Source organism: Kutzneria sp. NPDC051319, from assembly GCF_040682195.1.
GTDB lineage: Bacteria > Actinomycetota > Actinomycetes > Mycobacteriales > Pseudonocardiaceae > Kutzneria.
In genome coordinates, this window is record NZ_JBFBAM010000038.1 from 1 (window position 1) to 57,671 (window position 57,671).

At 71.2% G+C, this 57,671-nt stretch carries 46 protein-coding genes (1 of these 46 running past the window's edge); 26 read left to right on the forward strand and 20 right to left on the reverse strand.

Translation table 11 applies throughout. The annotated features are described in order from the left end of the window. Nucleotides 1-63: 63 nt before the first annotated feature. Nucleotides 64-1,104, reverse strand: a complete 1,041-nt coding sequence (locus tag AB0M73_RS30395) for an arabinofuranosidase catalytic domain-containing protein (RefSeq protein ID WP_363897556.1) — start codon at nt 1,102-1,104, stop codon at nt 64-66. A gap of 461 nt (nt 1,105-1,565) precedes the next feature. Here AB0M73_RS30395 and AB0M73_RS30400 point away from each other — a divergent pair, with 461 nt between their 5' ends. Beyond that, nucleotides 1,566-2,573: a LacI family DNA-binding transcriptional regulator gene (locus AB0M73_RS30400; RefSeq protein WP_363897559.1), complete on the forward strand. Its 1,008-nt coding sequence runs from the start codon at nt 1,566-1,568 to the stop codon at nt 2,571-2,573. A 124-nt stretch (nt 2,574-2,697) separates the two neighbouring features. Here the strand turns inward: AB0M73_RS30400 and AB0M73_RS30405 are convergent, their stop codons facing one another. After that, entirely contained in the window at nt 2,698-3,021 is a 324-nt protein-coding gene (locus AB0M73_RS30405) for an L-rhamnose mutarotase (RefSeq protein ID WP_363897562.1), read from the reverse strand. Between the two features lie 17 nt (nt 3,022-3,038). Next, a complete protein-coding gene (locus AB0M73_RS30410; RefSeq protein ID WP_363897565.1) occupies nt 3,039-5,666 on the reverse strand; it encodes a discoidin domain-containing protein in 2,628 nt (875 codons plus the stop codon). Between the two features lie 269 nt (nt 5,667-5,935). Between AB0M73_RS30410 and AB0M73_RS30415 the strand changes: the two genes are divergently transcribed. The 3 genes from AB0M73_RS30415 to AB0M73_RS30425 all read left to right on the forward strand — a co-directional run bounded on the left by AB0M73_RS30415 (nt 5,936) and on the right by AB0M73_RS30425 (nt 10,055). Further along, the gene (locus AB0M73_RS30415; protein WP_363897568.1) at nt 5,936-7,942 is read left to right on the forward strand and encodes an ATP-binding protein; all 2,007 of its coding nucleotides are present in this window, start codon (nt 5,936-5,938) and stop codon (nt 7,940-7,942) included. A 70-nt stretch (nt 7,943-8,012) separates the two neighbouring features. After that, nucleotides 8,013-8,786: an SDR family oxidoreductase gene (locus AB0M73_RS30420; RefSeq protein WP_363897571.1), complete on the forward strand. Its 774-nt coding sequence runs from the start codon at nt 8,013-8,015 to the stop codon at nt 8,784-8,786. Between the two features lie 93 nt (nt 8,787-8,879). After that, nucleotides 8,880-10,055: a glycosyltransferase gene (locus AB0M73_RS30425; protein ID WP_363897573.1), complete on the forward strand. Its 1,176-nt coding sequence runs from the start codon at nt 8,880-8,882 to the stop codon at nt 10,053-10,055. Nucleotides 10,056-10,200: 145 nt separating this feature from the next. Here AB0M73_RS30425 and AB0M73_RS30430 read toward each other — a convergent pair whose 3' ends face one another. The 4 genes from AB0M73_RS30430 to AB0M73_RS30445 all read right to left on the reverse strand — a co-directional run bounded on the left by AB0M73_RS30430 (nt 10,201) and on the right by AB0M73_RS30445 (nt 14,657). Then, nucleotides 10,201-11,226: an MBL fold metallo-hydrolase gene (locus AB0M73_RS30430; RefSeq protein ID WP_363897576.1), complete on the reverse strand. Its 1,026-nt coding sequence runs from the start codon at nt 11,224-11,226 to the stop codon at nt 10,201-10,203. Nucleotides 11,227-11,424: 198 nt separating this feature from the next. Continuing rightward, nucleotides 11,425-12,951 (reverse strand): AMP-binding protein, encoded by a 1,527-nt coding sequence (locus AB0M73_RS30435; protein WP_363897579.1) that lies wholly within the window; start codon nt 12,949-12,951, stop codon nt 11,425-11,427. Between the two features lie 4 nt (nt 12,952-12,955). Next, nucleotides 12,956-13,921 carry a phosphotriesterase-related protein gene (locus AB0M73_RS30440; protein WP_363897582.1) on the reverse strand — a complete coding sequence of 322 codons (966 nt, stop codon included), beginning with the start codon at nt 13,919-13,921 and terminating at the stop codon, nt 12,956-12,958. A gap of 100 nt (nt 13,922-14,021) precedes the next feature. Further along, on the reverse strand, nt 14,022-14,657 hold the full coding sequence (locus tag AB0M73_RS30445) for a metalloregulator ArsR/SmtB family transcription factor (protein ID WP_363897584.1): 636 nt from the start codon (nt 14,655-14,657) through the stop codon (nt 14,022-14,024). 47 nt (nt 14,658-14,704) lie between these two features. On the opposite strand from AB0M73_RS30445, the gene AB0M73_RS30450 reads away from it, so the two are divergent. Beyond that, nucleotides 14,705-15,922 (forward strand): MFS transporter, encoded by a 1,218-nt coding sequence (locus AB0M73_RS30450; protein ID WP_363897718.1) that lies wholly within the window; start codon nt 14,705-14,707, stop codon nt 15,920-15,922. Nucleotides 15,923-16,102: 180 nt separating this feature from the next. Next, nucleotides 16,103-16,909: an alpha/beta hydrolase gene (locus tag AB0M73_RS30455; RefSeq protein WP_363897587.1), complete on the forward strand. Its 807-nt coding sequence runs from the start codon at nt 16,103-16,105 to the stop codon at nt 16,907-16,909. Here AB0M73_RS30455 and AB0M73_RS30460 read toward each other — a convergent pair. The 3 genes from AB0M73_RS30460 to AB0M73_RS30470 all read right to left on the reverse strand — a co-directional run bounded on the left by AB0M73_RS30460 (nt 16,903) and on the right by AB0M73_RS30470 (nt 20,556). Continuing rightward, entirely contained in the window at nt 16,903-19,530 is a 2,628-nt protein-coding gene (locus AB0M73_RS30460) for an AAA family ATPase (RefSeq protein WP_363897590.1), read from the reverse strand. The genes AB0M73_RS30455 and AB0M73_RS30460 overlap by 7 nt on opposite strands. Nucleotides 19,531-19,614: 84 nt before the next feature. Beyond that, a complete protein-coding gene (locus tag AB0M73_RS30465) occupies nt 19,615-19,770 on the reverse strand; it encodes a DUF6131 family protein (RefSeq protein WP_198046989.1) in 156 nt (51 codons plus the stop codon). Between the two features lie 132 nt (nt 19,771-19,902). Continuing rightward, nucleotides 19,903-20,556, reverse strand: a complete 654-nt coding sequence (locus tag AB0M73_RS30470) for a DUF1345 domain-containing protein (protein ID WP_363897593.1) — start codon at nt 20,554-20,556, stop codon at nt 19,903-19,905. Between the two features lie 259 nt (nt 20,557-20,815). Here AB0M73_RS30470 and AB0M73_RS30475 point away from each other — a divergent pair, with 259 nt between their 5' ends. After that, complete coding sequence (locus AB0M73_RS30475; protein ID WP_363897596.1) at nt 20,816-23,290, forward strand: hypothetical protein; 2,475 nt, start codon at nt 20,816-20,818, stop codon at nt 23,288-23,290. Between the two features lie 25 nt (nt 23,291-23,315). Here the strand turns inward: AB0M73_RS30475 and AB0M73_RS30480 are convergent, their stop codons facing one another. Further along, on the reverse strand, nt 23,316-24,503 hold the full coding sequence (locus AB0M73_RS30480) for a serine/threonine-protein kinase (protein WP_363897599.1): 1,188 nt from the start codon (nt 24,501-24,503) through the stop codon (nt 23,316-23,318). A gap of 275 nt (nt 24,504-24,778) precedes the next feature. Then, complete coding sequence (locus AB0M73_RS30485; RefSeq protein WP_363897602.1) at nt 24,779-25,945, reverse strand: alpha/beta hydrolase fold domain-containing protein; 1,167 nt, start codon at nt 25,943-25,945, stop codon at nt 24,779-24,781. A 158-nt stretch (nt 25,946-26,103) separates the two neighbouring features. Here AB0M73_RS30485 and AB0M73_RS30490 point away from each other — a divergent pair, with 158 nt between their 5' ends. The 12 genes from AB0M73_RS30490 (at nt 26,104) to AB0M73_RS30545 (ending at nt 40,680) form a co-directional block, all read left to right on the forward strand. Next, nucleotides 26,104-26,982 carry a dihydrofolate reductase family protein gene (locus AB0M73_RS30490; protein WP_363897604.1) on the forward strand — a complete coding sequence of 293 codons (879 nt, stop codon included), beginning with the start codon at nt 26,104-26,106 and terminating at the stop codon, nt 26,980-26,982. A gap of 154 nt (nt 26,983-27,136) precedes the next feature. Next, the gene (locus tag AB0M73_RS30495) at nt 27,137-28,063 is read left to right on the forward strand and encodes an ABC transporter ATP-binding protein (protein WP_363897607.1); all 927 of its coding nucleotides are present in this window, start codon (nt 27,137-27,139) and stop codon (nt 28,061-28,063) included. Further along, the gene (locus AB0M73_RS30500; protein WP_363897610.1) at nt 28,060-29,418 is read left to right on the forward strand and encodes an ABC transporter permease; all 1,359 of its coding nucleotides are present in this window, start codon (nt 28,060-28,062) and stop codon (nt 29,416-29,418) included. Before AB0M73_RS30495 ends, AB0M73_RS30500 begins: the two co-directional genes overlap by 4 nt. Nucleotides 29,419-29,423: 5 nt before the next feature. Further along, nucleotides 29,424-32,156: a bifunctional YncE family protein/alkaline phosphatase family protein gene (locus AB0M73_RS30505; RefSeq protein ID WP_363897613.1), complete on the forward strand. Its 2,733-nt coding sequence runs from the start codon at nt 29,424-29,426 to the stop codon at nt 32,154-32,156. Nucleotides 32,157-32,342: 186 nt separating this feature from the next. After that, on the forward strand, nt 32,343-34,553 hold the full coding sequence (locus AB0M73_RS30510; RefSeq protein WP_363897616.1) for a hypothetical protein: 2,211 nt from the start codon (nt 32,343-32,345) through the stop codon (nt 34,551-34,553). 2 nt (nt 34,554-34,555) lie between these two features. Next, complete coding sequence (locus tag AB0M73_RS30515; RefSeq protein WP_363897619.1) at nt 34,556-35,173, forward strand: YcnI family protein; 618 nt, start codon at nt 34,556-34,558, stop codon at nt 35,171-35,173. Further along, a complete protein-coding gene (locus tag AB0M73_RS30520; protein ID WP_363897622.1) occupies nt 35,170-36,711 on the forward strand; it encodes a copper resistance protein CopC in 1,542 nt (513 codons plus the stop codon). Before AB0M73_RS30515 ends, AB0M73_RS30520 begins: the two co-directional genes overlap by 4 nt. Before the next feature lie 121 nt (nt 36,712-36,832). After that, on the forward strand, nt 36,833-37,573 hold the full coding sequence (locus AB0M73_RS30525; RefSeq protein WP_363897625.1) for a GNAT family N-acyltransferase: 741 nt from the start codon (nt 36,833-36,835) through the stop codon (nt 37,571-37,573). Then, nucleotides 37,564-38,379 carry a lysophospholipid acyltransferase family protein gene (locus AB0M73_RS30530; RefSeq protein ID WP_363897628.1) on the forward strand — a complete coding sequence of 272 codons (816 nt, stop codon included), beginning with the start codon at nt 37,564-37,566 and terminating at the stop codon, nt 38,377-38,379. The genes AB0M73_RS30525 and AB0M73_RS30530 overlap by 10 nt, the downstream gene beginning before the upstream one ends. Further along, entirely contained in the window at nt 38,376-39,425 is a 1,050-nt protein-coding gene (locus tag AB0M73_RS30535) for a beta-ketoacyl-ACP synthase III (protein WP_363897631.1), read from the forward strand. Before AB0M73_RS30530 ends, AB0M73_RS30535 begins: the two co-directional genes overlap by 4 nt. Then, nucleotides 39,422-39,664 carry an acyl carrier protein gene (locus tag AB0M73_RS30540; protein ID WP_363897633.1) on the forward strand — a complete coding sequence of 81 codons (243 nt, stop codon included), beginning with the start codon at nt 39,422-39,424 and terminating at the stop codon, nt 39,662-39,664. Before AB0M73_RS30535 ends, AB0M73_RS30540 begins: the two co-directional genes overlap by 4 nt. 5 nt (nt 39,665-39,669) lie before the next feature. Further along, a complete protein-coding gene (locus tag AB0M73_RS30545; protein ID WP_363897635.1) occupies nt 39,670-40,680 on the forward strand; it encodes an LLM class flavin-dependent oxidoreductase in 1,011 nt (336 codons plus the stop codon). Nucleotides 40,681-40,762: 82 nt separating this feature from the next. On the opposite strand, the gene AB0M73_RS30550 is transcribed toward AB0M73_RS30545, so the two are convergent. Next, nucleotides 40,763-42,355, reverse strand: a complete 1,593-nt coding sequence (locus AB0M73_RS30550) for an NAD(P)/FAD-dependent oxidoreductase (protein ID WP_363897637.1) — start codon at nt 42,353-42,355, stop codon at nt 40,763-40,765. Between the two features lie 122 nt (nt 42,356-42,477). Here AB0M73_RS30550 and AB0M73_RS30555 point away from each other — a divergent pair, with 122 nt between their 5' ends. Both AB0M73_RS30555 and katG read left to right on the forward strand, forming a co-directional pair. Then, nucleotides 42,478-42,930 (forward strand): Fur family transcriptional regulator, encoded by a 453-nt coding sequence (locus tag AB0M73_RS30555; RefSeq protein WP_363897640.1) that lies wholly within the window; start codon nt 42,478-42,480, stop codon nt 42,928-42,930. After that, a complete protein-coding gene (gene katG / locus AB0M73_RS30560; RefSeq protein WP_363897643.1) occupies nt 42,927-45,200 on the forward strand; it encodes a catalase/peroxidase HPI in 2,274 nt (757 codons plus the stop codon). The genes AB0M73_RS30555 and katG overlap by 4 nt, the downstream gene beginning before the upstream one ends. Nucleotides 45,201-45,310: 110 nt before the next feature. On the opposite strand, the gene AB0M73_RS30565 is transcribed toward katG, so the two are convergent. Both AB0M73_RS30565 and AB0M73_RS30570 read right to left on the reverse strand, forming a co-directional pair. Further along, nucleotides 45,311-45,760: an SRPBCC family protein gene (locus AB0M73_RS30565; RefSeq protein ID WP_363897646.1), complete on the reverse strand. Its 450-nt coding sequence runs from the start codon at nt 45,758-45,760 to the stop codon at nt 45,311-45,313. Nucleotides 45,761-45,801: 41 nt separating this feature from the next. Next, entirely contained in the window at nt 45,802-47,886 is a 2,085-nt protein-coding gene (locus AB0M73_RS30570; protein WP_363897649.1) for a catalase, read from the reverse strand. A gap of 212 nt (nt 47,887-48,098) precedes the next feature. Between AB0M73_RS30570 and AB0M73_RS30575 the strand changes: the two genes are divergently transcribed. After that, nucleotides 48,099-49,010 (forward strand): DUF1731 domain-containing protein, encoded by a 912-nt coding sequence (locus AB0M73_RS30575; protein WP_363897652.1) that lies wholly within the window; start codon nt 48,099-48,101, stop codon nt 49,008-49,010. Nucleotides 49,011-49,012: 2 nt separating this feature from the next. Here the strand turns inward: AB0M73_RS30575 and AB0M73_RS30580 are convergent, their stop codons facing one another. Beyond that, nucleotides 49,013-49,489, reverse strand: a complete 477-nt coding sequence (locus tag AB0M73_RS30580; RefSeq protein WP_363897655.1) for a MarR family winged helix-turn-helix transcriptional regulator — start codon at nt 49,487-49,489, stop codon at nt 49,013-49,015. A gap of 46 nt (nt 49,490-49,535) precedes the next feature. On the opposite strand from AB0M73_RS30580, the gene AB0M73_RS30585 reads away from it, so the two are divergent. From AB0M73_RS30585 to AB0M73_RS30600, 4 genes are all read left to right on the forward strand, one after another. Next, a complete protein-coding gene (locus tag AB0M73_RS30585) occupies nt 49,536-50,804 on the forward strand; it encodes an FAD-dependent oxidoreductase (protein ID WP_363897658.1) in 1,269 nt (422 codons plus the stop codon). Nucleotides 50,805-50,946: 142 nt separating this feature from the next. Further along, nucleotides 50,947-51,387, forward strand: coding sequence for an Hsp20/alpha crystallin family protein (locus tag AB0M73_RS30590; RefSeq protein ID WP_363897661.1), 441 nt, complete (start codon nt 50,947-50,949; stop codon nt 51,385-51,387). Between the two features lie 159 nt (nt 51,388-51,546). Then, on the forward strand, nt 51,547-53,010 hold the full coding sequence (locus tag AB0M73_RS30595) for an ornithine decarboxylase (RefSeq protein WP_363897664.1): 1,464 nt from the start codon (nt 51,547-51,549) through the stop codon (nt 53,008-53,010). Continuing rightward, the gene (locus AB0M73_RS30600) at nt 53,007-54,167 is read left to right on the forward strand and encodes an amidohydrolase (RefSeq protein WP_363897667.1); all 1,161 of its coding nucleotides are present in this window, start codon (nt 53,007-53,009) and stop codon (nt 54,165-54,167) included. Before AB0M73_RS30595 ends, AB0M73_RS30600 begins: the two co-directional genes overlap by 4 nt. A gap of 76 nt (nt 54,168-54,243) precedes the next feature. Here the strand turns inward: AB0M73_RS30600 and AB0M73_RS30605 are convergent, their stop codons facing one another. The 4 genes in view from AB0M73_RS30605 to AB0M73_RS30620 are tightly spaced (at most 13 nt apart) and all read right to left on the reverse strand, a layout consistent with a single transcriptional unit that may run on beyond the window. Further along, nucleotides 54,244-55,398 carry an enolase C-terminal domain-like protein gene (locus AB0M73_RS30605; protein ID WP_363897670.1) on the reverse strand — a complete coding sequence of 385 codons (1,155 nt, stop codon included), beginning with the start codon at nt 55,396-55,398 and terminating at the stop codon, nt 54,244-54,246. A 13-nt stretch (nt 55,399-55,411) separates the two neighbouring features. Next, nucleotides 55,412-56,704 (reverse strand): sugar ABC transporter substrate-binding protein, encoded by a 1,293-nt coding sequence (locus AB0M73_RS30610; protein ID WP_363897673.1) that lies wholly within the window; start codon nt 56,702-56,704, stop codon nt 55,412-55,414. Further along, nucleotides 56,701-57,513, reverse strand: a complete 813-nt coding sequence (locus AB0M73_RS30615; protein ID WP_043728105.1) for a carbohydrate ABC transporter permease — start codon at nt 57,511-57,513, stop codon at nt 56,701-56,703. The genes AB0M73_RS30610 and AB0M73_RS30615 overlap by 4 nt, the downstream gene beginning before the upstream one ends. A 2-nt stretch (nt 57,514-57,515) precedes the next feature. Next, a protein-coding gene (locus AB0M73_RS30620) for a sugar ABC transporter permease (protein WP_232240625.1) crosses the window boundary here: on the reverse strand, nt 57,516-57,671 show its 3' end. The gene runs 717 nt beyond the window's last position; only the last 156 of its 873 coding nucleotides appear in the window; its start codon lies beyond the right edge, outside the window; its stop codon occupies nt 57,516-57,518.

The window sequence follows — 57,671 nt, forward strand, 5'->3', positions numbered from 1 at the left end:
GCCGCGGGAGACCCCGCGGCGGCCGGCCGATCCTGTTCTGTTGTCGGAGATCCGCGCGTTCGGTCAGTGGTACGCGGCGGCGACGATGTTGGCCTGCACCGAGTTCTCGGTGCTGTCGGACGGATATCCGGCGGTCATGACGCCTTCGTAGAAGGTGCCGGCGGAAGCCTTGCTGTTGTCGCCGCCGATGCCGAGGATGATCGCGCCCTCCTTGTGCATCGGGTTGTAGCCCGAGACGTTCGGCCGCTTTCCGCTGTAGAACGTCGACACGCCGCCGGACTGGGCGTTGCCGCCGCGGATGGCCCACTTGTTCGGGCCGCCCTTGACCACGGCGGTCAGGTAGCGGTGGCTCACGCTCGGGTCGTTGGTGTTGACGTGCTGGTTCACGCCGGAGAACAGGCCGTTCTCCAGGTCGGCCATGATCCAGGGGCCGTTGCCGCTGCCGGAGCCCCAGATCTTGTTGTTGCCGAAGTAGATGGCCTCCATGTGGCCGTTGCCGGTGTCGTTGTTGCTCGTCTCGGCGTTGCCGTAGTCGAAGCAGCACCCGCTGTTGAAGTGCGTGCCGTCGAAGATGGCGTACTCGCCCTCGGCCCCGTCGCCGGTGGCGATGCCCGAGGTGTGGTCGTTGCGGTAGCCGGTGCCCGGCGCCACGAACACGCCGTAGGCCTTGTGGCCCTGCACCGTGGTCGGCGCCGCGGTCGCGTTGGCCAGGTTGTCCGGGCCGCCGGCCGCGCCGCCGCCGGGCGCCTGGGTGAGGTTGTTGCCGCGGCCGGACTGGTCGTAGATCACGGTGATGACGCAGCTCGTGTTGGCGCAGAAGGAATCCTGCGCCGCGGCATTGGCCGGGCCGCCGGTCGACAGCACGCCGATGTTCGCCGTGTGGCCGTCGGAACCGCGTCGTACCTGGTAGAGCGATCCGTGGTACGCCGAGTAGAGCGCCCGGGTGGTGCTGTGCGCGGCCACGCACGGCGTGCCGCCGGCCGCGTAGATGTCGCACGGGCCGCTGCCGGCCGCCGCTGCCTCCTGCGCGCCGACCACGCCGACGCCGGCGAGGGCGAGGCAGGTGGCGGCGGTGGCGGCCACCAACCTTTCCGACTTGCGCACGAATGTGCTCCTTCACGGTCGGACGAATGTGAATATGAGCCACGGAAATGGGAAGCCGTCGGAAAGCGGGAAGCGAGATCGAGGCCCTGTCCCTTGTCGACGTAGACTGTTGTTAGCGCTAACACTTGATGTCGGCGGATCCGCGATCGACGACCTCCGGCGAAGGGGGATCGGTGTCCTGTGGCTTGAATCACTATCGACCTTCGGTGGAGTTACGTCAAGGTTTCGGGCTCGCCGGTCTCGTCGACGGCGGATCCATGCTGTTCAAGGGCGGTGTCGCGGCCGGAGGGGCGTCGAGGCGACGGCGGTCACGTCCGATTTCGGCAGTGTGTTCGACACATTCGACGAAGTAGGGTTCTTTCCGATTGTCGACACCGCGAGCGTGTGCTTGTGCGCCGTCCCGGCTCTACTCTACTTTCAGTCCGCATCGGCTGATTCAACGGCGAAGGAGTCGGAACTTGGTGACGATCATCGATGTCGCGAGGGCGGCCGGGGTGGCGCCGAGCACGGTGTCGTACGTCCTGAACGGAAAGCGGCCGATTTCCGCCGACACCCGCCGACAGGTGGAACAGTGCATCCGCCGGCTCGGGTACCGCCCCCTCAATAGGCGGACCGCTACGCCGCGGGTTCGGACCAACGTGCTGGGCTTGCTGGCGCCTGGCGGAAGCATGCCGGCGATGGCGGAGTTCGTGAGCGCGGCGATGACCGCGGCCGGGTCTCGCGAGCAGGACCTGTTGTTGCTCACGCACGATTCCGGCCTGGCCGGCCTGCACCGGGCCATGTCGACAGCGGTCGCCGACGCCCTCATCGTGCTGGACGCGCCGGGCTCCGACCCGATGATGCCGGCGCTGATGGCGCTGGATCGGCCGGTGGTGATGGTCGGGACGCCGGACCGGTCGACGAACCTGGCGTGTGTGGACCTCGACTACGGGGTGGCGGCGAGCCGGGCCGCCGGGCACCTGGTGAGCCTCGGGCATCGGGCCGTCGCGGTGCTGGGTTCGACGCGGGTGCAGGACGCGGGGGCCTGCGGCTATCCGAGGCGGTTCACGAGGGCCTTCCAGGCCGCCGCGGAGAAGCGGGGCCTGCGGGTCCGGCGGCAGCCGTGCGCCTGTTCGCATGAGGCCGTCCGGCACTGTCTGGACGAGCTGTTCGCCGAGGACCCGGCCATCACCGGGCTGGTGGTGGAGAGCGAACTCGTGTTGGCGGCCGTGCTCCAGCACCTGGGCCGACGCGTGCCCGCGGACGTCTCCGTCATCGCCGTGTGCCATGACGACGTCGCCGAGCGCTCCCCGGTCCGCGTCACCTCGGTTCCGGTGCCGGCGGCCCAACTCGGCGGACTCGCCGTCGACATGGCCCTGCGGCAGTTCGACGACGACGAGGTGCCGGCGGTCCGGCTGCTCACCCCCGCGCTGACCATCCGGGAGAGCACGGCGCCCACCCCGGTGACATTGTCAGGTACGTTATGTTAGCGCTAACAAACGATCGATTCGCGCGTATCGGTTGAGGGAGTGCTCGGCAGCGCCGTGGTCCGCCCCCGGAACACGGCGTGAACGGGACCGCGGCCGGGGGCGTCCGGCCGACCCGTGCCGACCGTCAGTCGAGATGGAACACCTCCTCCATCGGCGCCCACCACTCGCCGGCCGCGGCGGTGTCCACCGGTTGCTGGCACGGGTCGGTGAACGTCCACCACCGCTGGGTCTCCGGATCCGCGGCCACCCGCGCCATGTCGGCGGCGTGGTCCTGGCCGACGTACTCGAGATAGCTGAACAGCAGGCCGTCTCGCAGGAAGATCGAGTAGTTCCGGATGTTGGCCCGGGTCAACGTGGTGAGCACGGCCGGCCACACTTCGGCGTGCAGGGCGCGGTACTCGGCCTCCTGTTCGGGACGCAGACGGATGACGGCCGCGTGTCGCCGCATGGGTTATCCCTTCCGGATCAGCGGAACACCTGCACCTCGGCGAGCGCGAGATAGTTGGCGCCCGCCAGTTGCACCAGCACATATCGGCCGGTGGCGGCGGCCGGCAGCCTGGTGGGCCGGCCCATCGTGCCGACCTGGTGACTCGACCACACCCCGGGTAGGGCGGCCTGCTGGGCCGGGGTCAGCGAGTGGTCGAACGGTGTGTCGGACACGAACACCCAGTAGTCGCTGTCGCGGTCGGCGCAGCAGTCGCCGCGGTTCCACAGGTTGACGTCGGCCACGGACTGCGTCGCGCCGAGATCGACCTGCCACCAGGCGTTCTGGTCGTCGCCGGTGTGGGAGACCGAACCGGCGAAGTACGAGCCGTTGGTGTTGCCGTCCACCGCGTTGGCGGCGGGCGCGTCGAACGCGGTGGAGGACTGGGTGGCCGCCTTCCCCTGTGCGATGTCCAGGCTCGGGTCGTAGGTGTAGGCGGCGTCGCTCACCGGACTGGCTCCGGCGGCGGTGCTGACCCGGACGTCGCCGTCGTGGACAGTGCTCGGCAACTCCGCGGTCAGCTGGTTCGGTCCACTGTGGACGACAGAGATCGCGGCCATGCCGTCGATCGTCACGGTGGCGTCGGGCGTGAACCCGCGCCCCGAGATCAGCACCTGGTGGCCGGTGATCGGACTGACCGCCAGCACGGCCGGCGCGGTCGCCGTGGACAGGCGCCGGAACCTCGGTTCGAGACCGGCCGCGGCGAGCTTGGCGTTCGGAATGACACCCGGCCCCGGGTTGAACGGGATGAGCGTGTTGCCGCCGCCGTCACGGAAATCGGTGCCCACGTTGTCGCAGAGGTAGACGTTCAGCGCGCCGACCCGGTACGAGTTCTCGACGACGATGTGGCCGGTGGTCGAGCAGCCGCCGTTGAAATTGCCGCCGTCGGCGTACTGGACGTTGCCGTCCATGGTGATGTAGGCGCCGCCCTCGTCGTTGTAGTTGGCGAAGCTGGTCTGCTTGTTGGCGAAGGTGACGTTGCCCCGGATCGTCAGCCCGTGGTCGAGGCTCTGCCCCTGCGGGCCGTTGGTGTAGATCGGGCCGCCGTCCGACCGCAGGCCCATGACGTCGTAGATCACGTTGTCCGCGATCACGTTGTCGGCCTGGATGTTCGGGTTCGTGTCGGGTGTGGTGGCGTTGGTGTGCCAGCCGGCCCAGCCGAAGCTGATGCCGCTGTAGGGCAGGTCGCCGATCTCGTTGTGGCTGATGGTGGTCCGGCGGGCGTAGCCGCCCCAGACGCCGACCGCCCCGGTGTACTCGACGCCGACCTGGTGGATGTAGTTGTCGCTGATGGTGTTGTCGACCGAGGTCTCGCCCGGGGCCGTCGGCTGCGGATCGTCGGTGGCGCCGAACTCGATGCCGTTCCCGGACACGTCGACGATCTCGTTGCCGGACAACACGTCTTCGCGGGCCCCGTGATACAGGCCGAGGCCGGCCGCGCCGAGGTGGGTGAACGTGTCGCCGATGATCCGGACGTCGCTGGTGCCGACCAGGTCCACCGCGGCCGGCGGGCGGCTCCAGGCGGCGAACGGGCAGCTGCCCGGCGGGGACACGTACTGGCACAGGCCCTGGGTGCGCGCCCCGTTCACGCCCTGGACGTACATGTTTGCCTGCATCTCGGGGAAACCGTTGTCACCACTGGGAGTCAGCCAGGTGGTGTAGGCGAAGGCGATGCCGCTGAACGTGACGTCGCGCAGCGGGTGGGCGGCGGTCGACGAGCTGCTGATCAACTGTTGCAGCACGGGGGCGACGAAGTGCATGGCCGCCGGGTGGTCGCCCGGCCGCGGGTCGTAGTAGACGGTGTGCCGGGTCCGGTCGAGGTACCAGGTGCCGGGGCTCAGCAACTCGTAGGCGTTCTCGATCCTGGTCGGCGTGGCCGACTTGTCCAGCGCCGGGAAGCCGCCCGACGGGTTGTCCCCGTCCGGCGCCGTCGGCGCGCTCGGCAAGTCCATATTGGACCAACACGGCTGCTTCATGGTGATGGTCGTGCCGCTGATGCCGGCGACGTCGCAGCGGGGCTGGGTCCAGGCGCCGTGGCCGCCGTCGAAGACGAACTCGATGTCGCCCGGGTTGCGCCAGGACGCGAGCGTGCCGTCGGCCGCGGTGAAGCCGTCCGTGGTCTGCGTCAGCGACACCGGGCTGGCGCCGGAACTACGCGGGATGCGCCGGCCGTCGGCGTACAGCTGGCGGGTGTTCAGGTCCGTCGGCACGGGGGCGGACCACAGGGCGGAATTGTCCGGGTCCTGCCGCCATCCGGTGATGGCCGTCCCGCCGCTGATCATCGGGTGCGCGCCCGGCGCCGCCGTCCAGGTGACGTCGGAATCGTCGGGGCCGAAGATGAGCGGGGTGCTGAGCTGGTAGGTGCCGGCGGTCAGCAACACGGTGACGTGCCGGCCGAAGGCGGCCCGCCGGGCGGCCGCGCTCTTGGCCTGCACGATCGCGCAGGGCTGCCGTGCCGTGCAGGCCTGGCCCCGTCCGTCGGGAGCCGCGTAGACGACCTGGGTCTCGGTCTGGGCCGGCGCCGTGACCGTCGACGCCGCCGCGAGGCTCACGACACCGATGGCGCCGACGAGCCCGCGTGCTGCTGACTTCAGAAGGTGACGCGCCATGCGCGGCTCCCACCTCTCTGTGGGCTTCCGATGGGCCGGCCCGTGGCGGCGGGACGACGAGAAGATAATTCGTAATACGTTTGCGGTCAAGGCTGGGCGATCGTCACGCTGGCCGGCCGGGTCGACGCCGGTTGACCTGTGCGCACTCGCCCGTGCGTTCACTCGACCATCGGACCGGGTCGGCCGAGCACGTCCGAACAGGCATGAAAGGCGCCTGCCGGTGGGTGTCGCAGCTGCGTCGCAGGGCAACGCTGGATACGTTGCCGCACATGAGTGACCACGGACGCACGATCGGCGACCGGTTGCGGAGGACGCGGGAGCGGGTGTTCGTCGGACGGACCGCCGAACGGGAGATGTTCGCGTCGGCGCTGCGCGGGGACGAATCCTTCGCTGTGCTCTACGTGCACGGCGTTGGTGGGGTCGGCAAGACGGCGTTGCTGCGGGTGCTGGCGGACGACGCGAGGGCGGCGGGGAGGTCCGTGGTCGAGGTCGACCTCCGCACGACCGGGCCGACGCCGCCCGCGTTCGAGGCGGCCGCCGCCGCGGGCGGCGACGGATTGGTGCTGCTGATCGACACGTTCGAGCAGGGGCAGGCGTTGGAGGGATGGCTGCGGACGGGATTGCTGCCCCAGCTGCCGTACGACTCGCTGGTCGTGGTGGCCGGTCGGCTCCCGCCGGACGCGGCGTGGCGGGCCGACCCCGCGTGGCACACGGCCCTGCGGGTGATCGCCCTGCCCGACCTGGGTCCGGGCGAGGCAGACGCGCTGCTGGCCAACCGGGGTGTCCCCGCCACGGCCCGCCCGGAACTGATCGCGTTCGCGGGCGGCCACCCGCTGGCCCTGGCACTGGCCGCCGAGGTCGGCTCCCGAGGCCCCGGTGGACAGCGACCCGGCCACACGGTGGTCGAGGTGCTGCTGGACAGCCTGGTCGGCGACGTGCCGTCGGCGGAGCACCGTCGGGCGCTGGAGGTCTGCGCCCATGTCGAGGTGACGACCGAGGAACTGCTGCGCAGCGCGGTCGGCGAGCGCGCGGCCGAACTGTTCGGCTGGCTGCGGGGGCTGCCGTTCGTGGAGACCGGGGCACACGGGGTGTACCCGCACGACATCGTCCGTGACGCGCTGAGCCGGGACCTGCGCTGGCGCGATCCGGAGGGGTTCGCGTCGCTGCACATCGGGGTCCGCGATCACCTGGTGGGCCGGATCCGCGCCGCGGCCGAGCTGGACGTGGCTGAGGCGACCCGGTCGCTCCTGTTCCTCTACCGCGGCGAGGGCCGCATCGCCGACTACATCACCTGGCAAGGTCGGGGCGAGGTCTACGAGGACGGCTACCGGCCGGCGGACCGGGACACGGTGCTCGCGATGGTGACCGAGCACGAGGGGCCGGACTCCGCCGCCATCGCGGCCTTCTGGCTGGATCGGCAGCCCGGCGGCTGTCACGTTCACCGCCACGCCGAGTCAGGTGCGGTGGTCGGATTCTCCGCATGGCTGCGCCTCACCGGGCCGAAGCCGGACGAGATCTCCGCCGACCCGGTGGCCGCAACGGTGTGGCGGCACGCCGAGGAGCACGGCCCGGTCCGGGACGGCGAGCACATCGCGGTGTCGCGCTTCAACATCGACCCCGCCGCGTACGCCCGGACCTCGCCGGTGGTGGATCACTTCGTGACCCGGGTGATGGCCGAGTGGGTGCGGGCCGAGCGGCTGGCCTGGTCGTTCGTGTCGATCACCGACCCGGAGTTCTGGGCGGCCCAGATGCGCGTGATCGAGCACGAGCGGCTGCAACCCGACCTCGTGATCGACGGCCTGGTCACCGCCCTGCACGGCCACGACTGGCGGGCCGCCCCGCTGGAGCCGTGGCTGCGACGGCACGACGAGGAAGTGCTCACCGGCCGCCGGCCGGCCCGGCACGAGCCCGCGCGGCGAGCCGTCCTGTCCCGGCCGGACTTCGACGCGGCGGTGCGCGCGGCACTGCGTGACCAGGGCCGGGAGGATCTGCTCGACGCCAACCCGCTGTGCGCCGGCCGGCTGACCAGCGACGGGAAGGGCCTGCGGGCGTTGCTGGTCGAGGCCGTGGCCGCCCTGGCCGACGACCGGCGCGGAGCCAAGCGGCACGACGCCGTGCACACCACGTACTTCCTGCGCGTGCCCAACCAGGAGGCGGCGGCCGAACGGCTGGGGTTGCCGTTCAGCACCTACCGTCGGCATCTCACGGCCGGAGTCGCGCTGGTGTGCGAGCGCCTGTGGGATCGCGAACTGAGCAGTGAATGGGCTGGGAAGTGAGCAGGGACCGGCCGCACGATCGGTTCGGCGGCAGCAGTCGCCGGATCCGACCTGTCTGGAGTGACCGTCCATGGCTTCGCGCAAGAACATCGTGATCACCGGCGCCAGTTCCGGCCTGGGCGAGGGGATGGCCCGCGCGTTCGCCGCCAAGGGCCACGACCTCGCGCTGGCCGCCCGCCGCGTCGACCGGCTCGGCACGCTGGCCGCCGAGCTGAAGTCCACGCACGCAAGCACGGTGCTCACCCGGGAACTGGACGTCAACGACCACGAGGCGGTGTTCCGCTCGTTCGCCGAGTTCCGCGCCGAGCTCGGCTCGCTGGACCGGGTCATCGTCAACGCGGGCATCAGCCACGGCAATTCGCTGGGCACCGGCCAGTTCAAGGACAACCGCCGCACACTGGAGACCAACTTGGTCGCCGCGCTCGCCCAGATCGAGGCGGCCATGGAGATCTTCCGCGAGCAGCGGGCAGGCCACCTCGTCGTCGTCGCGTCGCTGGCCGCCGCCCGACCGCAGCCCAGCATCCTCAACGCGTACGGCGCCTCGAAGTCCGGCCTGGTGTCGCTGGCCGAAGGCCTGCGCTACGAGCTGGTGGCCGCTCGCTCGCCGATCAGGGTGACCACGCTGCTGCCCGGCTACATCGCGTCCGAGATCAACGACACGCAGCAGGCCACCCCGCCGATGATGGTCGGGACCGATGTCGGCGTCCGGGCGATGGTCAGGGCCATCGAGTCCGAGACCGGCCGCGCGGTCGTCCCGGCCTTCCCCTACGCCTTCGTCAACGTCGCGGTCCGGCTGATGCCGATCAGGATGCTGGTCAAAACGGTCCGGCCGGCACACCAGTGATCCGACCGGACAGTTCGGTCGTCGCCGCCGATGAAGAGTCCACTGTGGATGCACGGTCCGCCGGCCGGCCGTGCTGTCGATAGGAGAGCGTGCATGCGCGTCCTGCTCACCAGCGATGCGGTCTACTCGCACTTCGCGCCCATGGTCGCCCCGGTGGCCGTCGCACTGCGCGAGGCGGGGCACGAGGTCACGGTGGCGACCGGGGCCGAACTGGCCGCCGAGGTCACCGGCCGTGGACTGCGGCACCTCGTGCTGCCCAGGATGCTGGGTCCGCGGGAGAAGTTCGCCGACCCGGAGCGGGCGCGCCGCTTGGGCCTGACCCCGGAGGCGCTCGCCGGACCGGTCACGGGGGAGTCGTTCGGCCGCCTGTTCGCCGCTGAGACGGCCCTGGCCGCGGCCGAGGACCTGATCGAGGTCGCGTCCGGGTTCGCGCCCCAGCTGGTGATTCGGGAGAACGCCGAGCTCGGCGCGTATCTGTTCGCCGAGAAGATCGGTGTCCCGTGCGTGACCCTGGACACGGCGGCCATGGCCCCGGCCTTGCATGACGACGTGCTGCCGTTCATCAACGGGTCACGCGCGGCGTTCGGCCTGCCGCCGATCACGAGCGGGGCCGCGATGGCCGGCGCCGCGTGGGTCAGTTGGCTGCACCCGTCGTTCTACCCGCCCGAGCAGCTCACCCCGGCGCACCGCCACTACCAGGCCCCGGGCGACGAACCAGATACGCTCGCCGCCGAGTTCGGCGAACTGCCCACGGACCGCCCGCTGGTCCTGGCCGCCCTCGGCACCCACTCCAAGCTGCTCGCACAGGGGGCCGACCCGTTGCCGGAGATCGTCGAGGCCCTCGGCACGCTGCCGGTGACGGCCGTGGTCGCGGTGGGCGATGACGGTCTCGCGCGCTGGGAACGGGCGAGGCCGGCCAACGTGCTGCTGAGCGCCTTCGTCCCGCAGCGCGCGTTGCTGCGCACGGTCGACCTGTTCATAACGCACGCCGGATTCGGCGGTGTCCGCGAGACCCTAGACGCCGCAACGCCCGTGGTCGCCCTGCCCCAGCGGCAGGACCAGCCGGCCAACGCCCGACGGATGGCCGAACTCGGTTTCGGCGTGCGGCTGGACGAGGACGAGATCTCGGCGGCCGCCATCGCGGCCGCCGTGGAGAAGGTCCTCAGCGACCCCGGCTACCGGCACGCGATCCGCGGATTCCGTCGTCGGACCTCGACGCTGCCGACGATGGAGCGCCTGATCGCGGACCTCGAATCGCTGGTCGGCTGAGGCCGCTGACCGTCCGTGTCGACAAGCCTTCCCTTCTCCGCCACGAGCTCCAGCGCCGCCGCCAGCAGCGCCCGCTTGAGGTCGCCGTGGTGACAGGAGCCCGCGGGCTTGGCCCTGGGGGTCGGCATGTCACGGATGTCGGCATTCACGCGATCTCGCGCCACCAGGAGTCCGTGGTCGCCGCGCCGCCGACGAACTCGCCGGGGCGCGGGACGGCCACCCGGACGTCGTGCCGGGCGGCATCGGCCAGCAGCCGCTCGATCGGCTCCGACCACGAGTGCCCTGACAGCGCGAAGGTGCCCCAGTGGACCGGGATCAGCAGGTCCCCGCGCAGGGCGCGGTGCGCGGCGACGGCCTCCTCGGGCGTCATGTGCACGGCCGGCCAGAGCGGGGAGTACGCGCCGATCTGGACCAGCGTCACGTCGAACGGACCGTGCTGCTCGCCGATCTCGCGGTAGCCGTCGAAGTAGCCGGAGTCGCCGGTGTAGAACAGGCGGTGCGCCGCGCCGGCCACGACCCAGCCCGCCCACAGGGTGCCGTTGCTGCCCGGGCGGACCCGCCCGGAGAAGTGCCGCGCGGCCGTCGCGGTCAGCGTGAGGCCGGCGACGGTCACGGACTCGGACCAGTCCACCTCGTCGACACGGTGCGCCGGAATGCGCCAGCGCTCCAGGTGGGCGCCGACGCCCAGCGGCACCACGAACCGGGTTTTCGGCCACAGGGCGGCGATCTTCTTGATCGTCGCGGTGTCGAGGTGGTCGTAGTGGTCGTGGGAGATCACCACGGCGTCCACCGGCGGCAGGTCGGCCAGCCTGATCGGAACGGGATGCAGCCGCTTCGGTCCGACCACTGTGGACGGTGAGACGCGGCGGCTCCACACCGGATCGAACAGCACGGTGGAGCCGTCCAGTTCCACCAGGACGGTCGAGTGCCCGAGCCAGGTCGTCCGCAGGCCGGCGGCCGGCGTCGACAGGTCGGGGCGGACGAGCGGCACCGGTCTGGCCGGTCGGCGTCTTTCGCGGTCGGCAGCGGGGTGCTCCTCCGCCGGGACGGGCCACGCGGGGCCGGGCGGGTTCTGGAAGGCGCCGTCGCGGTAGTTCGGGGAATGCCGCAGGCGGGTCAGGCGGTCCCCGGCGGAACGGCCGCCGAGCGCCGCGGCGCTGATCAAGGTCATGACTCCCCCTCCGGGTGGCACTCCTGCCCGGAATGTGAAGGCCATGAACATTGCTGGGCGAGTGCTGTCTTTGACAGCACAACGACCTGCCACGGCGCGGTGTTCCTCAGCCGGATCCCGTTCGCCCACAGCCGAAGCAGAGCCGTCGCCCGGACGAGTCGACCGGCGCCGCGCCGCTGCGACGAGTCCGTCCCACGGTCATCTGAGCGGTGCGCCCCACTCGGTCTCGACGCGCAGCCGGTCCTTGCGCAGCTTGCCTGCGGCGGTCCTCGGCAGCGGCCCGTCGACGACGCGTATGTACTGGGGCAGTTTGAAGTCGGCCAGCCGGGTGCGGGCGTGGGCCAGCACCGCGTCGACGTCCAACGCCTCGTCCCCGTCGGTCACCAGCAGGGCGCCGACCTTCTCGCCCATCACGTCGTCGGGCACACCGACCACCGCCACCTCGACGACGCCGGGCGCATCGGAGAGCACGTCCTCCACCTCGACGCTCGACACGTTCTCGCCACCACGGTTGATCATGTCCTTGGCCCGGTCGACGATGACGACCCGGCCGGCCGCGTCCACCCGCACGATGTCGCCGGTGCGCAGCCAGCCGTCGACCGTCGCGGCCGCGGTCTCCTGTTGCCGATTCCAGTAGCCCGCCGTGATGTTGGGGCCGCGCGCGAGCAGCTCACCGTGGTTCGGACCGTCCAGCGGATCGATGGCGAGATCGACCACCGGCACCGCGTAGCCGACGGAATCGGCGTGTTCGACGGCGTCGGCGTGGGGGAGGGTGGTGAGCAGCGAAGCCGTCTCCGTCATGCCGTACCCGTTGAACACCTCGGCGGTCGGGAAGGCTCGCTGCACCTGGTGCACCAGCGACGAGGCGATCGGCGCGCCGCCATATCCGACCCAACGCACCGACGTAGTGTCCGCGTCGGCGAGGCCGGGCCGTCGCAACAGGAGCGCGTAGACGGCGGGAACCGTGACCAGGAAGGAGATTCGCTCCTGCTGAAGCACGTCGGTGAGCCGGGCGAGGTCGAGCGCCGGCATGATCACCGCGGTGCCGCCGAGGTAGGCCGCGGCGATCAGCTGGGAGTTGCAGCCGGTGACGTGGAACAGTGGCACCGAGATCAACGTCCGCAGCGCGCCGCCGATGTCCCGGGGCAACCCGACGCAGCGGGCCAGCGTCTCCGCGTTGCTCAGGAACGCGGCGTGCGTGGTCGGCACGCCCTTCGGGACAGCGGTCGTGCCGGAGGTGTAGAACAGCGCGGCGGTGTCTTTTCGGCGTGGGTGCAGGACGAACGGCGTGCCGTCGGGCAGGGGAGTGCCGGCCGACAGGTCGATCGCCACGTCGGCGTCGTTCAGCACCACGTCGGTCTCCGACGGCGTGAGCCTCGTGTTGACCGCGACCGGAACGCCGCCGGCCATGATCGTGCCCCAGAATCCCAGCACCCACTCGATGCCGGCCGGGTAGCGCAGGGCGACGTGGTCGCCGGGGTGCACACCCTGCCCCCGCAGTCCGCCGGCCACCCGTGCGGCGCGGTCGTAGAGCTGGCGGTAGGTCAGCCGCGGGCCGTCGATCTCGACGACGGCCTCCGCGTCGGGCGTCGCCTCCGCGTGCCGTGCGAGCACGGAGACCAGCGACTCGGGGAGGTCGTCGTAGCGGGCCACGCCGTCGGCGTCGCGACTGACTCCGTTGGTGGGGAAGGGATTCGCTGTGGTGCGGGGAAGCTCGATGATCATCGGGTCACGCTTCCGGGCTGAAATAGCGACGTGGGTTGTCGACGAGCATCGTGTTCAGCTGCTCGTCGGTGACACCGGCCGCGCGCAGCGCCGGCAGCACGTCGTCGTGCAGGTGCGTGAAGACCCAGTTCGGCGCGACCTGCTCCCGCACACCCGGGGGCAGCCAGTCGATGTGGCACGAGGCGTCCTGGGCGAGCACCATGCGGTCGGCCAGCCCTTCGGCCGCGAGCTTGGCCACGGTGTCGACGCGCTGGTCGCCGGGCAGGAAGACGTCCAGCCCGAACCGGTCCATGCCGACGTACGAGCCGTTGTCGATCAGCTCGTGCAGGTAGCCGAGGTCCGCGGTGTCGCCGCTGTGGCCGATCACCACCCGGCCGAGGTCGACGCCCTCGCGGCGCAGGACCTCCTGGGCCACCAGGCCGGTCCGGTGGCTCGGGTTGGTGTGCACGGTGATCGGCACACCGGTCCGCTTGTGCGCCTCCGCGACGGCGACCATGACCCGCTCGACGCCCGGCGTGAGCCTCTCCTCGATGGCGCATTTGAGGAACGCCGCCTTGATGGCCGTGCCGGCGATGCCCTCGGTGATGTCCTGGACGAACATGTCGATCATGACGTCGGCGCCGCCGAGCATGGTCCCGGGACCGTGCAGCCGGAAGAAGAACGGCACGTCGTCGTAGGTGTAGAGGCCGGTGGTCGGCACGATGTTCAGGTCGACCTGCGCGTTGACCCGAGCCACCCGCTCGATGTCCCGGCCGAGGCCGAGCACCGTCGGGTCGACGATCGTGTCGACGCCGCGGTGCTTGAGGGCCCGCAGGCGGGCGACCGCGTCCGCGACCCGCTGCTCCTCGTCCCAGAGTTCGGGGTAGTTGCGCCGGATCTCTTCGCTCAGCACGAACACGTGCTCGTGCATGAGCACCGTGCCCAGCGACTCCACCGGCACCTGTCCGCGCACGGTCTGCACCTGCGACATCAGCGGCCTCCTCGACGCTGCGGTCCCCAGCACGGAACCGTAATCGAATCCGAACGCGGAGTGGAGGGCGAAGGCCTTGCAGGCGCCGGCGGGCTGCCAGCTAGGACGCTGGGGTGTGGTCGGGGAGCCAGCCGTTGCGGACGGCGGACTCGAGCAGGGCGGCGCCGAGCGCGCCACCGAGGTGGGGGCGGCGGACGGTGCGGTCGAGGCACTGGGTGGCCAGCGCGCGGCGGCCGGGATTGACGGCGGCGATGTCGATGTCCCAGGCGGCAAGTCCGGCGGCGGCGTCGGGGCCGTAGGCCAGGCGATCGCCGTCGGAGGGCACCAGGGCTCCGCGGGACCGCAGTTCGGCCAGCACGGCGACGGCCCAGGGCCCGGCGGCGTGGTCGTAGCAGGTGCGGAAGGCCGGCACGAGCGGCTCGGGCGTGGGCAGGGGACCGCCGGCGAACTCGGCGAGCGCGTCGAGCAGCGGCCGCAGCCGGTCGTCGCTGATGCGATAGACGGCGTGCCGGCCCTGGCGCTCGATGCTGACCAGGCCGGCGTCGTGCAGGCGTTTGAGGTGATTGGCCAGCCGCGGCTGGGCGATCTGCAGGATGTCGGCCAGCTGGAGGCCGCCGTGCGGGCCCTCGTGGGCCAGTAGCTGCAGCACGGTCAGCCGGATCGGATCGGCCAGCTCACGTGCCGTCTCGACCGCACTGCGCAGCACCGGCTCGTCGGAGCTCACCCAGGACACCATGACGGCAAGCATACTTCATGCAACCGTGATAGGTGTATGTGGTGGGAATGCTCGCCTACCTGAGCCATCAGGTGCCGCCACGGGGCCCGCTGCGCATCATGGCGGCGGGCGTGCTGCTCACGACCGCCGGCGAGGGCGCCTGGTACACGACCTGGGCCATCTACTTCACCCGCGACGCCGGCCTAGGCATCGCGCAGGTCGGCATCGCCCTGTTCGTCGCGGGGGCCGTCGGGTGCCTGACGCCGGGACCGGCCGGCCGGCTGGGTGACCGGATCGGGCACCGCGACGTGCTGGCGGTGCTGTTGGCCGTGAACGGGGTGGCGATGGCCGGCTACACCCTGGTGCACAGCTTCACCGTGCTGCTGGTGACCCGCGTCGTGGAGACGGCGGCGAGCCAAGCGGCCAGCGGCCTGAAAACTGCCTATGTCGCCGATCTCGTGCCGGCGGACGACCGGACGGTCGAACTGGCGCGGCAGCGGACGGCCAGCCACGTCGGCTACGCCATCGGCGCCGCCGGGGGAGCCCTGTGCCTGACGATCAACACCCACACGGCTTTCCTCGTGGTGATCCTGGTGAACGCGGCGACGTCACTGGTGTACGCGGCGATCGTGCACCGGCTGCCGGCCAACGGGGCGCTGCGATCCGCCAGCGGGCACGAGTCGAGGCAGGGCCACGGTGTGACCCTCCGGTTCGTCGCGGTGGTGGCGGCCACGGCGGTGCTGTGTCTGTGCTGGGGCATGGTCTCCACCGGCCTGCCACTGTGGCTCAGCGACCACACCCGGTTGTCGACCGGCCTGGCCGGCGTGGTGGTCGCGGTGAACTCGATCGGCGTCGCCGCGTTGCAGGTGCCCGCCGGGCGGCTGACGACGTCGGTCAGGGCAGCTCGCCGGGCCGTGGGCATCTCCGGGGCGAGTCTGGCCGTGGCGTGCGTCCTGTTCGCCACGACGCTGGACGGCGGCGGCTACCGGGCGGTCGGGGTGATCCTGCTCGCGGCGCTGTTCCACCTGGTCGGCGAGGTGCTCTACATCTCGGCGGCGTGGACGATCACGCTGCACCTGACGCCGCCCGGCCGCACCGGCACGTACCAGGGCGTCGCGGCGGCCGCGCAGTCCGTGGTGCAGATGGTCAGCCCGGGCCTGATCGGCATCCTGATCACCGGCCTGGCCTCGACCGGTTGGCTCGTCCTGGCCGCGGTGCTGGTGGCGGCGGCCGTGACGAGCATGTGCCTGGTGCCCGCCCGCGCCCGGGCCGAGGCGAAGGTCTGATCTCACCGCGCACAGTCGCCTCCTACGTTCGCGTGAGGAGAAGGTGCGCCACCGACCGCACCGGGCGAGGAGACGGGGTCGCGAGCTCCCGTCTTCGGGCGATCCGGGGCACGGCCCACACCGGTTGACTCGGGGCAGCGGCCGGTGATCGGCCGACAGGCTCTGGTGAGGAAGCGAATCGTGAAGAACAGGTGGAAGTACTCGGCCGCGGTGGTGGCCGGGTTGATCGCGGTGTCGGGTGGCGCGGTGGCGGCGAGCGCGCAAGCCCAGCCGGCGGCGGTGTCGCACGGAACGAAGCCGACGATCGTGCTGGTGTACGGCGCCTTCGAGGACGGCTCGGCGTGGAACGGCGTCACGGCGCGGTTGCAGCGGGCCGGCTACCGGGTGATCGTGCCGGCGGTGCCACTGCGGGGCGTGCAGAGCGACGTGGCCTACCTCAACAGCCTGCTCAAGACGGTGGACGGGCCGCTGGTGCTGGCCGGCCACTCCTACGGCGGCATGCTGATCACGCAGATCGCGGCCGAGAACCCCGCCGTGAAGGCGCTGGTCTACACCGCCGCGTTCATCCCGGTGGCGGGGGAGAGCGCCGGGCAGCTGGACAACCAGTTCCCGGGCACGCTGATCGGGCCGGACACGCTGCAGACCGTCAGCTACCCGGGCGGCACCGACCTGTACGTGAAGCCGGACGCCTTCCACGAGGCGTTCGCCGGCGACCGGAGCGCAGCGGACGCCGCGGTCGCGGCCGCGACGCAGCGACCGGCCGACGGGGCGGTCTTCAGCGACACGGTGACCGCGGGCGCGCCGACCGACATTCCGAAGTACGCCATCGTGGCCAGCCAGGACCGGGCCATTCCGCCGGTGGCCGAGCAGTGGGAGGCCAAGCGGGCCGGCGCGACCATCGTCACCCTGCGGTCGGCGCACGACGTGCCGACCTCACACCCGGTCGAGGTCGCCGACCTCATCACCCGCGCGGCCCGCGGTCACTGACGCTGGTCGGTGATCAGCAGTCGGGTCAGCTGAACCCGTGAGTTCACGCCCAGCTTGGTGAACACCGCCCGCAGGTGCGTGTTGACGGTGCTCGGGGACACCGTCAACACCTCCGCCGCGGACTTGTTGGTGTGACCGTCCGCGACCAGTTCGGCGACCCTGCGCTCGGTGGCGGTGAGGGCGTCCCAGCCGGTGTCGGCCTTCGGCGGGACATGTGGCCAGCGTCGCCGTCGGACACCGGCGGCGTGCAGAAGTCGTTGCACACGTAGCGCATCGGCATCGGCGCCCAGTTCCGCGTACAGATCCCGGGTCTCGTCGAGCAGCGCGACGCCGGTGTCGCGATGGCCGCCGGACAACTCGGCTCGCCCGAGTTCCTGGAGCGCCAAGGCCAGCAGGAGCGGCCGGTGGGCCGTCCGCAGCGTGTCGACGGCCGGCGCGAGATCGCGCCGGGCGATCATGGCGGCACCGGCGATGCCGGCTGATGAGGGGTTGTCCTGGGCCAGATCGGCCAGGGATCTGGTTGCTGCGTCCCGGATCCGCGGCTCCTGAGCCGCCATGGCGAGCAGGTGGTCACGCCAGGGCGGATTCTCAACGTGAATGGCGTCCAGCAGCTCGTCGCCGGCCCCCGGCTCGGCCAGTAGCGCCGTCACGACGCGCATCGGATGGTCGGCGGTCAGCTGCCGGGCCGTCGCCGCGTCGCCGCGCAGCAAGGCGAGGATGGCTCGAATATGCCACAGCTGGTGGCCCGGGCTGCTCTCACCGAGCTCCGTGGATCGCTGCGCCGCGGCCTCGGCGGCCCGCGTCGCCCGCTCGACCTGCCCCAAGCCCAGCGCGAGCTGAGCGGCCAACAACTCGATCTGTGGTGCGTACCAAGAGCTTCGTGGCATCGTGCGCACGGCTTCGAGCTCGGCCAGCGCCCGCTGTGGATCGACGGCGTGCCCCAGGGCGAGCAACTCCCGCAGCGCCAACACGACGCCGTCCGGACAGCCGACGGCGTCTCCCGCCGACTCCGCCGAGGCCCGCGCCGCGCGATACGTCTCGGCCGCCCCGCCGAAAACACCGGCCCGGTCCAGATTCTCGGCCGCCGCCGCCAACTGCACCGCCCTCGCCACCGGATCCTCGGCGTCCTCGGTGCTGGAATCCCCGGCCAGCGAACGATAAGCCCGCAGTCGAGTCCGCAATGCCGGCGAGGCGGGCGAATCCTCGGTCCACAGCAGCAGATCGTCACGTCGGTCGTTCGCCCACAGCCATGGGGCCAGGGTGAGCCGCACGGTCGCCGCGATGTCCGCGTCCACGGTCCCGCGGAGCAGCTCCGCGGCGAAGGTCAACGCCTCGTCGAACTGGTGGGCGGCAACGAGAACGGTGACGACGTCCCGGCCGACCTCGGCCCGCATCGCGTCGTTCGCGTCCACGAGCTCGAAGGCCTGCTTGATGAAGGCCACGGAGGTGACGGCCATCGAACCGACGATGTCGAGGGCGGCGTCGCGAAGCACCCGCACCGCACGGAGATCGCCCACCTGCGCCGTCGCCAGCACGTGCGGCGCCGCGTCGGCGGCGGTACGACCGCTGGACAGGAAATGCTCGACGACACGGTCGTGCAACGCGCGCCGTGCCGACGGCGGCACGTCCTGATAGAGGGCCTGGCGCAACAGGTCGTGACGGAAGGCCACGGCGTTGCCGTCGTCGGTGAGCAGACCGGCGTCCATGGCTTCCACCAACGGGTCGGTCAGCTCCGCGATCGGAACGGCCGACAGTGTCGCCACATCGTGCAAGCTGAACCGCATCCCGAGCACGACGCCGACCCGCAGCAGGGCGCGCGCCGGTGCGGAGAGTCCGCCGACCCGGCGGCGCACGCCCTCGACGAGGCCGGCCGGCAGGTCTTCGTCGGCCCGCGCGCCCGTCTCCACCAGGCCTTCGACGATGTGCACGGCCAGGAACGGGAGCCCACCGGTGTCGCGCAGGCGCCGGCCGAGGTGGTCCGACGGACGCCCGCCGAGCCGGTCGCCGGCCAGCTCCAACACCGCGTCCGTCGTCAGCGGCGGCAGGGCTATCCGGTGCACCGGGACCGTTCGACGGGCGGCGGTCGCGGCTTGGTCGGCGGGGCCGCCGGGGGTGGGGCGGCCGGCGAGCAGCCAGGCGATCGGCCGATCGGCCAGCCTGGCGGTGACGACGCGGAGCATGAACACGCTCAGCGGATCCGCCCACTGAACGTCGTCCAGCAGCACCAGGACCGGCTCGGTGTCAGTGCGCCGGGCCAGCAGTTCGCAGAGCCGTTCGGCCAGCCACAGGGGTTGGTCGAGCAGCGGCGCCAGGCCGGTGAAGTCCGCCGAGCCCACCAGCGGCGCGCGTCCGGCGCGCAGGGCGGTGCCCAGGGACGCCAGCGGCGCCACGTTGTCCTGTTCTGTCGCGGTTCCCTGGCCCACCGCGAAGCCGAGCCGGCGGGCCTGCTCGGCGACTTCCGCGGCGAACGAGGTCTTGCCGATGCCCGGCTCGCCTTCCACGACCAGCACGGTGGCGATTCCGGTGCGTGCGGCGCGAATCGCCCGCAGGGCGATGTCCAGTTCGGACATGCGCCCGCGCAGCGGATACGAGCGGGACCGGCTCCCGGTCGGGTCTGACACAGCCGCCATAGTGGCACGCCGGAGCGGCCGGCTTCGCGTGCTCCGGCGTGCTCCGGCGGGTCGGTGTCAGCCCCGAGCGAGCTGTCAGAACCAGTGCGCGCGCCCGCCCACCTTGCGGCCGGTGCCGCCGAGGATGGCCAGGATGGCGCCGACCACCAGCAGGATGATGCCGATGGTCCAGAGGACGGGGATGCTGAGCAGGAAACCCACGACGAGCAGGATGACGCCTAATGTGATCACTGTTGAACTCCTTCTCGGCGGCGGCGCAGGTCCTGCGGGATTCGGCAGGGCCGTCGGTACGTGGTGGGGGTGGCCACTGGGAGGTCTGTCCAAACGGGCCGGACGGAGCAATTCTGCCGGCGCGGCGCGGTCTCATTTGCCGAGGCCGGCGACGAGGTTGATCATGGCGGCGATGATGCCGACGCCGAACAGGTAGGACAGCAGCGCGTGCCGCAGGGCGGTGGCGCGCACTGGGCTGGACCTGAGGATGGTGTCGGAGACCTGGAAGGTCATGCCGATGGTGAAGGCGAGATAGGCGAAGTCGGTGTAGCGCGGCGGGGTGGGGTCGTTGAAGTCGATGCCGTGGGGGTTGGCGCCGTAGTAGAGCTTGGCGTAGCGCGTGGTGAATATCGTGTGCACGCTGGTCCAGGAGACCACGACGCTGACCAGGCTGACGGCGGCCTGAGCGGCCTGGCCGCCGACGTCGGAGGCGTCGGAGGTCAACACCAGGCCGACGGCGATCAGGCTGGCGACGGCGGCGATCAGGACGGTGGTGTCGGCGGCGGGCCGGCCGGCGTCCTCCTGGTTGGCGTGGCTGGCTGTGCGGGCGGAGCCCATCGGCCAGATGGTGATCCACATCCAGGTGACGAACACCGCCCCGGCGACGATCCAGCCGGCCAGCAGCGCGGCCTGCCACGTGGCGAACACCGCGACCAGGATCGCGATCGGCACGCCGGCGGCGAGGCAGACGAACAGCCTCAGCCGGGCCGAGGTCCCGTGTGCCTGGTGCGTGTCCGGCTGTGGCATCCGCGGTCCCTTCCGATCGGCCTCGCCGTGCGGGGACGAGCGTGTTCTGCCGAGAGGCGATACCCCGATTTCGGTCGCGTCAAACCTGGCGGTGCACTATTTCCGCTGGTGAGCTGCCATTCACGAAGCGTCGACCGCGGCGTTGTCGCCGAGCGCTTCGGTGCAGCGCCGTCTCGGCGGCGCGGTGCTCGGCGTCCCGCTCGATCGCGGTCAAGTGTGATTGCTTCTGCCTGGGTCACCCCGCAGTTAGCCTCGGCCGGTGAAGTCGGCCTCGATCGTCACCGCAGCAGCGTTATTGGCATTAGGGCTGGGCGTGAGCCCAGCGGCCGCCGCGTCCGACAGGACGCCGGCCGGCCCGCACGCGGTGATCAGCCATCTGGCCGATCCGAAGGACGGTCACGCCGCCGAGGACGAGACCGAGGACCTCACCGACGCCTCGCAGCAGTACAGCGACATCCGCAACGCGCCGGGCCTGACGGCGGCGAACGCACAGGCCTACTACTCCGGTCAGCAGCAGGGACAGCACCTGCCGGTGCTGCCGGGCGCCTGGCAGGAGGTGACGAACCAGCCGTACCAGAGCGACGCGCCGGCCTACCGGGACCCGAACTGGTCGAACTCCACCGGCGGCTCCGGACATGTCTCCGGCCGGGTCAGCGCGCTGGCCACCGACGGCGCGCGCACGGTCTACGTCGGCGCGGCCGACGGCGGAGTGTGGCGCTCGGACGACCGTGGCGCGCACTGGCAGCCGCTGTGGGACGGCATGCCGAGCCTCGCGATCGGCGCCGTGGCGGTGAATCCGACCGACCACAGCGTCTACGTCGGCACCGGCGAGGCGGACTTCAGCGGCGACAGTCTCGGCGGCGACGCCATCTACCGCTCCGCCGACCGCGGACGCACCTGGCAGCGCATCGGCCAGTCCTTCTTCGGGCTGCGCACCGCCCGGATCGTGCTGGACGGCGTCGGCCACATCTACGCCGCCACGAGCTTCGGCCTGCTGCGCCACGACATGCGTGACTGGTCCGCGCCCTGGACCACCGTGCTCGCCCCGGCCGCCGGCGCCGAGACGTCGTTCGCGACCGACGTGCGAATCCGCCCGGGCAGCAACGGATCCGTCGTCGCGGCCACCATCGTCAACAAGGGCGTCAACCCCGGCGCGGTGAACGCCTTCTACCAGTCGACCACCGGCGGCGGGCCCGGCACCTTCAGCCGGCAGGCGGCCACCGGCCAGTTGACCGACACCGACATCGGGCGCACCACCTTCACCTGGAACGCCAACGGTTCCGCGCTCTACGCGGTCGTGCAGAACGCCACGAACACCGGCCTGCTGACCGGAGTCTTCCGTGCCGACTCGGGCTCGCCCGCCGGCCCGTGGACCAAGATCGCCGACACGCCGAGCCTGGTGAAGGCCGGCGCCCAGGGCTGCGGCGGCTGCCAGGGCTGGTACGACCAGTACGTGGCCGCCGACCCGGTCGACCCCAACCACATCTATCTGGGCCTCGAAGACGTCTACGAGACCTCGGACCGCGGTGCGAGCTGGCAGGTCATCGGTCCCTACTGGAACTTCGGGCTGCCGTGCTGGAGCTCCGATCTCAGCAAGCTGACCTGCCCGCCGACCACCCACGCCGACCAGCACGCCGCAGTGGTCGCCAGTGACGGCACGGCCTACTTCGGCAACGACGGTGGCGTCTACTCCCGGGCTGCCGCACTGCGCGGTGTCGTCAAGTGGAACAACCTCAACGAGGGGCTGCACACGCTGCAGTACTACTCGGTCGGAGCCGGTCGAGTGGCCGGCGGCGACGCGATCTGGGGCGGCTTGCAGGACAACGGCGTGTCACTGCTGTTACCGGGGGCGAAGGAACAGGTCTCACCGTTCGGCGGCGACGGCGGCCAGGTGATCGTCGATCCGCGCAACGGGATGCGGGCCGTCAACGAATACGTGCACCTCAGCACCGCTCGCACGGAGAACGGCGGCAAGTCGGACTTCACGACTCCCAGCTACACCACCATGTCCCCGTCCTGCGACAACCCCGTCGCCGGCACGCTCGCCGACCCCTGCGACCCCGGCAGCCTGTTCATCGCGCCCTACAGCGCGGACATCGCCAACCTCGACCACTGGGTGGCCGGCGGCCAGTACGTGTGGGACAACCAGGGCAAGGGCTGGGGCACCAACTGCGGTCCGACCGCCTGCGACTGGAAGAACGTGCACGACACCGGCGCCCAGATCACCGCCGTGGTCGCCAAGGGCAACACCATCTACGCGGCCTGGCAGTACCGCGATGCGGCGAAGGTCTACCACTCCGGCATCGACACGAACTACGGCGGCAGCTGGCACCGCCTCGCCACGCCGAACCTGCCGGCCCGCTACATCACCTCGATCTCGCTGGATCCCGTGCGGAACGGGCACTTGTACATCTCGTTCGGCGGCTACACCGACAAGTGGGTGCCCGGCGCGGGCAAGGGGCACGTGTTCGAGAGCGGCGACGGCGGAGCCAGCTGGACCGACGACACCGGCGCGCTGCCCGACCTCCCGACCACGTCGTTGGTGCAGTGGAACGGTTTGCTGGCGGCGGCGACCGACGCCGGCGTCTACGTCCGTCTGGCCGGCCAGTGGTTCAAGCTCGGCACCGACCTGCCGAATGCGTCCGGGCAGCAGCTGGTGGTCGCGCCGGAGGGCACCGCGTTGCTGCTGGCCACCCACGGACGTGGGCTGTGGAGCTACGGCGTGCGTCGGTGACCGGAACCGGCATGGTGTCCTGGAATCAGCCGTGCTTGCCCTTGCCCGGCGGCTGCCCGGCGCCGGTCTTCTTGGCTTGACCGGGTGGAACGTGTCCAGGGCCCGGGCCGCCGTTGCCAGGCCCTGTACCAGGACCTGGACCACCGCCGGCGCCATGGTCGTCGACGGCGGTGCTGGCCGCGAGATCGACACTGGTGGTGGGCGGTGACGTCGTGCTCGGCGGCACGGTCGGTGCGGAGCTCGTGGTGGCCGGGGGAGGGGCGGTCGTGGTCGCTGGGGGAGCGGCGGCTCTCAGGGCGAAGGTCAGTACCGCGCCGGCCATGAGAACTCCGCCGGCCGCCACCGCGACGGCGCGGTGCCGGCGTGGCCGCTGTGGCAACGGGATCGTCGACAGTTCGGCGGGGCCGAGCCGGGCGAATCGTTCCACGCACTGCGCCGACGTCGGTCGGTGTGCGGGATCGGCACTGGTCATCTCGGCCAGCACCATCGCCAGCCCGACGGGTAACCAGTCCGGGATCAGGGGGTCGCGGGTCAGTCGCGCCAGCGCGGCCTCGGCCTGACCGCCCTCGTATTCCTGGTGGCCGGTCAGCGCCTGCAACAGCACGAGGCCGAGGGCGTAGACGTCGGAGGCCGGCGTGGCCTTCTGGCCCCGGACCTGTTCCGGCGCGAGATAGGCGGCGGTGCCGACGATGTCCCCGGAGCGGGTGATGCCGTCGGCGTCGACCAGGCGGGCCAGGCCGAAGTCGGCCAGGTAGGCCTCGCCGTCCAGGTCGACCAGGATGTTCGACGGCTTGATGTCGCGGTGCACGATGCCGCGGCTGTGCACGTAGGCCAGGGTCGGCGCCAGGCGTCCGGCCAGCGACACCACCTCGTCGACGGTGGGCCGCTCCTTGCTCAGCGCCACGTGGAGGCTCGGACCGTCCACCAGCCGCATCACCAGGTACCGGCTGTTCTGGTGCTGGCCGGCGTCGTAGACGGTGACCAGTCCCGGATGCGACAGGCCGGCCAGCAGCCTGGCCTCGTCCTCGAACCGCCGGTGGTCGATCGCGCTGGCCGGCGGGGTGAACCTCTTGATCGCCACCGGGCGTTCCAGCTTCAGGTCGTACGCCCGGTACACCTCGGCCATTCCGCCGCTGCCCACCAGCGCGCCGATCCGGTAGCGGTGCGACAGCAACGGCCGCTCGCCCGTCGCGCTGAACGGATCAGGGTCCATCTGCCCACCTCCCGTGCCGTCGACAACGAGGACTACCACGCCGGAGTGGGCTTCACACCCTTGATCGGCATCACCGGTGGGCCTCCGCATCATGTGCGTTGAGGATTAGCAATGTCACTATGGCTTCAGTGGCGAGTGAAATTAACCCGACCATGCCACGCCATCAGTTGATATCCGGCCAGGAGAAGAAGACCGAATCAGTCAGTCCGCCGGCATGAGCGTGGCGACACGGATCACGCCGACGGTGTGCGGCGGGATTCTCGTTGTCCCCGCGGTCATCCGGCTTCGGCCGTGGTGTCGGCGGCGGGGTTGCGGAGGAAGTGGCCGATCTGTTCCAGGGCGGTCGCGGCTTCGGGCAGGAACGACCAGAACAGGTGGAACACGTGCGTGCCCACCGGGTAGAGGTCGAGCCGGACGTCGACGCCGTGCGCGGCGGCGTGGTCGACGAAGCGGCGGGTCTCGCGCAACACCATGTCGTGGGTGCCGGACTGCACGAGCAGCGGAGGCAACGCGGACAGGTCGGCCTTGAAGACGTTCAGCAGCGGATCGGTGTGCGGATGATCGCCGACGTAGAGCGAGAGCCACCGCGCCACCGGTGTGCCGTCGGGCGGGTCCACGACGTTGACCGACGGGCACAGCAGCACCGCCCGCCCCGGCTGCGGCAGGCCCTCCCGGGCCAGCTTGACCATGAGCGACACGGCCAGCCCGCCGCCGGCCGAGTCGCCGCTGATGGCCAGGTCGCTGGGATCCGTGCCCTGGTCGAGCAGCCATTGGTAGGCGCGGAAGGCGTCGTCGAGCGCGGCCGGGAAAGGGTGCTCCGGGGCGAGCCGGTAGTCCGGCAGCAGCACGGTTGCCCCGGTCGCGGCGGCCAGCGCCCCGGCCAGCGGGCGGTAGCCGAAGGCGGAGCCCGAGATGTAGCCGCCCCCGTGCAGATGCAGCAGGGTCGGCGGCCCGTCCACGCCGGCCGACACGACCAGCGCCGGCACGCCACCAGCCTGCACCGGTCGGACGCGCGTGCCGTCCGGGACCGGGAACTGCGCGTTGAGTGCCTCGTAGGCCTCCCGCATCTGCGGCAGGCCGGGCTGGCCGTCCTCAGCGACCGAGTCCCACAGCTGCGCGACCCGGGCGGCGACCTCGCCGCCGGCCGACCTGGTCAGGGCGACGGCGTCGTTGAGGTCGGCCAGCAGCGGCACGGCCGCGCCGAGCAGCGCCTCGCCGGCCAGCGTCAGCTCCACGCGATGGGTCGAGCGCAGCAGCAGCGGGCAGCCGATCAGCCGTTCCAGCGCCTGGATCTGCCGGCTCAGCGCCGGCTGGGAGACGTACAGGCCGGCCGCCGCCCGGCCGAAGTTGAGCTCGGTGGCGACGGCGACGAACGCTCGCAGGTGTTTGAGCTCGATCGCGTCGGTGGCGGGCAGCGGGGTCGTCGGCCGCGGGTCGGGCATGCCGTCGAGTATCTGCGGCCGACGTCGCCCGTGTCATACCGACCGTGCAACACGGTGATGCAAGATCGGCCTTTCCGCCGTCCGCGACCGGCATGACAGCATTGGTCGTGGCTGAAGGAGCTGGTCGGCGAACTGCGGACCTGCGTCTGCGGTGCGGCGTGGCCCGGGTGCAGTGGCCGGCACAGCGCACCCCCGCGCCGCCGCTGCTGGTCTGGTTCGCCGACGGCGACGAACCGGCCGCGACCGGGGTCCTCGTGATCTCGATCCGGCTGCGGAGCTTCCGGGCCGCACGGGAGGTTCTGGAGTGGTCGGCCGCCAACGCCACCGCGCTGGGCGCCGGTCCCGGACCGCTGCTCGTCGGCGGTGACGGCCCGGGAGCGGCTCTGGCCGCGATGGTCGCCCGGCATGCGCGGGAGCAGGGGTGGCCGCCCGTGGTGGAGGTCAGCCGCCGTGAACTGGCCAGGAAAACCGTAGAAGGAAAGGGCAATCACATGCGCAAGCTGGTGTCGAACCTGTTCGTCTCGCTCGACGGCGTCGTCGAGGCCCCGGACAAGTGGTCCCTGCCGTACTGGAGTGACGAGATCGCCGCGTCCGTCGACGCCGGCATGGCCGCCGCCGACGCCATGCTGCTGGGCCGGGTCACCTACGAGGGCTTCGCGGCCGCCTGGCCCGACCGCACCGTCGAGGACGACGAAGGCGCCGACTTCATGAACACCGTCCGCAAGTACGTGCTGTCGACGACCTTGTCCGAGGTCACGTGGCGCAACTCGGTGTTGCTGCACGGCGATCCCGCCGCGGCCGTTCGTGAGCTCAAGGCTGAAGCCGGCGGTGACATCATGACCAGCGGCAGCGGGACCGCCGTGCGGTGGCTGCTGTCCGAGGGCCTCGTCGACGAGCTGAACCTGTTGCTGTACCCCGTTGTCGTCGGTTCGGGGAAGCGTCTGTTCCCGTCGGACGGACCGAGCTTCCCGCTCACCCTCACGACCTCGACGGCGTTCGGCAACGGCGTCGTCCAGCTGACCTATTCACGGGCCTGAACCGGCCGAGCTCTCGAAACCGCGTGCGGCATTGCGAGGTTTGTCCGGACGCCGCCGGTTGGTCGACCCCCGTTCGGCGAACGTTCAACGGGGGCCGGTCTGCGTGTCACTTGCCGTGCCCTACGGTCCTCACAGCGTGCGGAACGGGGAATCCATGGACACGAGTCTCGCGGTCCGGGCTCGCGGCATCACGAAGTGCTTCGGCGATGTCGTCGCCCTCGACGGCATGGATCTGGATGTCGCGCAGGGGCAGATCCACGGGCTGGTCGGACCGAACGGCGCCGGCAAGACGACGCTGCTCGGCCTGCTGCTGAGCCTGGCCGTCGCCGACGAGGGCAGCCTGGAGATCCTGGGCGCACCGGTCGGCCGGGCGCTGACGGCGCCGGACGGTGTCGCCGGCTTCGTGGACGGACCCGGCCTCTACCCGTCGCTGACCGCCCGGAAGAACCTCGCCGCGCTGGCCACGCTGCGCGGCCGCGACGCGCGCACGGCGGGCATCGACGACGTGCTCGGCCAGGTCGGGCTGGCCGACGTCGCCGACGACCGGGTCCGGGGCTTCTCCCTCGGCATGCGCCAGCGGCTCGGGCTCGCCGCGGCGCTGCTGACCCGGCCCCGGCTGCTCGTGCTGGACGAGCCTTCCAACGGCCTCGACCCGGCCGGCAAGCGGCAGGTGCACGGCGTCCTCAACCGCCTCGCGGCGGACGGAACCACCGTGATCATCTCCAGCCACCGCATGGACGACGTCGAGGCGCTGTGCTCGGAGGTCACCATCCTCGCCACCGGGCGGGTCGTGTTCACCGGGCCGTTGGGCAAGCTGTCGGCCGAGAACCGTGAACTCGACTACCGGATCCGCACCTCCGATCCGGAGGCCGCGCGGCGTCTCGCCCTCGACACGCCGGGGGCCGTCGTCGTCGAGAGCTCCGACGCGGCGCTGCTCGTTGTGCGGGCCGACATTCCGGCTCTCGACGACCTTGTGGCCCGGCTCGTGCACGCCGGCGTCGCGGTGCGCGAACTCGCCCCCGTCGTGTCGCCGATCGAGGCCGCGTTCCTCGCTCTCACCGATCAGGAGACCGGCCGATGACCGCCGTCCTCGACGCCCCGGACACGACCACCCGACCCGTGTCGGTGGCGCACTGCTACCGCTTCGAGATGGTCAAGCTGGTGTCCCAGTGGCGGATCCGGTTGCTGGTGCTGGCCTGCTGGCTCGCGCCGGCGCTGTTCGTCGCCGCGGTCAGCCGGCAGAGCGACCTGCCCACCGACACCCTCTTCGGCCGCTGGATGAACATCAGCGGGTGGGCCGGCCCGTTGGTGATGCTCGGCTTCGCCGGCGTCTACGCGTTGCCGCTGCTGACTTCCGTCGTCGCCGGCGACGTGTTCGCGGCCGAGGACCGGCTCGGCACCTGGCGGCACCTGCTGGTGGCGGTCCGGTCGTACCGGCGGATCTTCGCGGCGAAAGCGTTGGCCAGCCTTACCGTCATCCTGGTGCTCGTGGTCGGGATGGCCGTGTCGAGCACGGTCGGAGGGGTCGTGGCGGTCGGCAGCCATCCGCTCGTCGGCCTCGACGGCCATGTGGTGGCTCCGGCGGACGCGGCCGGACTCGTCCTGCTCGCCTGGATCTGCGTGCTGGCCCCGACGCTGGCGCTGGCCGGGATCGGGCTGCTCGGGTCCGTCGCATTAGGACGGTCACCGATGGGGCTGCTGCTGCCGGCTGTCGTCGCCCTGGCCATGGGTGTGGCCCAGATGCTGCCGCTGCCCGTCGCCGTCCGGCTCGCGTTGCCCAGCTACGCCTTCATCGCGTGGGAAGGCTTGTTCACCAGCCCGGCGCAACTCGGTCCGCTCCTGATCGGCGTCGCGGTGAGCCTGATCTGGGCGGTCGCCGCGACCGCGCTGGCCTACCTTCTGTTCGTACGGCGGGACTTCACCAACCTCACCCACGACGGCTCGGGCCGCCGGGCGTTCACCGTCGCCGCCGCGCCGCTGGCCGGCGTCCTGGTCGTCACGGCCGGGATCCTCGCCGTCGCGACGTCGACCGCCACGGACTCCGGGATCGACCGGGACAAGGTGCAGCAGTCCGTCGCCACGGCCTTCGCCCACCTCTACCGGCTCCAGACCCAGCAGCTGCACCGCCCCGACGTCACCGAGGAGCAACTGGCCACCACGGCCGCCTGCACCAAGGGTGACGGCCTGGCGGAGCCCGACGGGCCCGGCAACGACTGGCGCTGCGTGGCCTCCTGGCACCTGCCCGGCACCACGGCCGTCGGACAGGCCATCTACCAGCTCGACGTCGCCTCGGACGGCCAGTACGTCGCCGACGGCGACGGGCCCAAGGAAGTCAACGGCTACTTCCAGATGCGGACCCCGACCGGGGACCAGCCGAACCCCCTCTGGCAGTTCGACGGCCACGTCGACCTGCTGTCTGCCCCGTCGAAGGGATGAATCCCATGCAGGTAGCGCGCCGCAGAAGGCGTGTCGGCAGGCGTGTCCCGCGCGGATTACGCGTCTGGACCGCGGGCGTCTCCGTGCTCGCCCTGGTCGCCGTGGGCTCCGGCGTCGGCTCGGCGTCGACCCGCCAGTTCGGCACCGACCAGGTCGGCGACACCACCCGCCAGGGCCAGGTCATCTCCAGCGACCAGTACCTCAACCCGATCGGCGACCGCCTCGTCGTCGACAACGGCAAGATCATGGCCTCGTCGGTCAGCCCCGACGGCGGCCACCTCGCCGCGCTGGTCACCGACGGCGGCCTGGCGCTGGTCGTGGTGGACCTCAAGAGCTGGAAGGTGCAGCAGCTCGTCGGCAACTCGGCGACGGCCGACCTGAAGATCTCCGGCAACGACGTGGGCCAGGAAGGCCCGTCGTACTCGCCGGACGGCAAGGCGCTGTGGCTGGCCCAGACCGACGGCTACCGCAGGTTCACCGTGAACGCCGACGGCACGCTGGCCAACCCGACCTTCGTCGCCATTCCGGCCGACGGTGCCAAGCACGGCCTGCCGGCGCAGGCGGTGTTCTCCGCCGACGGCAAGACGGTGTACTCCGCGGTCAACGGCCAGAACCGGGTCATCGCCATCGACGCGGCGACCGGCGCGATCGGGCAGAGCTGGGCCGTCGGCAACGCCCCGCGCGACCTGGTGCGCATGGGCAGCCGCCTGTACGTCAGCAACGAGGGCGGTCGCCCGGCCAAGCCCGGTGACAACACGCTGAACTCGTACAACACCCAGGTGCCGGCCAGCCCGGTGACCGGCGCCACCACCACCGGCACGGTCAGCGTGATCGACCTGGCGCACCCGGGCGCCGCGGTGGGCAGCATCGACGTCGGCCTGCACCCGACCGCCTTGTACGCCAGGAACAACACCCTGTTCGTGGCCAACACGTCCAGCAACGGCGTGTCGGTCATCGACACCGGCCGCAACAAGGTCGTGCAGACGATCTCGACGCAGCCTTGGCCGGAAGCGTCGGTCGGCTACGAGCCCGACGGCATCACCATGACCAGCGACGGCCACCTGCTGGTGACGCTCGGCCGCGCCGACGCCGTCGCGGTCTACCGCTTCTCCCAGGCGCAGGAGCCGGTCAGCTACGTCGGCCTGCTGCCGACGGACTACTTCCCGACCGCGATCGCCACGGTGGGCAACAACATCGTGGTCTCCAACACCCGCGGCATCGACGCCCTGCGTCCCACCACGGCCGCCGGGCACAACACGCACGACACGACGTCGAGCGTGCAGAAGTTCCGGCTGCCCGACGACCGGACGATTCGCGGCTACACCGGCAAGGTGTTCGAGCAGAACGGGTGGACCAACGGTTCGGTCCAGCTGGCCAACGGCTACGGCAAGGCCAAGCCGGCGCCGGTCCCGCAGCGCATCGGCGACCCATCGACGATCAAGCACGTCTTCCTGATCGTCAAGGAGAACCGGACCTACGACCAGGTGTACGGCGACGACCCGCGCGGCAACGGCGACGCGGCGCTGGCCACCTTCGGCGAGAACGTGACGCCCAACCAGCACGCGCTGGAGCGGCAGTTCGGCCTGTACGACAACACCTACGACATCGGCACCAACTCCGCCGAGGGCCACAACTGGCTGATGCAGGCCGACGACCCGGAGTACACGGAGTCCTCCGCCGGCGAATACCTGCGCAGCTACGACACCGAGGACGACGCGCTGGGCCACCAGGCGTCCGGGTTCCTCTGGAGCGGGGCGCAGGCGGCCGGCAAGACCGTGCGGGACTTCGGCGAGTTCCAGCAGTTCCTGACCAAGCCGGCCGACGCCTCGTGGCAGAACCTGTACTGCGACGCCAAGAACATGGCCTCGACCGGACAGTCCACCGCCTACCCGCTGGTCTCGTCCTCGCCGATCCCGTCGCTCAACAGCGTGTCGGTGCCGGGCTTCCCGAAGTTCGACACGTCGGTGCCGGACGTCTACCGGGAGCAGATCTGGAAGCAGGACTTCGCCAAGAACGGTCCGGCCAACCTCAACATGTTCTGGCTGTCCAGCGACCACACCGGCGGCCCGCCCAACCCGGCCGCGCAGGTCGCCGACAACGACCTCGCGACCGGTCAGATCATCGACACCATCTCGCACAGCCCGTACTGGAAGGACTCGGCGATCTTCGTCGTCGAGGACGACTCCCAGGCCGGTCTCGACCACGTGGACGGCCACCGCGCCCCGATCCAGATCATCAGCCCGTGGGCGCAGCACGGCGTCGTGGACAACCACTACTACTCGCAGATCACGATGATCCGCACCATCGAGCAGATCCTCGGGATCCACCCGATGAACCAGAAGGACAGCGCGGCCACCCCGATGTCGGCGGCGTTCACCACCAAGCCCGACTACACGCCGTTCAACTCGGTGCCGAACCGCACCTCGCTGACCCTCGGCCTGTCCACGCCACCGTCCTGCGGTGTGGACACCGTCGCACCGCAGTTCGCCGCGTCGGCGCCGTCGACCACCGTGCCCGCGGACAAGAAGCAGTTGGCGGCCCAGTGGATGTCGTGGGAGGGGCAGCAACACCTGACCGGATCGAACGCCGTGCCGGACTACGCCAATCCCGCGCAGATGAACCACCTCACGTGGTATGAGACGCACGGGTGGACGCAGCCCTACCCGGGTGAGAGCAAGGTCTACGCCCCGGACCAGGTTCCCGGCGGGTACATCCCGTCCTCGGACTCCGACGGCTGATGAGTGTTCCTCAGGTAGGTCCGGGATCGACGGTTCCCGGGCCTACCTAGGAACCGGGCGACCTACTAGTCAGTTCGAGCACCCCTAGGTGACGACGGGGATTCCTAGGGGTTTCCAGCCATAGCTGGGTTCGGGACAGCGTGGATAGTGTGCCGGCCGGGGAAAGCGACGACCCGGAGGCCGTTGATGGCACGGATCAGCAGAAGGCAGATGCTTGTCGCCGGGGCGGCCGTGGGCGCGGTGGCGTTCCCCGCGGTGAGAGGGCTGGCGGCGGTGGGTGGGCCGGTGGCGCCGGAGGCGGTGACGCAGGCGCAGACACCGTTGGCGAGCGCGAGGATCCCCAAGTACGTCACGGCGCTGCGGACGTTCGGGGGCGGCCGGGTGTCGGGATCGAGCTTCACGACGAGGATTGCCGAAGCGCCCCAGGTGGTCCTGCCGAGCTCGATGTACCCGCCGGGACACGCGGACGGCACCTGGGTGTGGGCCTACCAGGTGGGTGGAAAGGCGGCGTCCTGGCCGGGCGTGACGGTGGAGGCGACGCGAGGAACGCCGACGACGATCACGTACGTCAACAACCTGCCCCGCAGCTCGCGGGTGCAGCCGCTGTTGACGATCGACCAGACGATCCACTGGGCGGACCCGTTGGGCGTGGTGAAGGCGTCCCAGCCGTACACGGGTCCGATGCCGACGGTGGTGCACCTGCACGGGGCAGAGGTCCAGTCGGCGTTCGACGGACTGCCGGAGGCGTGGTTCACGCCGGACGGCCGGCACGGACCGGCCTACAGCACGGCGTCGGGAACGGCGTCGAACGCGGCGGTGTACTGCTACCCGAACACGCAGCCGGCGACGGCGCTGTGGTTCCACGACCACGCCCTGGGCATCACGAGGATCACCGTGCTCAGCGGCCTGTCGGCGTTCTACCTGGTCCGGGACAAGTTCGACACGGGCCGTCCGGACAACCCGCTGCGGCTGCCGGCGGGCGCCTTCGAGGTGGAGCTGATGCTGCAGGACCGGCTGTTCGACACGAACGGCCAGCTGCGCTTCCCGGACGGCAGCAACCCCGACGCGGACCTGAACGGCCCGCCGTCGAATCCGCTGTCGCACCCGTTCTGGATCCCGGAGTTCTTCGGCGACGCGATGGTGGTCAACGGCCGGACCTGGCCGACGCTGGCGGTGGAGCCACGCCGCTATCGCTTCCGGTTCCTCAACGCCTGCAATGCGCGTTTCCTGCGCATGAACCTGACGGATCCGGCGAACGCGTCCTCGGCGACGCCGCCGTCGGCGGTGGCGTGCTGGCAGATCGGCACCGACGGCGGCCTGCTGGACCGGCCGGTGGAACTGAACGACCCGGCGAGGCCGGACGCGCCGAAGCTGTTCCTGGCGCCGTCGGAGCGGGCGGACGTGATCATCGATTTCAGCGGGCTGCGCGGCCGGTCGCTGATCCTGACCAACGACGGCCTGTTCCCGTACCCGAGCGGCGGGCCGCCGGACCCGAACCTGGACGGCCAGCTGATGCGCTTCGACGTGACACTGCGACTGTCCGGTCAGGACACCAGCTACAACCCGGCGACGGGCGCGCCGCTGCGGGGCGGCAGCGGGCAGCCGCCGGCGATCGTGCGGCTGGCGAACCCGGCGACGGGTGCGGTCGCGGCGGGCGTGCGGCCGACGGTGAAGCGGCAACTCGTCGTCTTCGAGCAGGAGACCGTCGACTGCGCGGTCTCCGACCAGAGCGACGGCCCGCTGGAGGCGTTTCTGAACAACAGCAAGTGGAACGGCCTGCGGGACGGGACGACGACGCCGATCACGGGGTCGCGGGGCAGCACCGGCCTGTTCATCACCGAGCTTCCCCGGGTCGGCGCGACGGAGCTGTGGGAGCTGCTGGACATCACCGACGACGCGCACCCGATCCATGTCCACCTGATCCAGTTCCAGGTGCTCAACCGGCAAACCGTCGATGTCGACGGCTACCGGGCGGCCTGGGCGGCGATGTTCCCGGGCGGCACGTTCGCCGGCCAGCAGTGCGACGGCTCCTTCGGCCGCACGACCTACCCGGCCGGCGAGATCATCCCGGGCTACGGCCCGCCGCGCGACTACCTGACGCCCAACGCGGACGGGGCCCTGGGCGGCAACCCGGCGATCGGCCCGTTCCTGACCGGACCGGTGCTGCCGCCGGATCCGGCCGAGGCGGGGTGGAAGGACACGTTCAAGATCAATCCGGGCATGGTGAACCGGGTGCTGATCCGCTGGGCGCCGACGGAGATCCCGGTCGGCGACGCCCAGCCGGGCGTGAACCGGTATGCCTTCGACCCGACGGCCGGCCCGGGCTACGTGTGGCACTGCCACATCCTCGATCACGAGGACAACGAGATGATGCGCCCGTACATCCCGGTCAGGTAGCCATGTGGCGCGTGATCGTGCTGGCCGCCGCGACTGCCTCGGCCCTGCTCGCCGGGGCCGGGACCGCCGCGGCTCACGTGACGACCCAGCCTTCGACGGCGACGAAGGGCACGGCGGCGGAGATCGCGTTCCGGGTGCCCGACGAGGAGAAGTCGGCCAGCACCACCGAAGTCCAGGTGAGCCTCCCGGCCGACCACCCGATCGCGTCGGTGCGGCCGAGGGCGATGGCCGGGTGGACGGCGGACGCGACGACAACGCGGACGGCGACACCGCTGAGTTCGGACGACGGGCCGGTCACCGAGGTGGTCTCGGTGATCACCTGGCACGGCGGGAGCATCGCGCCGGGCAGCTACGACGACTTCGTCGTGCTGCTCGACCCGGTGCCGTCCGACGCGGACTTATTGGTGTTCAAGGTGATCCAGACCTACGACAACGGCGACGTGGTGCGCTGGATCGACACCGGCGCCGACGCCGAACACCCGGCACCAGTCGTGACGCTGGTCGCGGCCGAGCGGGCGGCGGCCGCGCCGGATCTGTTCGGCGTCACCGGCACGGTCCTCGGGGTTGTCGCCGGGGCGATGGCCGCCCTGGCCTGGCGTCGGAAACGCCAGGCCCGATGAGATCCGTGCCGGCGGTGCTGGCCGGCGTCCTCGTGGCACTGCTCGCGACCGCCGGTCAGGCCGCCGCGCACGCGGCGCTGTTGGGCACGCAGCCGGCGCCGTCCTCGATACTGGTGACGGCGCCGTCCACCGTGACGCTGAGCTTCGGCGAGCCGATTCAGGTGACGACGGACGGAATCCAGGTGCTCGGCCCGGACGGCTCCACAGTGGACAACGGTGGGGCGGGCCACGTCGACGGCCGGCCCGACACGATAGGCGTGGCGATCAAGGCGCAGGGGGCGGGCACGTACACGGTGTCTTGGCACGTGGTGTCGGCGGACTCGCATCCGGTGTCGGGCGCGTACACGTTCTCGGTCGGCCATCCATCGGTGGCGCCCGGGACATCGACCGGCGGCGACACCACCGTCGCGATGCTCTACTGGCTGTTCCGGGCGCTCGGCTATGTCGCGTTCGCCGGGCTGGCCGGCTCGCTCGGCTTCCTGTTCCTGTGCTGGCCCAACGATTTCCTCACGAAGCGGCTGACGTGGGGCAGCTGGGCGGCGCTCGTGGCCGCCACCGTCGCGGACGGGCTGCTGCAGGGACCGTACAGCGCCGGGCTCGGGCTTGACCACATGTTCGACAGCGGCCTGCTCGCGGTCACCATGGGCATCCCGCTCGGCACCGGCCTGGTGATCAGGATGTCCCTGCTGGCGCTGACCGCGCCGGTGATCGCCGACGCGTATCCGTTCGGGCGGCGCGCTGTGGCCACGCTGCTGCTCAGCGGCCTTGCCGTCACGTGGTCGATGTCCGGGCACGACGCGGACGTGGCCACGGTGCCCGCCGACGTGCTGCACCTCGACGCGATGGCCCTGTGGGTGGGCGGCCTCGCGGTGATCCTGGTGGCCAAGCCCCCGCCGTCGGCGATCGCCCGGTTCAGCCGCCTGGCGGCGGCCAGCGTCGGAGTGCTCATCGTCACCGGGATCTTCCAGAGCTGGCACCAGCTCCATGCCCTCGACACCGACTACGCGAGGCTGTTGGCGGTGAAGGTCGGTGTCGTGCTGGCGATCCTGGGTGCGGCCTGGTTCTCCCGCCGCTGGCTGCGGACTCGACCCGAGGCGGTCCGGCGCTCGGTGCTGCTGGAGACCGGCGGGGCCGTTGTCGTGCTCGCGCTGACGGCGGCGCTCGTTGCCGCCAACCCCAACGCACCGTCCACACCGGAGGAGGGCCCGCTGGCCTTTGACACCGGCGGCCCGCACGGCCAGGGCAAGCTCCAGATCGGCGTGCTGCCGGGCACGGTCGGCCCGAACATCATCTCTGTCACGGTCACCGACGCCGCCGGCATGCGCGTGGACGTCGCCGAGTTGGACGCTCAACTGTCGATGCCGGACAAGGGGATCGGCCCGATGACCGTGTCGATCCCGCGTACCGGCATGGCCATGGGCGGCTATCGCGCGGCCAGCGCCGAACTGCCGTTCGCGGGCATCTGGCGGCTGACCATCACCGTGCGCACCTCCGAGTTCGACGAAACCACGGTGGTACGCCAGATCCAGGTGACCTGAGCACCGGCAATTCGGGCAGGTGTCGCGGTATTTCCGGCCGACTCGGGCCTTGTCGGAGAACTGAACGGCGGGTGGCCTCGTGTGCCTGCGGTCAAGCAGTGGTGGCCGAACAGGAGAGTCGATGGCCGACGCGGAGTACGAGGCGATTGTCACGCGGGACGACGACCTCGTCCGGCAGGCCCAGCGGTTGCGGCAGCAGGTGTTCGGCCAGGAGTTCGGCCTGGCGGCCTCGGCCGACGGTGTCGACAGCGACGCGAGCGACCGATACGCCGATCACGTGGTCGTTCGGCACCGAACGTCCGGGGAGGTGGTCGGGACGTACCGGATGCTGACTCCGGCCGCCGCGGCCCGGGCCGGCGGAAACTACTCGGACCAGCTGTTCGATCTGCGCCCGCTGCGGTCGATCCAGCGACGGCTGCTTGAGCTCGGGCGAGCGTGCGTGCATCCCAAGCACCGCAACGGGGTGGTCATCAGCCTGCTGTGGATGGGGCTGGTCACGCACGCGCGGGAGCAGGGCCTGCGCTGGCTGGCCGGGTGCTGCTCCGTCCCGCTGGCCGACGGCGGCGCGGATGCGGCCCGGATCTGGGCCACCGTCGCCGAGAAACACCTGGCCCCGCCGGAGCGCCAGGTCGTGCCGCGCCGGGAGTGGGTTGTCGGGCCGGCGGAACGGATCCCGGAGCGAGAGCTGCCGGCGCTGCTCAAGGCGTACCTGCGGCTCGGCGCGCAGGTGTGCGGCAAGCCCGCGCACGACCCGGACTTCGACACGGCCGACCTGTACGTGCTCCTCGACCTGGACGCGGTGCCGCCGCGCTATCTGGCCCGGTTCGAGCGGCTCTGGGCGTACGGACGGCAATGCGCCTGAGCGTGACGGCGACGTGCTCCGTGGCCGGCTGTGTGTCCGCCACGACCCCCACTGTCGGCCCCGCGCTGCTGGCGATCCGCCGGCTCAAAGTCGCGGTCGCGCTGGTGGCGTTCCTGCTGTGCCTGGCTTTCCTGGCCATGGGGCCACCACCGCGTGTGGGCCGAGCCGTGTATTCGTGGTGGTTTCGGGGATTCCTGTTCGCGCTGGGTATTCGGGTCCGCGTGCGTGGCCCTCGTGGGTCCTGGCACGACGGCCCGGAGCTGGTCGTCGCCAATCACGTCTCGTGGCTGGACTCCGGCCTGATCCAGTTGTGGCGGCCGGGTCAGACACTGGTGAAGAGCGACGGCGACGACGTGCCGGCGATCGTCCGGCGGCCGTTGCGGGCGCTGGGCACCGTGTTCTTCGATCGCGAACGGCCGGAGCAGCTGCCCCGGGCGATCGGTGAGATCACCGGGATTCTGCGTGGTGGCGGGCGGTTCGTGTGCTTCCCGGAGGGCACGACCTACTGCGGCGGACATGCCGGCGCATTTCGGCCGGCGCTGTTCCAGGCGGCCGTGAACGCCGGCGCGCCGGTTCGGCCGGTGCGGGTCGACTACGTGCTGTCGGATGGCTCGCCGGCGACGGCCGCGGCCTTCATCGGTGACGACAACCTGACCACCTGGACGCGTCGGGTGATGGCGGTTCGGGGCATGACCGCCGAGATCGTCTTCCTGCCGCCGTTGCCGGCGGCCGGCGGGCGACAGACCCTGGCGCGGCTGTCGGAGGACAGCGTCCGCGCCGTGCGAAACGAGGAGACAACACTGTGAACGAACGACTTCCGGCCGCGGTCGTCGCCGGGCTCGGGGCCTGGGTGCCGCCGAACCTGGTGACCAACGAGGATCTGGCCGATCGGCTGGACACCACCGACGAGTGGATCCGGACCCGATCCGGCATCGGCCGGCGCTACCACGTGCCGCCCGGCCTGCACACGTCCGATCTGGCCGTGGCCGCCGGGCAGCGGGCGATGGCGTCGGCGGCGGTGTCCGATGTGGACTGTGTGGTGCTGGCCACGGAGACGCCGGACCGGCGCGTGCCGGGCACCGCGCCCGTGGTCGCCGAACGGCTCGGCTTGCGGGGCCGGGGCGCGCTGGACGTCAACGCCGCGTGCAGCGGCTTCGTCTACGGGCTCGCCACCGGCGCCGGCCTGATCGCCATGGGCACGGCCGCCACCGTGCTGGTGATCGGGGCGGACACCAACTCGCTGTACCTCGATCCGGCCGACCGGTCCCTGTATCCGCTGATGGGCGACGGCGCGGGCGCCGTCGTGCTGCGCCGGGGCGACCGGGCGGAGCCGGGCGCGCTCGGCCCGTTCACGCTGGGCAGCGACGGCTGTCTGGTGGACCTGATCACCTCGCCGGGCATCGGCTCGGAGCAGCGCGCCAGCGGCGAGCCGATGACCGCGGCGGACGTCCACACCAGGATGCAGGGCCGGGCGGTGTTCGAACACGCCGTTGTGCGGATGTCCGAAGCGGTGGGCACCGCCCTCGAACTCGCCGGCTGGCCCCAGGCTGAGCTGGACCGGGTCGTGGCCCATCAGGCGAATCTGCGCATCCTGCGGGCCGTCGGGCGACGGCTCGGGCTGACCGACGACCAAGTGCCGATCCACCTGGACCGTGTCGGCAACACCGTGGCCGCTTCCATCCCGTTGGCGCTGGCCGACGCCACGCGCTCGGGCGGCCTCAAGGCGGGACACCGGACCGCGCTCGTCGCGTTCGGCGCAGGCGCCTCTTGGGCCGCGACCACGGTGCACTGGCCCGAACTGGACCTGTCGGCCACCCACTTTCCCTACGACCACGCCGGGAGCGCCGCATGAGCCCCGATTTTCCGGCCGTGCGCGACCTTGTCGCCGAGATCCTGGCCGTGCCGGCCGACCGCGTCGATCTCGACACCGTCCTGGGCACGCTCGGCCTCGACTCGCTCGCATTGGTCGAGCTTCTGCTGGCGATCGAGTCCACCTTCGCCGTCCGGCTCACCGACGAGGACATCGACCAGGACCACCAGGTCGGCGACGTGCTCGCGATGATCACCGCGCGCCGCGGTGTCGAGGGCTGAAGGCGTTGTCCCAGCAGCGTTTCCAGACGTACGGCACGACGCCGTCGCCCCGCGCCGACGAGCTGCGGACTGTCGTCGGGTCGGCCCGCCGCGCGCAACGGCACGGCCTGGACGGCCTGCTCGCGTTCCACAACCTGGGCAACCTCGACCCATGGGCCGTCGCGAGCACGATCCTGCACCACACCGAAAGCGTGACGCCGCTGGTGGCACTGGCTCCGCACGCGATGCCGCCGTTCACCGCGGCCAAGTTGATCCACACGCTGACCCGCCTGCATGGTCGGCGCGTCGACGTCAACCTAATCACCGGGGCCGCCGGCGCCGAGCTGGAGCAGCTCGGCGAGACGCTCAGCCATGACGAGCGGTACGACCGGCTGATCGAGTACGGCGTCGTGCTGCGAGCATTGCTCAGTACTGGCGGGCCGGTCAATCACAGCGGCCGCTTCTACAACTACCGGGCCCTGCGAACGAATTCCGCGTTGGAGGAGCACCTGCGGCCGCGGTTCTTCGCGGCCGGCTCCTCGCCGGCGGCCCGCCTGACGGTGCGGGCGGTCGCGGACGTCGCCATCACGCACCCCGAGCCGGTCGACCGGTTCGCCACGTCGTTCGTCGAGCCGGACATCGGGATCGGCATTCGAATCGGCCTGCTGGCCAGGGAAACCGACGCGGAGGCGTGGCGGGTCGCGACCGCCCGCCATCCCTACGACCGCCGCGCCGAGCTGACGACGGCCATGCGCGTCCGGTCCGGGTCGGACTGGAGCCGGCGGCTGGCCACGCTGGCCGCCGCCGAGGAGACCTACGACGAGGTGTACTGGACCGGCGCCTATCGCACGGACAAGGGCGCCATGCCGCTGTTGGTCGGCAGCTACGACCGGGTCGCCGACTACCTGGACCGCTATCTGGTGTTGGGCGTCCGCACGATCCTGTTGGGCGGTCTCGACACCGACGACGATTTCCGCCACGCCGCGGTCGTGCTGGATGACCTCCGGACGCGCCGCGCCGGTGTGATCGGCCTCTGACCGACGAACGGGGGCCTACCCGTAGGCGACCGCCTCTCGAACAGGTCCAGTGTGGACGGACCGCGTCGCCGTGATCCGCGGTTCAGCCGTAGACCAACCGATGGGCGGCGTTGATCGCGGCCTGGTAGCCGGCGCCGGCCCAGCCGGCGCGGGCCAGCGCGGCCCGAGCGGCGTTGCTGCCCGGGCCGCCGTGCACGGCCCCGCCGGGATGGGCCGACGCGCTGGCCAGGAACAGTCGTTGCACCGGCGTGTCGGACCGGGCCAAGCCGGGCACCGGTCGGAAGAACAGCTCCTGGTGGATCGCCGACGTGCCGCCGTTGATCGCGCCGTCGACCAGGCTCAGGTTATGGCCGTGGAGGTCGTCGGGCCCCTGCACGGCCCGCGCCACGACCAGGTCGCCGAACCCCGGGGCGTGGCGCTCGACGGTCCGTTCGATACGGTCGGCGGCCCGCGCCAGCCGGGTCGAGTCCCAGCGCTGGCCGTGCGGCACGTGCGTGTACGCCCACACGGCCTCGGTGCCGGCCGGGGAACGCGACGGATCGGCGGTGGTCATCTGCCCCAGCAGCAGGAAGGGGTCGCGGGGCGTTCGCCCCCGGGCCAGGTCGACGGCGAAGGTCGACATGCCGTCCATGTCCGCCCCCAGGTGCACGGTGCCCGCGCCGCGCACCTGCTCCGCCGGCCACGGCACCGGGCCGGACAGGGCCCAGTCCACCTTGATCGTCGCGGGGTCCCAGTGGAACCGGTCGAGATCGTCGACCAGCCGCGCCGGCAGATGCTCGGCGCCGACCAGATCCCGGTAGAGCGCCGGGGCCGGCACGTCGGCCAGCACCGCGCGCCGGGCCCGCACGGGCTGGCCCTCGCTGTCGCGCACGCCGACGGCCCGTCCGCCCGCGACCAACACCCGATCCACGCGACGGTTGCACACGATTTCGCCGCCGCGCTCGGTGAGCCGCCGCACCAGCGCCGCGGTGATCTGGCCCGCGCCGCCCTCGGGCACCGGGAATCCGACGTCCTGCCCGAGCATCGCCAGCAGCCAGCCGAACACGCCGCTGCCCGCGTTGTCGACGCCGACGTCGGCGTGCATGGCGTTGCCGGCCAGCAACAGCCGGGCGCCGTCACCGGCGAACCACTCGTCGGTGAGGGTGCGGGCCGACAGCGTCACCATCCGCGCCAGGCGGAGGGCCTCGGCGGTGCCGATCCGGCGCAGCAGGCGCGCGCCCGCGCGGACCGGCGGAAACGGCTGGAACAGGACGTCCAGCAGCGGCTCCCGCAGCCGCGTCCACTGCTCGTGCATGCGAGCCCACGCTGCGCCGTCCTGCTCGGCGAATTCCGACACCGACCGGATCGTGCGGTCGAGGTCACGGGACAGCACCGCACTGCGGCCGTCCGGCAGGACATGGGCGACGACGTCGGGCGCGTGCCGCCAGGTCAGGCCGTAACGCTCCAGGTCCAGCTGCGCGAACACCGGCGACGCCGCCGACATCGGGAAGAAGGCGCTGCACAGGTCGCTGCGGTAGCCCGGCGCCGTGATCTCCTCGGTGTGCACCGCGCCACCCGGCCGCTCGGCCGCTTCCAGGACCAGGACGCGCCAGCCGGCGTCGGCCAGCAGGTTGGCGGCGACCAGCCCGTTGTGGCCCGCACCGATCACCACAGCATCCGCAGACTCCACCGACATGCGTGCGGATTCCACCGGCTCGGTCCGTCAAACGCGAAGTGACGACGCGCGCATCGATCCCGGGCCCGACACGCGACCCGATAACTTGACTCGTTCCAGACAAGGGTTCTAGGGTCGTGTGCGTGACGTCTGAGTTCGTGGCGCAGCTGCGGGCGGTCTCCTTGCGTGTGACCCAGCCCCGGCTGGCTGTGCTGACCGCGCTGCGCGGTCATCCGCATGTCGACACGCAGCAGGTCATCGAGCTGGTGCGGGCCGAGCACCCCGCCGTGTCGCACCAGACGATCTACGACGTGCTGGAGGCGCTGACCGCCGCCGGCCTGGTGCGGCGAATCCAGCCCGCCGGCGCGAACGCGCGCTACGAGTCCCGTGTGGACGACAACCACCACCACGTCGTGTGCCGCTCCTGCGGCGCGATCGCCGACGTCGACTGCGCCGTCGGACACACCCCCTGTCTCACCGCCTCGGACGACCACGGCTACGTGATCGACGAGGCGGAGGTCGTCTTCTGGGGCACCTGCCCCGACTGCACGGCCGCGACGCAATCCCGAACCGCCAGCTCGGAAGGAAGCAGATGAGCGACCCCAGGACGACGCCCGCCAGCGCACAGGGCGTGGACGAGAAGGCGGCCGCGGGCTGCCCGGTCGCGCACGACTCCGTGACCTCGCACGGCAGCGAGAGCGAGAACCCGGCGATCGACTCGCCGACCGTGAAGACGGGCGGCCGCCCGCGCACCAATCGGGACTGGTGGCCCAACCAGCTCGACCTGTCGGTGCTGCGCGCCCACTCGTCGAAGAGCAACCCGCTGGGCGTGGACTTCAGCTACGCGAAGGAGTTCGCCCAGCTCGACGTCGACGCGCTCAAGCGGGACATCACCGAGGTGCTGACCACCTCGCAGGACTGGTGGCCGGCGGACTTCGGCCACTACGGCGGCCTGATGATCCGGCTGAGCTGGCACGCCGCCGGCACCTACCGCACGCACGACGGCCGCGGTGGCGCCGGCGACGGCGCCCAGCGCTTCGCCCCGCTCAACAGCTGGCCGGACAACGCCAACCTGGACAAGGCGCGCCGTCTGCTGTGGCCGGTCAAGGAGAAGTACGGCCAGCAGGTCTCGTGGGCCGACCTGCTGGTGCTGGCCGGCAACGTGGCCCTGGAGTCGATGGGCTTCACGACGTTCGGCTTCGCCTTCGGCCGCGAGGACACCTGGGAGCCGGAGGAGATCTTCTGGGGCCCGGAGGACGCCTGGCTGGGCGACGAGCGCTACGTCGGCGACACCGAGATGGCGCCCCAGGTCGGCGCGACCGAGATGGGCCTGATCTACGTCAACCCCGAGGGGCCTCGCGGCAGCGCGGACTTCGTGGCGGCGGGCCACTTCATCCGCGAGACGTTCGCGCGGATGGCCATGAACGACGAGGAGACCGTCGCGCTCATCGCCGGCGGCCACACCTTCGGCAAGACGCACGGCGCCGCCGTGGCCGACGACCACGTGGGCCCGGAGCCCGAGGGCGCGCCGCTGGAGGCCCAGGGCCTCGGCTGGCTGAGCACCAACGGCAGCGGCAAGGGCGCCGACGCGATCACCAGCGGCCTGGAGGTGACCTGGACCGACCGGCCGACCGAGTGGAGCAACCGGTTCTTCGAGATCCTCTTCGGCTACGAGTGGGAGCTCACCACCAGCCCCGGCGGCGCCAAGCAGTACGTGGCCAAGGACGCGCCGGAGATCATCCCGGACCCTTACGACCCGGCCCGCAAGCACCGGCCGACCATGCTCACCACCGACCTGGCGCTGCGCTTCGACCCGGTCTACGGGCCGATCTCCCAGCGGTTCCTGGACAATCCCGACGAGTTCGCGCTGGCCTTCGCCAAGGCCTGGTACAAGCTGCTGCACCGCGACATGGGCCCGGTCAGCCGCTTCCTGGGGCCGTGGGTGCCCGAGGCGCAGCTGTGGCAGGACCCGCTGCCGGCCGTCGACCACGAGCTCGTGGGTGACGCCGACATCGCTGCCCTCAAGGCCAAGGTCCTCGACTCCGGCCTGACTGTCGCCCAGCTGGTCGGGACCGCGTGGGCCGCCGCGGCGAGCTACCGCTCCACCGACAAGCGCGGCGGCGCCAACGGCGCCCGGATCCGCCTGGAGCCGCAGCGCGGCTGGGAGGTCAACCAGCCCGAGCAGCTCGCGGAGGTGCTGGCCGCGCTGGAGGGCGTCCAGCGGGAGTTCAACGAGGCCGGCGGCGCGAAGATCTCGCTGGCCGACCTGATCGTGCTGGCCGGCTCGGCCGCGGTGGAGAAGGCGGCGCGCGACGCCGGCCACGACGTCACCGTGCCGTTCCGCCCGGGCCGCACCGACGCCACCCAGGAGCAGACCGACGTCGAGTCGTTCGAGGTCCTGGAGCCGCGGGCGGACGGGTTCCGCAACTACCTGCGGGCCGGCGAGAAGCTTCAGCCGGAGACGCTGCTCGTCGACCGCGCGTACATGCTCAACCTGACCGCGCCCGAGATGACCGTCCTGCTCGGCGGCCTGCGCTCGCTCGGGGCCAACACCGGCGGCAGCCGGCACGGCGTGCTCACCGACCGGCCCGGCCTGCTCAGCAACGACTTCTTCACCAACCTGCTCGCCACGGGCACCCGGTGGAAGGCGTCCGAGTCCGAGGAGCACGTCTACGAGATCCGCGACGTGACGACCGACGAGGTGAAGTGGACCGCCACCGCGGTCGACCTCATCTTCGGCTCCAACTCGCAGCTGCGGGCCCTGTCCGAGGTCTACGCCGGCCAGGGCGCCCGCGCCCGGTTCGCGGCCGACTTCGTCGCCGCCTGGACCAAGGTGATGGAGCTCGACCGCTTCGACCTCGTCTGACCCCAGCGCACCACCGAGCCCGGCCGGTCCTCCTGGATCGGCCGGGCTCGGTCTTTCACGACACGGAGGACGCCTGGTCGGCTTTCTCGTGCCTGAGCACATCGGCCGATCTACGGCTGAACCGCGCGGGCACGCCCTCGGGCGAGGTCGGACAGGCGGCCCAGGACCTCCTTGTTGCGCGGACGCAGCAGCACACCTTGCACGGAGGCCGGCACGAGCGTCGCCGGCCCCTCGGTGGCGTGCTCGACCATGGTGATCGTGGTGCCGTCGCCGGTCGGCGTCAGCTCGATGCGGATCATCGCCGCGCCCAGCGGCCACAGCCGGGCCCGGAGTTCGATCATCCGGTCCGGCACGGTCGCCGTGACCTCCGTCCAGTCGTTGAACTGCAACGGCCACAGCCCGGCGCTGTGGTGGATCCGGCAGCCGACAGCGGGCCAGGCCGGATCCACCTCGCGGATGTGGGAGTTGCCGACGACCCATCCCGCATAGGACCAGCCGTCGGAGAGCACGGCGTACACATGCTCCGGGGACACCGGGACAGTCCTGCTGACCTCCGTCATGCCGGCGGGATGCCCGCCGGCATGACGGTGAAACGAGGCCGTCACACCGAAGGCGGGACGATGGAGGCCATCACGAGGTCGGCGCGCTCCCACACCCGGTGCAGACCCACCGCCGCCAGCAGCTCGGCGGCGAATTCCCGGCCGACCTCGTCGCCGGCGAGCACTCCGGGCTGGTCCGCGCCGATGCCGGCGGCGGCCAGCACCTGGAGTCCGTCGCCCCAGGCCGCGATCGCCTTGCAGTGCCGGAAGGCCTCCTGCAACAGCACGGTCAACTTGATGTCCCCGGTCGGCGTGGTCGAGCCGGCCACGACCAGCGCGTCGAACTCGATGGATCGCGTGGTCAGCAGTGTGCGGTCCACGGTGTGCAGGGACCGGCCCTTCTTCAACTCTCCGCCGACGGGGGCGATGACCAGCAGCGTGGCCCCGGCCCGCTCGACTGCCTTGCGCAGCTTCGTGATTCCCGCGAGGTCGGATCCCGCGTCGGCGATGACGCCGATCTTGCGGCCCGCCACCGGTCCGGGTTCGGTCACGACCTGGGACAGGGCGGGGGAGAGAACCACGTCCTCCGCCGGACTTCCCGTCGGGGCCGGCAGACCGAGGCCCGCGGCGACCTGCTCGCACAGGTCGGCGTCGACCTCGGCCAGCACGGCGAGTTCTCGTTGCTTGACGCCCTGCTCGTAGCACTTGCCCAACTCGAAGGTGAACGCCTCGACGACGTGCTTGCGCTCCAACGGCGTCAGACTCCGGTAGAACATCGTCGCCTGCGAGAAGTGGTCGTCGAAGGAGACCGGGTTCTCCCGGATCTTCGGGCCGCTGACCTCGCGCGGCACCTGCACGTACCCGCCCTCGTCGGCCGAGGCCCGGACGGGCCGGTCCTCGTCCAGGCCGTTGGGCAGGTAGGGGGTGACGCCCGTGTGCACGGCGGTCTGGTGCATCCCGTCGCGCAGGTTGTCGTTGACCGCGGCGTGCGGGCAGTTGATCGGCAGCTGGGTGAAGTTCGGCCCGCCGAGCCGGGTGAGCTGCGTGTCCAGGTACGAGAACAGGCGGGCCTGCATGAGCGGATCGTCGGTGACCTCGATACCGGGCACCAGATTGCCGGTGTGGAAGGCGACCTGCTCGGTCTCGGCGAAGTAGTTGGTGGGATTGCGGTCCAGGGTGAGCTTGCCGACCAGCTGCACCGGGGCCAGCTCCTCGGGCACGATCTTGGTCGGGTCGAGCAGGTCGATGCCCTCGAAGGTCTGGTCCTCGGTGTCGGGCAGCAGCTGCAGGCCCAGCTCGAACTCCAGCGGCGCGCCGGCCTCGATGGCGTCGGCCATGTCCCGGCGGTGGAAGTCCGGATCCACGCCGGCGGCGATCTGCGCCTCCTCCCAGACCAGCGAGTGCACGCCGGCGACCGGCTTCCAGTGGAACTTCACCAGCGTGGTCGCGCCCTCGGCGTTCACCAGCCGGAAGGTGTGCACGCCGAAGCCCTCCATGGTGCGGTAGGAACGCGGGATGCCCCGGTCCGACATCGCCCACAGCACGTGGTGGGTGGCCTCGGTGTGCGTCGACACGAAGTCCCAGAAGGTGTCGTGCGCGGTCTGCGCCTGCGGGATCTCCCGATCCGGATGCGGCTTGCCGGCGTGGATGACGTCGGGGAACTTGATGCCGTCCTGGATGAAGAAGACCGGCATGTTGTTGCCGACCAGGTCGAAGTTGCCCTCGGCCGTGTAGAACTTGACCGCGAACCCGCGCACGTCGCGCACCGTGTCGGCGGAGCCGCGCGAGCCCAGCACGGTGGAGAACCGGACGAACACCGGCGTCGTGCGGCGTTCGGCCAGGAAGTCGGCCCTGGTCACCGCGGCCGCCGTGCCGTAGGACTCGAAGGTGCCGTGCGCGGCCGCGCCCCGGGCGTGCACCACCCGCTCCGGGATGCGCTCGTGGTCGAAATGGGTGATCTTCTCGCGGAGGTGGAAGTCCTCCATCAACGTCGGACCGCGGGAGCCGGCCTTGAGCGAGTGGTCGGTGTCGGGCAGCCGCAGGCCCTGAGCCGTGGTGAGGAACTCTCCGTTCTGAGTGCGGGTTCCCTCCACGCCCGTGGGTTCCACGGGCGCCGGCGCGCTCTGGTCCGGTTTCGCAGACGGCATGGCGACTCCAGCTCTCTCGATGACCCTGTGCCGGCGTCGTGATCGCGAGGTCCACAAGAGGTGAGTGTCACTCGGTCCATGGTGAGACGGCCGCCGGCTGCTTGACGGCCGATCGACGCCGGGCTTCCGACTACCCGGCGGGTGTCCCGCCAAACCGGTCGACGGCTGCGACGTCATGTGGACCGGGCGGACCGCCGGTAGCGTCGCTCCCCATGGGCATCGTGCATTCCAGCGTCGTCGACTTTCCGCCGGACGAGGTGTTCGCCTGGCACCGCAGGCGTGGAGCGATGCCGCGGCTGACGCCGCCGTGGGCGCCGCTGCGCGTGCTCACGGAAGCCTCGTCGCTGCGCGACGGCCAGGCGGTGCTCGGGCTGCCGGGCTGGCTGCGATGGGTCGCCGCGCACCAACCCGATGGTTACGACCCGCCACGCCGGTTCGTGGACGAGCTGGTCTCGCAGCCGCTGCGCACGGTCCTGTCCTGGCGGCACAGCCATGAGTTCGCCGCCGAGGGTGACTCGGCGACACGGGTCACCGACCGGATCGACACACCGGTGCCCCAGGCCCTGCTGCGACCGATGGTCGCCTACCGCCACCCCCGTGGCGACGGCTTTCTCGCCGATGTCGTCGCCGACTGGGAGAGCGCCGCCCTGGCCGCCACCGAGGACGGCGTCCGGGTCGTCACGGTGCGCACCGGGATCGTGCAGTCCCCGCGCGGCGGCAGCCTGCGCTTGTTGTTCCCGTTGTTCGCGGCCGGACTCGGCGGCCGGCTGGGCGACGGCGAGCAGTGGCTGGCCTGGATCGGCATCGACGACATGATCGACGTCTACCTGCGGGCGCTGGTCGACCCCGGCCTCGTCGGACCGGTGAACGCCGTTGCGCCGCGACCGGTTCGCAACGCCGACTACACCACGGCGCTGGCTCATGTCCTGCACCGGCCGGCGCTGCTGCCCGTGCCGTCGTTCGGGCCCCGCCTGGTGCTCGGCGCGGAGGGAGCCGACGAGCTGGCCGGCGCCAGCCAACGGGTGGTGCCCCGTCGCCTGGAACAGGCCGACCACCGCTTCCGTCATCCTGAGGTGCGCCAAGCGCTGGCGCACGTTCTCGGCCGCGAACTCGGCGCACGCTGACGTCAGAAGTCCGCTGTCGGCTCGGAACGACTGTCGACCGCGTAGGCCCGCATGGTGTCGGTGACGGCGTCGAGGAAGTCGAGCACGGTACGCGCCTGGTCGTCCTCCAGTCGGCCGGCGATCTGCGCGACCTGATCCACCAGCGGCGCCAACGCCTGACGCACCTCCTTGCGAGCGTGGTCGGTGGCGCGGAGCACGACACGCCTGCCGTCGCGCGGGTCCGGCCCGCGTTCGAGATGCCCGGCCGCCACCATGCGGTCCACCAGCACCGTCGCCGATGCCGACCGCATCCCGAGCCGGTTGCCCAGCTCCACCGGGCCGAGCGGATCGGCGCTGGACACCACGTGGTCCACCGCCTGCACGTCGGTCACCCGCACGCCGAGGCGCCGGGCCAATGCGCCCTGCATCTCCCGGCCGGCCTGTAGCAGCCGGCGCACCGCGAGGTTGACCTCTCGCCCGGCCGCTCGATCGTCAGACATCCGCGAATGGTAGCTAGAAAGTCTAACGACGTGTACCGTCCGCGATATGACTAGAAGTTCTAGTGATATGGGTGGCGCGAGCGGGCCGGGATGCGTGGTGGTCGGCGGCGGCCCCGGCGGCGTGATGCTGGCCTACCTGCTGGGGCGGGCCGGCGTGCCGGTGACCCTGCTGGAGGCGCACCGCGACTTCGACCGCGACTTCCGCGGCGACTCGTTGCACCCGTACACGCTCGAACTCCTCGACCAACTCGGCCTGGCCGCCGAGTTGCTGACGTTGCCGCACCACAAGGCGCGGTACTTCCGGTTCCACACCCCGTCCGGCACGGTGACCACCGCCGACTACGGACGGCTGCGCACCGGCTTCAACTACGTCGCCCTCATGCCGCAGGCCCGATTCCTGGACTTCCTCGCCGCCCGGTTCGCGCGGCTGCCCGGCTGCCGGCTGCTCACCGGGGCCAAGGTCACCGACCTGCTCCGCGCGGACGACCGCGTGATCGGCGTGCGCTACCGCGACGAGCACGGCGTCCACGACCTGCGCGCCGAAATGGTGGTCGCCGGCGACGGCCGCTTCTCCAAGCTGCGCCGCCTGGCCGACCTGCTGGCCCGTTCCCTCGGCGCGAGCACCGACCTGCTGTGGCTGCGGCTGCCCCATCACGACAGCGACCCGCCGGACGCCGACGTGGACCTGTTCTTCGGCCGCGACCACTACGTCGGTCTGCTGGCCGGGCCGCAGGGTTGGCAGGTGGGCTACAGCCTGCCCAAGGGCGGCTACCCCGCGGCCCGAGAAGCCGGCGTCGCGCCGATCCGGGCCTTCCTCGACCAGCACGTCCCGTGGTTGTCCGACCGGACCCATCTGCTTACCGACTTCGCCCGGACGACCCTGCTGTCGGTGGACATCTCGCGCGTGGACACCTGGTGGCGGCCCGGGCTGCTGCTGATCGGCGACGCGGCGCACGTGATCTCTCCGGTCGGCGGCAACGGCATCCTGATGGCCATCCAGGACGCGGTGGCCGCCGCCAACCACCTCGCGCCCGCGCTGCTTCACCCCGGCGCCGTTCCCGACGAGGTGCTCGAAGCCGTGCAGCGCGAGCGTGAACCGGCCATCCGCACCGTGCAGGCACAGCAGGTCCGCATCGAGCAGCGCTCGGCGCGGGCCCGCCGGACCGGCCGCCCCATCGCGCCACCGGCCCTGCTCAAGGCGATCACCGCCATCCCGGGAGTAAGGGCCCGTGCGGCGAGGTCCAACGCCTACGGCCCGATGCCGCCGGCATTGAATCCCACCCTGACGACGAGCCTGACCCAGGTCGGGTCGTAGCACGGACGGCCAAGGCGATCGCGGGGGACCATGATCTGCCTCTATGTCGTCCATTGGACGACATAGATGTTGTCATCTAATGGACGACATGATAGAAAGGTGGTGCGCGTTGACACCAGACAAGGGACTTGGAGGTGGGACGATGTTGATGCGCACCGACCCGTTCCGGGAGTTCGACCGGCTGACCCAGCAGGTGTTCGGGACTCAGGGGACCTGGTCACGTCCGGCGGCGATGCCGATGGACGCCTACCGCAGCGGTGACGAGTTCGTCGTGCACTTCGACCTGCCCGGGATCGACCCCGACGCGATCGAGCTCGACGTCGAGCGCAACGTGCTGACCGTGAAGGCGGAGCGCCGCCCGATCGAGCGCGGCGACGGCGTGGAGATGCAGGTCGCCGAGCGGCCGCTGGGCGTGTTCTCCCGCCAGCTGTTCCTCGGTGACGCACTCGACGCCGACCGGATCGCGGCCGGGTACGAGCAGGGCGTGCTGACCCTGCGTATCCCGGTGGCCGAGCGGGCCAAGCCGCGCCGGATCGCCGTCGACCACAGCTCGCCGGAACCCAAGCAGATCAACGCGAACTGACGCGAGGCAACACCCCCGGACGAACCCTGCCGGCGCCACGCCGGCAGGGTTTCTCGCGACCAGGACAGAATGCGCGCGACGCCGGACATCACCCGCCGTTCGCCGGGTAGCCGGGCCCGGCCGGTGGTTTCCCCGTTGGCCGGGCGGGAATCCGGGGCCATGGACCACAGCAGAGCGCCGGTGCTCGATGCCCTCGTCGAGTTCCACGAGCAGGGCATCACGCCCTTCAACCCGCCCGGCCACAAGCAGGGGCGCGGGGCCGACCAGCGTGTCGTGGACGTCGTAGGGGAGGGCGTGTTTCGCAGCGACGTGCTCGGTCCCAACGGCCTGGACGACCGGCTGCTGCGGCACGGCGTGTTGCAGGAGGCCCAGGAGCTGATGGCCGATGCCGTCGGCGCCGAGCACACGTTCTTCTCCACGTGCGGCAGCTCGCTGTCGGTCAAGAGCGCGATGTTGGCGGTGGCCGGGCCGCACGAGAAGCTGATCGTGGCCCGGCACGCGCACAAGTCGGTGATCTCGGGCCTGATCATCAGCGGCGTGTCTCCGGTGTGGGTGCATCCGCACTGGGACGGCGAGCGGCACCTGTCGCATCCGCCCGGCCCGGACGAGGTGCGGGCGGCGTTCGAGGCCGAGCCCGAGGCCAAAGGCATGCTGCTCGTCACCCCGACGGACTACGGGACGTGCGGGGACATCGCGGCCATCGCCGAGGTGTGCCACGAGTTCGACAAGCCGCTGATCGTGGACGAGGCGTGGGGTGCGCACCTGCCGTTCCATCCGGCCCTGCCGCCGTGGGCGATGAACGCCGGCGCCGACCTGTGCGTGACCAGCGTGCACAAGATGGGCGCGGCCGTCGAGCAGAGTTCGGTGTTCCACCTCCAGGGCAACCGTGTCGATCCCGCTGTGCTGAAGGCGCGCGAGGATCTGCTCGGCACCACCAGCGCGTCGTCGCTCGTGTACGCCACTTTGGACGGTTGGCGGCGGCAGATGGTCGAGGACGGCGAGAAGCTGCTGTCGACGGCGTTGTCCCTGGCCCACGGCGTCCGCCGGGAGATCGACGAGCTGCCGGGGCTGCGGGTGATGGGCGAGCGCGAGTTCATCGGCCCGGCGGACTCCTTCGACCCGCTCAAGGTCGTCGTCGATCTGTCGGAGCTCGGCATCAGCGGGTACCAGGCGGCGGACTGGCTGCGGGCGCGCCGGCAGGTCACGGTGGGTCTGTCCGACCACCGGCGGATCGTCGCCATCATCACCATCGGCGACGACGAGCGGACGGCCGCGACGCTGGTGGCGGCGCTCGGCGATCTGACGAAGGCGGCCGAGCGGATGAAGGCTCCGCCGGCACTGCACCTTCCCGACCCGCACGATCTCGAGCTGAGCACGGTGATGTTGCCCCGCGACGCCTTCTTCGGCGAGACCGAGCAGGTGGGCGTGGACGAGGCGGTCGGCCGGGTCGCGGCGGAGATGATCAGCCCGTATCCGCCCGGCAGTCCGGCCCTGGTGCCCGGCGAGGTGATCACCAAGGACGTGCTCGACTACCTGCGTAGCGGCTTGGCCGCCGGGATGCAGCTGCCGGACCCGGCCGACTCGGACCTGGAGTCGATCCGTGTCGTCCGGGATTCGGCGTGACCGACCGGATCCGCCACGAGATCGACCGGCACGCGGACGAGCTGTGGCGGATCAGCCAGTTCCTGCACGACAACCCGGAACTGGCGTTCCAGGAGCATGCGGCGTGCGCCGAACTCGTCGCCGTGCTCTCGACGGCGCAGTTCGAGGTGGTGCAAGGGATCGCCGACCTGCCGACGGCGTTTCGGGCTCGTTGGGGCACCGGGGCGTCGCCGCACGTGGCGTTGCTGCTGGAGTACGACGCGTTGCCCGGCCTCGGGCACGCCTGCGGCCACAACCTCATCGCCACCGCCGGTCTCGGCGCGGCCCTCGCCGTCCGGCACGCTCTGCCCGACCTCGCCGGCACGTTGGAGGTGATCGGCACTCCGGCCGAGGAGGGCGGCGGCGGAAAGATTCTGGAGCTGGAGGCCGGCGTCTTCGACGGAATCGATGCCGCCCTGATGTTCCATCCCGGCGTGCACGACTGGCGGTACGCGCCGCTCACCGCGCAGATCGAGGTCGCAGTCCGGTTCTACGGCCGCGCTGCCCATCCCACCGGCAATCCCACCGAGGGCATCGACGCGTTGGCCGCGCTGGTGCAGCTGTTCACCGCGCTGGCGATGCTGCGGTCCCGGTTGCCGCTCGGGTCTCATGTGCAGGGCATCGTCACGCAGGGCGGAACGGCTACCAACATCGTGCCCGAGCTGGCCGAGGGACGCTTCGGCGTGCGCGGCCTGACCACCGCGGCGCGTGACGATCTCGTGGCGCAGCTGACCGAGTGCGCCCACGGCATCGCTCGCGCCACCGGCACCACGGTCGAGGTCGAGGCGGTGAGCACGGGCTACCAGCACGTCCGGGACAACGCCGCGCTGTCCGGCACGTTCGCCCGACACCTGGCCGAATCCGGTATCACGCTCACGGAGCCCGAGCCGGGTGTTTTCCTCGGCTCCTCCGACATCGGCGACGTCAGCAACACACTCCCGGCGATCCACCCGTTTCTCGCCATCGCCGATGCCGACCGGTCCGACCACACCCCGGAGTTCGCGGCGGCCGCGGCCAGCACACGTGGCCGCGCGGTGATGCTGGCCGCCGCTCGCGCATTGGCCGAGACCGCGGTCGACGTACTCACCCGGCCCGAGCTGCTGGACCAGGCATGGCAGGACTTCCACGCCGCCGACTGAGCGGCCGCAGCATGTCGGGCGGGAGGGGGAGTCGAACACCTTCGCAGTAGCACGTGGCCGACGAGTGCGTGGCCGATCACCAGGTGTCGACGGTGTGCGCCGCGATGTGACCCAGGTTCCAGTCGTCGCCGAGGCCCGGCGCCGTCGGCATGGCGACCAGGCCCTCGGCGTCCACGGCGTCGACGACCGAGTTCCGGTGCGGTGGCGGACGATCGAAGTCGACGTGGGGGTGCAGCAGGCCACGCTCGTACCAGCGGCCGCTCTCGCTCCCGCCGAGGACGGCGAGGTTGCCGGAGCCGTTGCCATGGATCTCGCAGTCCATGTTGAACGCCTCGGCCAGATGCACGGCCTTGAGCGTCGCGCCGATGCCGCCGCAGTCGTCGACGCCGGCCCGCAGGATGTCGCAGGCGCCGGCCCTGATCCACTCGGCGCGGACGAAGTGCTTGCCGCCGGCGGTTTCCGGTCCGATCACCGGCACCCCCAGCTGCTGCGCCAGCCATTGGTACGAGCTGATCGACGCCTCCTCCATGGGTTCCTCGTACCAGGCGAAGTCCAGCCGCTCCAGGGCCCGCCCGAGCTCCAGCGCCTCGGTCCGGCGGTACCAGTGGTTGGCGTCCAGCATCAACGCGACGTCGGGCCCCACGGCCTCGCGGACCGCGGCGCAGGTCTTGATGTCGAGCTGGACGTCCGGCGCGAACGGCACCGGCGGCATCCAGGTGTGCAGCTTGATGCCCCGGTAGCCCCGCTTGACCAGCTGCTCGGCGAAGGCCGCGTAGTCCTCGGGGCAGCTCAGCCCGCCCGGGATCTCGTCGCCGCACATCGTGCTGGCGTACGCCGGCACGCGGTCGCGGGCGCCGCCGAGCAGCTTCCACACCGGCAGGCCGACCCGGCGGCCGAGCAGGTCCCACAGCGCCTGGTCCACGTAGCCGAGCGCACGGTCGGTCAGGCCGCCGTGCGCGCCCCGCTGCCGCCGGGCCAGCGTCTGCCAGATCTCCTCGCGACACCAGGGGTCCCGACCGAGCAGCACCGGCCGGATGTGCCCGGACAGCACCGGCTCCCGCAGGTGGTCGGGCTGCACCTGGCAGTAGCCGGTGCGGCCGTCCCCGTCGGTGATCTCCAGCATCGCGGCCCGGACCTCGTGCTCCGGCGCGGGATGGCGGTGCCCGGCCTCGTCGACCGCGGTGCTGGCCGTCGTGGTGAAGACGCGGACGGCCACAGCTTCGATCAGCATCGGCGATGTGTTCCTATCCCTTGTGCGAACGCCAGTCGCGCTCGGCGGCGGTCAGCTCGTCGGCGAGCCCGTGCAGGAAGTCGTTGGCGGACAACGTGCCCAGCAGCACCTTCTGGTAGCGCGGCTCGCTGTCGGCCTTGGTGATGGGCGAGAACCGCGGCAGTGCGAACGGCGCGGTGGCCAGCACGGTGTCCTTGGCCCGGAGCACACCCAACGCCATCTCCACCGGCTGGTCGGCGCGCAGCCACGCGTCGGCGTACACGTCGGTGTTGGCCGGGATCTGGCCGACCTGCTGGTTCCAGTAGCTGTTGCTGTCCTTGGACAGCAGGAACTGCACGAACTTCCAGGCGGCGTCCTGGTGCTCGCTGGCCTTGAACACCGCGAAGCCGTCGGTGGGGTTGGGCACCACGGTGCGCTTGCCGGACGGGCCGACGGGCAGCGGGATCGCGCCGACCTTGTCCGGTCCCAACGCCTTGAGCAGGTCGCCGGACGAGCCGAGGTTGTGGTGCATCATCGCCACGGATCCGCCGGTGAACTCGGCGACCATCTGGGTGTAGCCGTTGTTGACGTCCGCCGCCGGCGTCGCCTTGCCGTACAGCGCGGCGACCCGGCGCACCAGGTCGACGTTGCCCGGGGCGGCCGTGGTGCTCGTGCCGTCGGCGCCGAAGAAGCTCGGCTGCCCGGAATACGAGTATGCCTCGCTCAGCAGTTGGAACACCGAGCCGGCACCGCCGCGAACGGTGTAGCCGTAGCGGTTCGCGCTCCGGTCGGTGAGCCGGGCCGCGTCGGCCAGCAGTTCATCCCATGTGGACGGTGGTTGCAGGCCGGCCTGCGCGAACCAGTCCTTGCGGTACCAGATGACGTCGAGGTTGGCCGAGGACGGCAGCTCGTAGAGCTTGTGGTCGCCGCCGGCCTGCCGCACGTCGTCGACCAGGCTGGGCAGCAGCTTGTCGCGCAGGGGGCTGCCGGCGAGCCGGTCGTCCAGCGGCGCCAGCGCGTCCTGCCCGACCAGGTCCGACAGGTACGAGGTGGTGACGCCGCCGACGTCGGGGGTGGCGCCGCCGGCGATCGCGGTGTCGTACTTCTGCTGCACCGACGAGCTGGGAATGCCGACGTACTCGACGTGGATGTCGGGCTCGGCCCGCTCGAACTCGGCGATCAGGTGCTGGAAGACCGGCGTGCGGCCGGGGCCGCCGTTGTTGTCCCAGAACGTGATCGTCACCTTGCCGTCGGCGTCGCCGCCGCCGCAACCGGCCAACCCCAGCACGCACGCCAGGATCACCGCGATCGTCGTGGCTCTGCTCATCCCTTCACCGCTCCCGCCGTCAGTCCCTGCACCAGGAAACGCTGTATCACCGCGAAGACGAGGACCACGGGCACCGCGGCGACCATGCCGCCGGCCGCGAGCGCGCCGAAGTCCACCGTGAACTCGCCGAGCGTGTAGCTCAGCCCGACCGGCAGGGTGAACTTGTCCTGCCGGCCGGAGAACATGAGAGCGAACAGGAAGTTGTTCCAGGAGCCGATGAACGCGAACGAGCCGACCGCGACCAGCGCCGGTCGCAGCTGCGGCAGGACCACCGCGAAGAACGCGCGCAGCCGGCCGCACCCGTCCACCATCGCGGCCTCCTCCAGATCGACCGGAATGCCACGGACGAAGCCGCTCATCAGGATCACCGCCAGCGGGAGCTGCGCCGCGCTGTCGGCGATCACCAGGCCCTGCAGGCTGTTGAGCAGGTGGGTGGCCTTGAAGACCAGGAACAGGGGGATGAGCACCATCGCCCCGGGCACGAACTGCGAGCACAGCAGCGCCAGCAGGAAGGCCCGCCGGCCGCGGAACGCGAAGCGGGCCAGCGCGTAGCCGCCCATCAGCCCGAGCACACAGACGACCACGAGGGTGCCGAGCGCGACGATGGCGCTGTTGCGGAAGAACACCGCGAAGCCGAGATCCGTCCACACGGTGCGGAAATGGTCCAACGTCGCCGGCCACGGCACCAGCGCCGTCGACCCGGTCGGCCGGAAGGCGAACACCAGCATCCAGTAGAACGGCACCAGCGTGACCACCAGATAGGCGCCCAGCGGCAGGAACAGGCGGGCGAACCGGCCCTTGTCGCGCATCGTCACCTCCGGTCGAACTTGGACAGTCGCAGGTACAGCACGGAGAAGAACAGCAGGACGACGAAGCCGGCCGTGGTCAGCGCCGAGCCGTAGCCGAAGTCGTGCGCGTCGACCGCCTTGCGCGCCACGTACAGCGGCAGCGTGGTGGTCTGGTCGGC

Coding starts and splice junctions, on each gene's coding strand:
- AB0M73_RS30410 (WP_363897565.1), bottom strand. CDS start 5,666: ATGGCGCGTCACCTTCTGAAGTCAGCAGCACGCGGGCTCGTCGGCGCC.
- AB0M73_RS30510 (WP_363897616.1), top strand. CDS start 32,343: ATGGCACGGATCAGCAGAAGGCAGATGCTTGTCGCCGGGGCGGCCGTG.
- AB0M73_RS30500 (WP_363897610.1), top strand. CDS start 28,060: ATGACCGCCGTCCTCGACGCCCCGGACACGACCACCCGACCCGTGTCG.
- AB0M73_RS30590 (WP_363897661.1), top strand. CDS start 50,947: ATGTTGATGCGCACCGACCCGTTCCGGGAGTTCGACCGGCTGACCCAG.
- AB0M73_RS30595 (WP_363897664.1), top strand. CDS start 51,547: ATGGACCACAGCAGAGCGCCGGTGCTCGATGCCCTCGTCGAGTTCCAC.
- AB0M73_RS30525 (WP_363897625.1), top strand. CDS start 36,833: ATGGCCGACGCGGAGTACGAGGCGATTGTCACGCGGGACGACGACCTC.
- AB0M73_RS30505 (WP_363897613.1), top strand. CDS start 29,424: ATGCAGGTAGCGCGCCGCAGAAGGCGTGTCGGCAGGCGTGTCCCGCGC.
- AB0M73_RS30615 (WP_043728105.1), bottom strand. CDS start 57,513: ATGCGCGACAAGGGCCGGTTCGCCCGCCTGTTCCTGCCGCTGGGCGCC.
- AB0M73_RS30450 (WP_363897718.1), top strand. CDS start 14,705: ATGCTCGCCTACCTGAGCCATCAGGTGCCGCCACGGGGCCCGCTGCGC.
- AB0M73_RS30445 (WP_363897584.1), bottom strand. CDS start 14,657: ATGGTGTCCTGGGTGAGCTCCGACGAGCCGGTGCTGCGCAGTGCGGTC.
- AB0M73_RS30540 (WP_363897633.1), top strand. CDS start 39,422: ATGAGCCCCGATTTTCCGGCCGTGCGCGACCTTGTCGCCGAGATCCTG.
- AB0M73_RS30575 (WP_363897652.1), top strand. CDS start 48,099: ATGGGCATCGTGCATTCCAGCGTCGTCGACTTTCCGCCGGACGAGGTG.
- AB0M73_RS30495 (WP_363897607.1), top strand. CDS start 27,137: ATGGACACGAGTCTCGCGGTCCGGGCTCGCGGCATCACGAAGTGCTTC.
- AB0M73_RS30610 (WP_363897673.1), bottom strand. CDS start 56,704: ATGAGCAGAGCCACGACGATCGCGGTGATCCTGGCGTGCGTGCTGGGG.
- AB0M73_RS30420 (WP_363897571.1), top strand. CDS start 8,013: ATGGCTTCGCGCAAGAACATCGTGATCACCGGCGCCAGTTCCGGCCTG.
- katG (WP_363897643.1), top strand. CDS start 42,927: ATGAGCGACCCCAGGACGACGCCCGCCAGCGCACAGGGCGTGGACGAG.
- AB0M73_RS30425 (WP_363897573.1), top strand. CDS start 8,880: ATGCGCGTCCTGCTCACCAGCGATGCGGTCTACTCGCACTTCGCGCCC.
- AB0M73_RS30565 (WP_363897646.1), bottom strand. CDS start 45,760: ATGACGGAGGTCAGCAGGACTGTCCCGGTGTCCCCGGAGCATGTGTAC.
- AB0M73_RS30530 (WP_363897628.1), top strand. CDS start 37,564: ATGCGCCTGAGCGTGACGGCGACGTGCTCCGTGGCCGGCTGTGTGTCC.
- AB0M73_RS30435 (WP_363897579.1), bottom strand. CDS start 12,951: ATGATCATCGAGCTTCCCCGCACCACAGCGAATCCCTTCCCCACCAAC.
- AB0M73_RS30470 (WP_363897593.1), bottom strand. CDS start 20,556: ATGCCACAGCCGGACACGCACCAGGCACACGGGACCTCGGCCCGGCTG.
- AB0M73_RS30550 (WP_363897637.1), bottom strand. CDS start 42,355: ATGTCGGTGGAGTCTGCGGATGCTGTGGTGATCGGTGCGGGCCACAAC.
- AB0M73_RS30405 (WP_363897562.1), bottom strand. CDS start 3,021: ATGCGGCGACACGCGGCCGTCATCCGTCTGCGTCCCGAACAGGAGGCC.
- AB0M73_RS30570 (WP_363897649.1), bottom strand. CDS start 47,886: ATGCCGTCTGCGAAACCGGACCAGAGCGCGCCGGCGCCCGTGGAACCC.
- AB0M73_RS30515 (WP_363897619.1), top strand. CDS start 34,556: ATGTGGCGCGTGATCGTGCTGGCCGCCGCGACTGCCTCGGCCCTGCTC.
- AB0M73_RS30485 (WP_363897602.1), bottom strand. CDS start 25,945: ATGCCCGACCCGCGGCCGACGACCCCGCTGCCCGCCACCGACGCGATC.
- AB0M73_RS30415 (WP_363897568.1), top strand. CDS start 5,936: ATGAGTGACCACGGACGCACGATCGGCGACCGGTTGCGGAGGACGCGG.
- AB0M73_RS30585 (WP_363897658.1), top strand. CDS start 49,536: ATGACTAGAAGTTCTAGTGATATGGGTGGCGCGAGCGGGCCGGGATGC.
- AB0M73_RS30580 (WP_363897655.1), bottom strand. CDS start 49,489: ATGTCTGACGATCGAGCGGCCGGGCGAGAGGTCAACCTCGCGGTGCGC.
- AB0M73_RS30605 (WP_363897670.1), bottom strand. CDS start 55,398: ATGCTGATCGAAGCTGTGGCCGTCCGCGTCTTCACCACGACGGCCAGC.
- AB0M73_RS30430 (WP_363897576.1), bottom strand. CDS start 11,226: ATGACCTTGATCAGCGCCGCGGCGCTCGGCGGCCGTTCCGCCGGGGAC.
- AB0M73_RS30480 (WP_363897599.1), bottom strand. CDS start 24,503: ATGGACCCTGATCCGTTCAGCGCGACGGGCGAGCGGCCGTTGCTGTCG.
- AB0M73_RS30440 (WP_363897582.1), bottom strand. CDS start 13,921: ATGTCGCAGGTGCAGACCGTGCGCGGACAGGTGCCGGTGGAGTCGCTG.
- AB0M73_RS30520 (WP_363897622.1), top strand. CDS start 35,170: ATGAGATCCGTGCCGGCGGTGCTGGCCGGCGTCCTCGTGGCACTGCTC.